The organism is Minwuia sp. IMCC3060, from assembly GCF_029909435.1.
In the GTDB taxonomy this organism is placed as follows: Bacteria; Pseudomonadota; Alphaproteobacteria; order Minwuiales; family Minwuiaceae; genus Minwuia.
Genome location: NZ_CP123782.1, coordinates 1,882,865 through 1,940,535, shown reverse-complemented (window position 1 = coordinate 1,940,535; position 57,671 = coordinate 1,882,865). Strand labels below are relative to the sequence as shown.

The following is a 57,671-nucleotide window of genomic DNA, read 5'->3' as shown; positions in this document are numbered from 1 at the left end:
TATCATGGCCTGGCAGGGCGTGGACCCGACAAGGGAACTGGAAGAGGCCGAGCGGCAGATGCACCCGCCGGAGGGAGATGCCATCAGTTCGACAACGGACACGCCGACTGATGCCGCGCGCGAAGCCATGATGACAGGGGAGGCACTGGTACCCGATGGCGCGCGTTGATCATTTCGAACCTGTGGACGTGTGCCTGGTTCTGGAAGGCACCTACCCCTATGTGGCGGGCGGCGTGTCGAGCTGGGTGCATGACCTGGTGGGTGCGCAGAGCGATCTGACCTTCCATATCGTCAGCCTGATGCCGGGCGAGAAGCCACCGGAGCGTCGCTACGAGGTGCCGGACAATGTCCGGGGCATCAATCACGTGTTCCTGCAGAAGATGCCGTCAGGCAGTGGCAGGATCAGACGGTTGAAGCAGCATCTGAGCGACATGGAACCGGCGCTGAAATCCATGCAGGCGGCAGGTGACCTGAAGGATGTCGCCCACCTGCTGAAGACCCTTGCGCCGAACCGAAAGGCGTTCGGGCGTGACACCCTGCTGAACTCCGAGCCAGCCTGGCAGATGCTGCTGCGCATGTACCGCCAGGACATGCCGGAGAGTTCGTTCCTCGATTACTTCTGGACCTGGCGGTCCCTGCTGGGGGGGCTGTTCAACATCCTGCTGTCGCCGATGCCGGAGGCGAAGGTGTTCCACACCGTTTCCACCGGTTATGCGGGTCTGTTCGCCGCGCGGGCGAAGCTGGAGACCGGACGGCCGGTGCTGCTGACCGAGCATGGCATCTACACCAATGAACGCCGGATCGAGATCGCCATGGCCGACTGGCTCTATGAGGCACCGGGCGGCAGCCTCGGGCTGGAGAAGCCGAAACGTGACCTGAAGGACCTCTGGATCGATACCTTCGTGGCCTACAGCCGTTGCTGCTATCAGGCCTGCGATCAGATCATCACGCTCTATACGGGCAATCAGGACCTGCAGCGGCGCGACGGCGCGGCAGAGGAACTGTTGCGCATCATCCCGAATGGTGTCGATTACGAGAAGTATTCCAAGGTGGAGCGGACACCGAACGACCGGCCGACGATCGCCCTGATCGGGCGTGTCGTCCCCATCAAGGACGTGAAGACCTACATCCGCGCGGTTGCCCTGCTGCGGCGGGAGGTTCCCGACATCAAGGCCCTGATGATGGGGCCCACGGACGAGGACGTGGATTACTACCGCGAGTGTCAGCAGATGGTCGATCATCTGGACCTGAAGGAGAATTTCATCTTCACCGGTCGCGTTCAGTTGACCGAGTACCTGGGCCAGGTGGATGTCATGGTCCTGACCTCCATCTCGGAGGCGCAGCCGCTTGTCATTCTGGAGGGTGGTGCGGCAGGAATTCCGACGGTTTCAACTGACGTCGGCGCCTGTCGCGACATGCTGTTCGGCATGCCGCACGAGGATCCGCCGCTGGGTACGGGCGGGGCCATCACGCCACTATCCAACCCGGCGGAGACAGCGAAGGAGCTTGCGGCACTGATCAAGGATCCGGCCTACATGGCCAGCGCCCGGAAGGCGATCAAGGAACGTGTCCGCAAGTACTACAACAAGCTGGAGATCGACCGGATCTACCACGAGCTCTACGAGACCTTCATTGCCTATGAGACCATGTCCCCGGACGAACGCGTGAAGCGCGCCGAGCAGGAGGCCGCCTGATGGCCGGTATCGGATTTGCCCTGCGCCGTCTGACGGATCGCGATGACCTGCTTGGTATCGTGCAGGGCTATGCGCATTCGACGATCGTCTCGTCGGGGCCGTGGCTGTTCACGATCCTGGCTGTGGGGTCGATCAATCTCTTCGGGATCTATTTCACCGATCTGGAGGAGCTGATCTCCTTCCGCATCGTGCTGATCTACAACTTTGCCTTCAGCCTGGCCTTCTCCGGGCCGATCCTGCTGGTCGCGACCCGATACCTGGCCGACATGATCTACAAGAAGGCGGTCGTCGAGGCTCCGGGGATGCTGGTCGCGGCGCTGTTCATGCTGCTGACCACACAGGCATTCATCGTCGTTCCGTTCTATTTCTTCGTGGTCGATGTGCCGCCGCTGATCATCGCCGGGGCGCTGATGAACTACTTCCTCGTCACCGCCATCTGGATGGTGAATGTCTTCCTGACAGCGCTGAAGGACTATCGCTCCATCACCCTGGCGTTCTTCATCGGCATGATGTCCGGCGGTGGAATGGGGCTGTTCCTTGCCGCCGATTTCGGTGCCTTCGGCATTCTCGTCGGTTTCAACTTCGGTTTGGGCCTGATCTTCTTCGCCCTGGTTGCCCGGGTGTTTGCCGAATATCCCTATCGCATCACGCGCCCGTTCGCGTTCCTTGCCTATTTCCGCAAGTACTGGGATCTGGCGCTGGCCGGGCTGATCTACAATCTGGCGATCTGGGTCGACAAGTGGGTGATGTGGTGCGCGCCGGAACGCGAGGTGCTGGAAAGCGGGTTCGTTTCCTACCCGATCTATGACGGCGCCATGTTCCTGGCCTATCTGACCATCGTTCCGGCGATGGCGGTGTTCATCGTCAATATCGAGACGCGCTTCTTCGAGCATTACCAGCGGTTCTATCGCGACATCGAGCATCACGCGAACTACGAGCGGATCGAGGAAAACCACAAGAACCTGATCGACGCCCTGCTGGCCGCGTCCCGAAACGTGATCGTGCTGCAGTTCTGCCTGTGTGTGACCGCCATCCTGGTTGCCGGCCCACTGTTCGAGGCGGTGGGCATTCCGGCGCTGCAACTGGGCGTCTTCCGCTTCGGTGTGCTGGGCGCCCTGTTCCATGTACTGCTGATGTTCGTCGGAATCGTGCTGGCCTACTTCGATCTGCGCAAGGTCATGCTGGGGGTGCAGGTGCTCTACCTGCTGACCAACGGCCTGTTCACCTGGGTGACGATGGAACTCGGATTTCCCTACTACGGATACGGCTACTTCGTGGCCTCGCTGGTGACCTTCCTGGTCGGCTATGGCGTCTGCGCCTGGCATGTCGGTCGGTTGCCGTTCCTGACCTTTGTCCGCAACAACGCGTCGGTGTGAGGGCTGGTCCATGACAGCCGGGGGCGGACGCGATCAGTTACATTCCGGCGGTTGCCTCTGCGGTGCCGTGCGCTACAGCGTGGCCGGTGCGCCGGCGATCGTGGCCCACTGCCACTGCCGGGATTGCCAGCGCAGTGGCGGGGCAGGGCATTCGACCGGGGCCATGTTCCCCGTGGACCGGTTCAGGATCAGCGGCGACCTGAGCGCGTTCACAATCACGTCCGACAACGGAACCCGCGTCGTCCGGTCGTTCTGTCCGACCTGTGGCAGCGGGATATTCGGACGCAACGACGGCACGACCGGGCATGTCACCATCGCTCTCGGCACGCTGGACGATCCGTCCGCCTTCACGCCCGAAGTCGTTGTCTTCGCCCGCTCCCGGCCCGCATGGGACACGATGAACCCGGCCCTGCTGACCTTCGATGACCAGTCTGCCTGGAACCCGGACGACGGAGCCTGAACCGCCTCGGACTGTTATCCGGAACGAAGGCGGGGGGACTCCGGGTCCAGGCCCCGACACGTCGCCGGGCATTGCCTGAAAGGCATGGTTGCTGAGGCCACCCTCAGCCGAGCAGAGGGATCACATCCTTCAACTCGACCGTCCCGTCACGGAGCAGCAGGTGTTCCGCCGCATTCTCCCAGTCCTGCTGCCTTGGCGGAGCCGTCGGGTGATGCGGCGCCAGGTGATGTTCCAGGATCATCCGCGAGATGAGGGCGCGCCGTGCGTCACCCCCGTCACGGCCGAGCCTGTCACCCTCCCAGGCGAGCAGGACCGCGCTCAATGCATGATAAAGCAGGCTTGTCGCCAGACGGGCGTAACGTTCGTTGTCGGGGTTCTCGGCCACGGCCTGCACATATTCCGTCACCTCGTCCGCAACGTTGCGCAGCCGTTCAAGAAAATGGTCCGGCAGGGTCTCGATCTCATCGATCAGGCGGTGGAGTTCCGCTCTGAAAAGCTCATGCGCCCGTGACTTCGCGACAGCACGCTGCACGACATCGAGGGCATTGACGACGCTTGTCCCTTCCCACAGCACCGGAACGAAGGAATCCCGCAGCAACCGCGCGTTCACCCAGTCCTCGATGACACCATTGCCACCGCGCACCTCGATTGCCTTCGCGCATGCACGCACATTGTCCCGATTGCTGCGCATCTTGATCACAGGGGTGACGATGCGGAGCAGCAGCGTCGCGTCGTTGGAGCCTCCCTCGGCCTTAGCCAGGAGATTGCCGCCGTAGAGCGACGTCGAAAGGGCTGCCTCGGTGGGTACGAGCAACTGCATGATCTGGCGACGAAACAGCGGCTGCTCGAGGGCGGCTTTCCCGAACAGCTTCCGCGAGCGGCCAAAGGCAAGCGCCTCGTTCAGGGCCCGCCGCATGGTGGCTGCTGCCCGCATGCCATGCGAGAGGCGAGACATGTTGACCTGGTCGAGAAGGATCTTGATGCCTTGCCGCCGCTCACCAAGGACATGCGCGACGGCCCCTTCGTAGACGATCTCGCCGCTTGCCAGGGACCGGCTTCCAAGCTTGTCCTTCAGGCGCACGATCCGGTAGCTGTTGCGGGAGCCGTCATCCAGATCACGCGGAACGACAAAGGCAGTCAGTCCTGCCGTACCGGGCCCGTCCCCTTCACATCGCGCCAGCAGGACAGCGACCCCGCAGTCGGGGTTCGAGCAGAACCACTTCTCTCCATAGAGCCGCCAGACCCCGTCTTCCTGCCTTGCACACAATTCGTTCGCGCCGACATCGGAGCCACCGGCCTTTTCGGTCATGAACTGCGCGCCCTGCAACAGCTCGGCAGGATCAAGCGAGATCATGCGCTCGCCATACTTGCTCTTCAGCTCATCGGAGCCGTACTTCAGGACAAGCATCGCCGCGAGCTCGGTCACGGCAAGGGGGCACATCAGGCCGAACTCGGCCTGCGAGAACAAGTAATGCAGGGCGAACTTCACGACCGGAGATACACCGGTCTTCCAGCCCAGGATCGGCCGGTGCGGCGCTGCATGAATTCCGAACTGATGGAAGCCGACTTCCACCATTCGTTCGTAGGCCGGATGGTACTCGATCCACTGCCGGTCCCGACCGAAGCGGTCCCGATTGTGCAGTTTGGGAGGCGTCTTGTCGGAGAGTGTCGCCCATTCATCGAGTTCGTTGCCAGCCAACGCTCCAAGTTGATCGAAGTGCGGCCAGAAGTGCTGCCGCTCCTCATCCGTGAGGTAGAGGCCCAGCAGATCCTGGAGTGCATGGTCGATGGCGAAGAAGTTCGCCCCGCGGCTGTCGCCGCCGACATGGTCGGAGCCGGTAGGCGTTGACGCCGACCGGGACTGGCTGTTTGCGGCAAGTTGTGGGTCGTGAAGAACCATCGGGCTTCTCCCTGATCGAGGTTTCGTATGGATCGTCAGGCGAGGGAGCCTTGGGAGCAAACGACTTTATCGTGGAGAAATTTGAGTTTTTCTCATAGTTTGTCGATCTGAAGGCCAGAGTCCTGGGGTCCGAATGAGCGATTTTCCTCCACTGAATGCGCTGAAGAGCTTTGTCGTGGCAGGGCAGCAATTGAGTTTTACGAAAGCTGCCATTGAGCTCAACGTGACGCCCGGAGCGGTAAGCCGACTGGTCCAGAAACTGGAGGAGCATGTCGGGACAGTGTTGTTCCGGCGCACATCCGGTGGACTTGAACTGACTGCCGAGGGGGCTGATCTCCTTCGTGAAGTCGAAGGGCCGCTGGGTGCAGTTGCGGATGCGACGCGTCGGTTGCGGGATCGGGGGGCGAAACGTCGGCTGACGATTTCCTGCTACCCGACATTTGCCGCACGCTGGCTAATGCCCCGCTGGGTGCGATTCTTCGACCGGCATCCGGACATCGAAGTGCAGATCGCCACCACGTTGACCGACATTGACCTGCACGCGGAACGGACGGTCGATCTGGCAATCCAGCTTGGTCCAAACACAGTGCCCGCCCGATCATCCAAGGGCCTGGTCAGTGATCATCTTCTCGACATCGACATCTGTCCGGTTTCGCGACCCGATCTCTTCAGGGGACTGGAAACACCTCCCGAACTCGTGCGTGCACTGGCGGGAAAGACGCTGGTTCATGCGACGGCGCTGCCGGGTGCCTGGCGGAACTGGCTGCGGAGCTATGCCGATACACGTGACGATGCGGATCTCTGGAACGCGCTCGGTTGCATCGAAACCGATCAGGGTCTGACCTTCGAGACCCAGAACCTGGCATTCCAGGCTGCGCTGGAAGGTATCGGCGTTGCCATCGGCATACGCTGTCTGGTCGACGAGGAGATTCGGGACGGTCTTCTTGTCGAGCCTTTCGGTTTCCGCCGCAGGAGCAGCAAGAGCTTTCATGTCGTCTATCAGCGGCACAGACTGGACGACAGGAGCGCGATGCTCTACCGCGACTGGCTGCTGGAGGAAGCCGGGGCGATGCCGTCACCGCATTAGCCACCGCCTCCGGGCATGCTGCCGATCCGCTACACGCTGTCAGCAGGACAAAGTTCTCCGCGTCGTGGGTCGATGCGGGCGACATGGAGGTCCATTGCATCGCGTTGCACCGCCATGGCCTCGACGTCCTTTTCCTGCATTACGAGCAGGCATGGCTGGCACTGAAATGCCTACCGGCCCTTCCAGACCGGATCGCGCTTCTCGATGAAGGCGCGGGGGCCTTCCTTGAAGTCCTCGGTCTCCGACATGGCCTTGCTGGCGGCGGCGCTCATCTTCCAGAGTTCGGCATCGTCCAGCTTCAGCGCGTTCACGGCAATCTCGCGGCTGGCGCGAACAGCCAGCGGCGCATTGACCACGATGCGGTCTGCCAGGTCGAGCGCGGCCTGCGCCAGGCCATCGAGCGGTACCACATGGTTCACGAGGCCAAGCTGGTAGGCACGGTCAGCGCTGATCGGATCGCCGGTCAGGATCATTTCCATTGCCGGACCCATACCCACCGCGCGGGGCAGGCGGAACAGGCCACCGGCGGCCGCGGCGAGTGACCGTTTCACTTCCGGCAGGCCGAAGCGCGCACCTTCTGCCGCGATGACCATGTCGCAGGACAGCACGATCTCGCAGCCACCCGCGACGGCCGCGCCATTGACGGCGGCGATCAGGGGCTTGGTGCGTTCGCGCTTCACCAGACCGGCGAAACCGCCCTTTTCGGTCGAGAGCGCGCGCCCATTGCCTGCCGAGACTTCCTTCAGGTCCGCGCCGGCACAGAAGACCGTGCCGCTGGACTGGATGATGCCAACCCACAGCTCCGGATCATTCTCCAGCTTGTCGATGGCGGCTTCGATCCCGGATGCCACGTCGCCGTTCACGGCGTTGCGTGCTTCCGGCCGGTCCAGCGTGATGACGAGCACGCGGCCCTTTGTTTCTGTATTCACGGCCATTGTCTGCCTCCCCTTGCATGACTGGACGCATCATTCCCGATGACGGCAGTGCGAGTCCAATGCGAAGCGCAGGGGTGGCTATTCGCTGAGGGAATGGAAATTGAACGACTCCTGCAGGAATTGCTCGAATGCGCTCGCGCCAGGGGACGGCAGACGGGCCTGGCTGATGGCAAACACCATGCGCTGTATCGGCATGTCGACTTCCCTGGTGAACAGGTGAAAGCGGGAACGGAGCCTGCCGAACTCCGGGTTCTGGCTGATCAGCGGCGCACAGGCATCCGTATGGTCGATCAGGTCCTGTATCACGTCCATGTCGTCACAGACGTAGTGGGGGTTCAGGGGCGGCAGGCCGTTGCGGGCGTAGAGCGAGGCCAGGTCGGTCTGCAGGGGTTCCACTGTTGCCGGGATGATCATCGGGCAGGCCAGGATGTCCCGCTCCGTCACGATGCTCTGCCGGGTCAGCGGGTGGTCGCGACGGACGGTGAAGGCGCTGTGGAAGGCGGCAAGCGTGGTCAGTTTCAGGTCCGGCCAGCGTTTCAGCCAACCCCGGTGACCGACCACACCATCCAGATCTCCCGTGGTCAGGCGGGGGACCAGGTCATCCGTCGCACCGGTGGTGATCTCGATCCTGAGACCCGGGCGCTCCGCCGCCAGCGCCGCGATGGCGCGCGCGATGTAGCGCTGGTAGCCGGGCGGACAGACGCCGATCCTGAGGCGCCCTGCATGCAGACCCCGATGATCGGCGACATCGGCCAGCAGGTCATCCACATCGCCGATGATCATCCGTGCGCGCGCGACAAAGCGGCGACCCTGTTCGGTCAGGCGCACGCCGCGGGGCAGACGGACAAACAGCGGCGTGCCCAGCTCCGCCTCCACATCCGCGAGACTGCGCGTCAGGGCGGACTGGGTGATGTACAGCGCCTCCGCCGCGCGGGTCACGTTCTCGAAGCGCGCCGTCTCCACGACATGCCGCAGCTTTCTCAGATCGATGGCAATGACAGGACTCCATTCGCCTGGTGAATGGTTTTGATTTTCAAAGGAATTGGACTGAATTGCAAACACGCGCGACACTCCCTGACTGTGAAACATGGGGGAGGATCGGGTCATGCGGTCAGCAGTAACGGAAATGCTGGGAGTCGAGTTCCCGCTGATAGCGTTCTCGCACTGTCGTGATGTGGTGGCGGAAGTCTCGAAGGCCGGCGGTTTCGGCATCTTCGGTGCCGCCGGTATCGGCCCGGGCAAGCTGGAGGCCGAGCTCGCCTGGATCGACGACCACGTGGACGGGAAGCCCTATGGCGTCGATCTGATCGTACCCATGCGCTACGAGTCCAAGGGCGCGAAGGTCACCCGCGACGATCAGGTGTCCAAGGTGCCGCAGACCCATCTCGATTTCGTCACAGGGGTGTTCAACCGCCATGGTATCGAGGGCGACGCGCTTGATCCCGAGAGTCTGAAGCGGGGCACGCGCCTTGGCACCAACATCCGTGACGACGGCGCCAGTGCGCTGCTGGAAGTGGCTTTCTCCCATCCGATCAGGCTGATCGCCAATGCGTTGGGTACGCCGCCCGCCTACATGATCGAGATGGCGCGGAAGCACGGTGTGCCTGTGGCGGCGCTGGTTGGCGCGCGCGAACATGCGATCAAGCAGGTTCAGGCCGGTGTGGACATGATCGTGGCCTCGGGCGGGGAGGCTGGTGGCCATTGTGGCGAGGTCTCCACCATGATCCTGGTGCCGGAAGTCGTCCGCGCGGTCCGGGAGATTTCCGATATTCCGGTCGTTGCTGCCGGGGGCATCGTGACGGGGGAGCAGATGGCCGCCTGCATGGCCATGGGGGCGCAGGGAGTATGGACCGGATCGGTCTGGCTCACCACGGCGGAGGCCGAGACCTCACCCGTGGTGAAGGAGAAGATGCTGGCGGCAACCAGTCGTCAGACCATCCGCGCGAAATCCCGCACCGGCAAGCCATCGCGCCAGTTGCGCTCCGCCTGGACCGATGCGTGGGAGGCGCCTGATGCACCGGAGCCGCTGCCGATGCCGCTGCAGTCGATCATCGCCGAACCCGCGATGGCCCGCATCACGCGGCTGGCGGAGGGTGGACATGAAGGCGCGCGCGACCTGGCTTCCTACTACGTAGGGCAAGGTGTCGGCCTGATGAACACGGCCCAGAGCGCCAAGGGCGTAGTCTATCAGTTCATGGAGGAGTTTCTGGACGCCTCCGAACGCCTGTCCGGCCTGACCGCTCAGGACTGACACGATGACACTGACCATCGGAGAGGTGCAGGAGGCAATTGCCGCTGCGCTGCCGGATCGCGAGGCCATCGTGCATGGCGCGCGACGCATCAGCTACGCGGAACTGACCGACAGGACACGTCGGCTGGCCAACCTTTTCCTGGCGCACGGAATCAGCATCCATACGGATCGCGAGGCTCTTCAGGGCTGGGAATCCGGGCAGGATCATGTCGCGGTGCTGATGCACAATTGCCCCGCGTACATCGAGACCTTGCTGGGTGCTTACAAGGCGCGCGCCGTGCCCTTCAACGTCAATTACCGCTATGTGGCGGAGGAGATGGCGTATTTGTTCCGCGACGCCCGGCCCAGGGCGATTGTCTATCAGGCGAAGTTTGCCGCCGTACTGGCGGAGGTTCTGCCCCGGATCGCACCGCCGGTGCTGCTGCTGCAGGTGGCGGATGGTTCCGACGCGGCCCTGCTGCCGGGGGCGCTCGATTACGAGGCCGCGCTTGCTGATTCCACCGCCACGAAGCCGGATGTGACGCCGTCGCCCGACGACCTCTACTGCATGTACACCGGTGGCACGACTGGGATGCCGAAGGGCGTGCTGTGGCGACAGGAAGACTGTCTTGCCGCCAACCTGGACGGACGGGACCGGCATGGCGTGGCGATTCCGGACATTGCCGCGTACGTCGCGCGGGCACGGAAACGGACACACAACATCGTGCTGCCTGCACCGCCCTTCATGCATGGTGCGGGCTGTCAGACAGCACTGTCGGCGCTCTGCTCCGGCAATACGGTGGTCATCTCGAACGTGCCGGACAGGCTGGACACGGACGATCTGCTGGACACCATCGCGCGGGAGCGGATCACGATGCTGCTGCTGATCGGCGACGCCTATGGTCGCCCGCTGGTGCAGGCCGCACGGGACCGGGATCATGACTTTTCCAGCCTGAGCCTAATCGTGAACACAGGCGCGATCATGTCCCCGGCAACCAAGGCCGAACTGCTTCGCCTGGCACCCGGCGCGCGGGCCGTCGATGCCCTTGGCGCGTCGGAGAGTGGACCGCAGGCCATCCAGGTCACAGGGCCGGAAGACGATACGGGGGCCGCGTCGTTCCGGATTGCCGACGATGCGGTGGTCCTGAGTGCCGACATGACCGCCGAGCTGGCGCCGGGACACGAAGGTCTTGGCTGGCTGGCCAAGAGCGGTGCCGTTCCGCTGGGTTATCTGAACGACCCGGAGAAGACGGCGAAGACATTCCCGACAGTGAACGGCATCCGTTATGTCATCCCCGGCGACCGGGTGCGGTTGCTGCCGGGCGGCTTGCTGGAGTTTCATGGCCGCGAGTCCTTCACCATCAATTCGGGCGGGGAGAAGATCTTCGCCGAGGAAGTGGAACAGGCGATCAAGCATCACCCCGACGTTGCCGACGTGGTCGTCACAGGTCGGCCCAGCGAACGCTGGGGGCAGGAAGTCGTGGCCATCGTCCAGCCGGCCAATGGAGCCACGCCCGACCGGGCGGACCTGCTGGCGGAGGCTGAACGGCACATCGCGCGCTACAAGCTGCCGAAGGCCTTCCTGTTTCTCGACGCCATCCAGCGTGGACCCAGCGGCAAGACCGATGCGAAGTGGGCGCGCGCCAGGGCAGGGGATGCAACATGATCCGTGACGACACACCCATCCTGATCGGCGTCGGTCAGGTCACGGTTCGCGATGAACCGCTGGACGCGCTTTCCACGCCGATGGACCTGATGATCGGGGCGGCGATCCAGGCCGCTGACGATGCCCATGTGCAACGCCGCACGCTGGCCAGTCTGGATGCCGTGGTGGTGGTGAAGAGCTTCCGGGAGCCGATGCGGAATTCGCCCGCGACCCTTGCCCGGCATCTCGGTGCGACGCAGGCGGAAGCCTGGCTGACACCGGACGGCGGACAGGCCCCGCAGGCCCTGGTCAATCGTTTCGCCGCCGAGATCGCGGCAGGGCGCAAGCGTTTCGTGCTGCTGGCGGGGGCGGAGGCGATGGACAATGCCCGCCGCCTGATCAAGTCCGGCACCAAACCGGACTGGAGCCAGCCCGCCGACCGGGACGCGGACCTGCTCTGGCCCGACAAGCCCATGGTGACGGCGCATGAACGGGCCCATGGCATCTGGGCCGCCACCAACAATTACGCGCTGCTGGAGAATGCCTACCGCCATCATGCGGGTCACAGCATCGACGGACATCAGATGGCCATGGGCGAACTGTTCGCCGGCTTCACGGATGTTGCGGCGGAACAGGCCCATGCCTGGTTCCCGATCCGGCGCACGGCGGCGGAGATCGCTGAGACCGGTCCGAAGAACCGCTTCGTCGCCTGGCCCTACACAAAGTTCATGAACGCCATGAACCAGATCAACCAGTCGGCGGCGCTGCTGATGACCTCCGTGGGGGAGGCGCGGCGGATGGGTGTGCCGCAGGATCGCTGGCTGTTCCTGCACGGCTGCGCCGACACTACGGAACTCTGGTACATGCATGAGCGGCAGAACTATTTTGCCTCTCCCGCCATGCGCCTGATGGCCGAGCGCGCCTTTGCCATGGCCGGGCGCAGCATCGACGACATCGACCTGATCGACATCTATTCATGCTTCCCCAGTGCCGTGCAGATCGGACGCGATGCACTGGGCATTGCCCATGGCGATCCGCGCCCGCTGACGGTTACCGGTGGCCTGCCGTACCATGGCGGGGCGGGAAACAACTACTCGATGAATGCCATCGCCAACATGGCCGACCGCCTGCGCGCCGCCCCGGGCCAGCTCGGACTGGTCACGGCGAACGGTGGCTATCTGAGCAAGCACGCTGCCGGTATCTGGTCCACGGAACCGGTTTCGGGCGACAGACCGTGGCAGCGGGAGGATTCGGCCAGCTATCAGCCGCAGATCGACGAACTGCCGCGTCCCCCGTTCACCGAAACGCCATCAGGCACGGGCGAGATCGAGACATGGACGGTCACTTTCGACCGCAGTGGCGAACCGACCGGCGCGATCATCATTGGCCGACTGGGTGCCCATGATGACCCGCAGGCGACGCGTTTCGTCGCCAATGCAGCGGATGACCGGGCCTTGTTGCGCGCAATGACGGAGGCGGATCTGGTGGGTGTCTCCGGAACCGTGACGGTCAACGAAGCACAGGGGCGCAATCTGTTCACGGCGGGCTGAAACCCGTTTCAGCGCCCGCGGTTGCGCCTCACAGATCCAGCGTATGCACTTCCGCATTGTTCAGGAAACGGTCGATCAGCATGTAGAAGAAGGTGCCGTGGCCGACGACGGCGATGTGTTCCTCCGGGCGGCTGGCGATCCAGCCACGGAAGCGTTTCACCCGGTCCATCAGCACGTCCTGCGGCTCCCGGATGAACGGTCCGTCGTGGCCGTCCTCCGTATGCCACCAGGGATCATCCAGATGATCGAAGGTCAGGTGCGGGAAGTCGTTCACCAGCTCGGCGGGTGACCGGCCGACATCGCAGCTTGCCGCCAGATGCTCCCGGTGAATGGCCTCCACCTGCACAGGCAGTTCACGCCCGCCGAAGGCCCCCATGCTGGTCTGGATCGCACGGGTGAAGGGGCTGGTGACCACCAGATCAACCGGCACATCGGCCATCTGGCTGCGCAGCTCCGCCACCTGTTCCTGGCCGAGGTCGGACAGGGGGGCATCGAACAGCATCGGATCGACGCCGGTCAGCGACATCTGTGCGTTGAAGGTCGACTGGCCATGGCGGATCAGGTGGACGGTACGGGCCACGCGGCTCCTCCGGAAAAGTCTGGTTGCTGGCTGTCAGTACGGCGGGTGATCAGCCCCGGATCAACCGACCGGGGCGATTGCCGGTCAGCTCGCTGTTGTTCAGCGTCTCGATACCCGAGACGAACGTGTGGCGATAGCCACTGGAGCGCTGGATCAGGCGTTTTCCGCCGGCAGGCATGTCGTAGACCACCTCCGGCTTCAGGGCGCGCAGGTTGTCGAAGTCGATGACATTGATGTCTGCCTTCATGCCCGGTGCCAGCAGCCCGCGATCCGTGAGGCCATAGGTGAGGGCGGTATCGCGCGTCTGCTTCTTCACCAGATGGGGCAGGGGAATGCCTTCGCCGCGTTTCCGGTCGCGTCCCCACAGGGTCATCAGCGTCGTCGGCGAACTGGAGTCGCAGATCAGGCCCACATGCGCACCGCCATCGGCCACGCCGCAGACCGTCTCCGGGTCCAGCAGCATCTCCCGGATCACATCCAGGTTGCCCGCGTTGTAGTTCTCGAACGGGTACAGCATGATCGCCTTGCCGTCCTGTTCCATCAGCATCTCCAGCGCCTTGGCCCAGGGATCGACCCCTTCGCGCTTCGCCAGCGCGGCAATGCTGTTCGCGAGGTCGGGTTCGTAGTCCAGCGGTTCCTGCAGGCGGCAGGCGCGGGTCATGGCGAAGTCCATCCACTTGGTGTGGCCGTTGTCCGGCCGCTCATTGATCAGGCGATCCCGCAGGTCGGCGTCACTGTTCAGCCGCTGATAGCGTTCCGCCGGCGTCAGGTCGGCCAGAGCCCGCCAGGTCCGGTGGGTCATGAAGGGATGCACGGAGGTTTCCAGCCCCATCAGGATTCCGATCGGGCGGCTGGAAACCTGGCCATTCACCTTCTGCCCGGCCGCGTTGGCGGCACGGATCCCGGCACGGGTGTCGAGCCAGCGATCCGGTGCATTGTCGACCTGGATCAGCAGCACCGAGAGAGGCCGCGTGGATTCGGCGGCCACGGCCCGCAGGGTCTCGAAATCGCCGGGTTCGAAGTCGGAATTCACCTGGATGATGCCACGACCTGCACGCTTCATCGCATGGGCCAGCCCGACCAGTTCCGGTTCCCGCGCGGTCAGCGAAGGGGTGAAACGCCCGTCCGCCGCCTTGTGCTTGATGGTGCGCGACGTGGAGAAGCCCAGCGCACCGGCGCCTAGCGCTTCCTCCAGCAGCAGGCCCATGCGCTTGATCTCGTCTTCCGTCGGCAGGGACCCGTGATCCGCGCCCCGGTCGCCCATGCAGTAGAACCGCAGCGCGGCATGGGGCACCTGGGTGCCGATATCCATGGTGCGGTCGGTTTCGGCCAGCACGTTGAGGAAGTCGGGAAAGCTCTCCCAGCGGAAATCGATGCCTTCGGACAGCACGATCTCGGGAATGTCCTCCACCCCCTCCATCAGGTTGATCAGATAGGGCTCGGAGCCGGGTTTCACCGGCGCGAAGCCGACACCGCAATTGCCGAAGACGGTGGTGGTTACGCCATGCCACGAACTGGGCGTCAGGTCCGCGTCCCAGGTCGCCTGGCCGTCATAATGGGTGTGTATGTCGACCCAGCCGGGGGTCACGAGCGCGCCGTCCGCCTGCACTTCCCGTGTCGCCGGGCCAGCCTTGCCCTCGACGGAGACAATCACCCCGTCCTTCACCGCAACATCCGCCGTGCGCGGCGCGCCGCCGCTGCCGTCGATGACCGTGCCGCCCCGAATGACCAGATCGAACATGTCTGCCTCCCCTGACAATTGCCGGGGATCATACGGCGCGGAGGGCAGCGGCTCAATCAGGCATGCAGAGGGATGGGCATGCGGTCAGGGGCGACGAAGCTGTAGCGGGCGGTGTCGGAGAAGAGATGCTCGCGGCTGTAGTGCGTCAGCATGATGTCCTGCATCAGCAGGCGCGGATTGGCATCGATGAAGGCATCTGCCGATTCCGCAGGTACCGGGTCACTGTGCATGAAGTGATGCACGGCCAGTATCCAGGCGCGCGTGACCGTCTCATGGTACTTCGCCGCCGGATCGACACCCAGATGCGCCAGCAGGTTCGTGATGGCTGCCTTCATGCGGACGCAGGCCGTCTCCGGATCGGAAGTGACCAGATAGATGTAGGCCAGCCGGATATGCTGGCGATGGCGGAAGTCCGCCGGGGCGACACGATACGCCTCGAAGTCATCGCGCCAGGCCAGATCCGCTTCGCTTGCCTGATGGAGGGCTTTGCCTGTCATGGTGTGATCCTCAGCTTGCCGGGCACCGTTCGCACCTTGCGCGGTGCCGCGATCCAGATAGCAAGCGCCGAAACGATGGACAAGCCGATGGCCAGCATGAAGGCCATCCGATAGCTGCCGGTCGCGTCGTAGATCATTCCGGTGACCCAGGGTCCGGCGGCGCCGCCACTGATCAGGGCGACCGAGAGGACACCGAAGATGGAGCCATAGTGCGGTCCCTCGAATATCTCCGCCACGATCGGTCCCATGACGGATGTCACCGCATAGCCCAGGCACCCCTGCGCAATGACCATGACATAGAGGAGGAAGGGCGATGGCTGGTTCTCCAGCGCGATCAGGGTCACGAAACAGATCAGGAAGCCCAGGCAGCCGAGGCTCCAGACCGCTTCCCGTCCCACCCTGTCGGACAGCGCGCCCAGGCCGATCTGTCCCGGAATCGCGACGATGCTGACCAGGCCAAGTGCCCACCCGGCCATGATGGGGTCGAAGCCGGATTCGATCAGGAAGGTCGTCTGATGCACCTGCACCGCATACCAGGTGTAGGTCGCCATGAAGAATCCGAACGCCAGCCACCAGAACCGCCCGGTGCGCAGGGCACGGGCAAGCGTCCAGTCCTGTGCGGCCCATTCCCGGTCAACGATGTTGTCGCGCGTCGTCTCGCCCGCCTTCGGGATAGGAAGTGGGATACCGTCCGGCACCTGGCCGATGTCCGCGGGCTTGTGGCGGACCAGCAGGTTCAGCGGTGCGATCAGGCAGACGACCATCAGGCCCATCGCCCAGCAGGCTTCGCGCCAGCCGAGGTCGATGATGATCGACTGCAGCAGCGGCAGGATGATGATCGCCCCGACACCCACCCCCGAGAAGGCGATGGAGATGGCCAGGCCACGCCGACGGGCGAACCAGTTCGGCAGGTAGAGGGACTGGGCGGTGAAGGTCATCATGTTGGCCCCGCCGCCGACCAGCACGCCCAGGGTGGCGTAGAGGTGCCAGGGGACCGTCATCATGGGGGCCAGGAACAGTCCGGCGGCCAGCAGCACCACCCCGCATTCGATCACCAGCCGCGGGCCGTAGCGGTCCATGGCCCGCCCGACGATGGGGCTGAGGATGGCGGAAACCAGAAAGCCGAAGGAGAAGGCACCGGCGACCAGTCCCCGGTCCCAGCCGTACTCCGCCGTCAGAGGCGGCAGCATCAGGGAGAAGCCGGTGCGCGCGCTGACGCCGATCGCCATGGTGATGAAGGCCACGCCGATGACGATCCAGCCATAGAAGAATGGCAGGCGCGCGGACCAGTGGGGCACGGGCGCGTTCACCGGCGTGGGGCGGGCGCAGCGTTGTCGCGCTGCACCCGTTCCTTGCGCATCAGCCGCTGACCGTCGAGAGACGGTTCACGGCGGAGACGATGGCCTTCAGGGAGGCCGTGGTCGTGTTCTCGTTGATGCCGACGCCGAACCGCTGCTCCCCATGTGCATTGGCCAGACGGATGAAGCAGACCGCGCGGGTGCGCGACCCACGCTCGCTGGCGTGGATGGCATGTTCGCGATAGTCGGTCAGGTTGGCATTGATCCCGAACTGTTCCTTCAGCCCGGTGAAGAAGGCATTGATCGGACCATTGCCTTCCCCGGAGATCGCCACCGATTCACCACCATGGCCAACAACCGCCGTGACGACGGAATTGCCGTCGACCGTGTCGGACGATGCGACCTTGTAGGACTCGAGCGTGAAGGGGGTGTCGGTCTCCAGATAGGTCTTCTCGAAGGTCTCGAAGATGTCATCACCGGACATTTCCTTGCCCGTCGTGTCCGTGATCTTCTGCACCACCTGGCTGAACTCCACCTGCAGCAGACGGGGCAGTTCGATGCCGAAGTCATTCTCCATGATGTAGGCAACGCCACCCTTGCCGGACTGGCTGTTGACCCGGATGATTCCTTCGTAGGCACGACCCACATCCATCGGATCGATGGGCAGATAGGGGACTTCCCAGAGACCGTCGTTGGAACTGCGTACAGCCGTCATGCCCTTCTTGATCGCGTCCTGGTGCGATCCGGAGAAGGCCGTATAGGCGAGTTCGCCCGCATAGGGGTGGCGCTGGTGCACCGGCAACTGGTTGCAGTGCTCTGCCACCGCAATGGACTCCGTGATGTTCGTGAAATCCAGTTGCGGATCAAGGCCCTGGGTGAACATGTTCAGCGCCAGGGTGACCAGATCCACGTTGCCCGTGCGCTCGCCGTTGCCGAACAGGGTACCTTCGATCCGGTCCGCGCCGGCCATCACGCCCAGCTCCGTCGCCGCAACGGCGGTGCCGCGGTCGTTGTGCGGATGCAGGCTGAGGATCACCGAATCCCGGTCACGCAGGTTCCTGTGCATCCATTCGATCTGGTCCGCATAATAGTTGGGCGATGCCATCTCCACCGTTGCAGGCAGGTTGATGATGATCGGGTTCTCCGGGGTCGGTTCGAACACGTCCATCACCGCGTGGCAGACGTCTCGGGCATACTCCAGTTCCGTGCCGGTGAAGCTCTCCGGGCTGTACTCGATCCGCACGTTCTGGCCTTCCAGCGTCGGGATCAGGCTCTTGACCTTCTTCGCGCCCTCGACCGCGATCTCCGTGATGCCGTCCTTCTCCAGCCCGAAGACGACCCTGCGCTGTACGGTGGAGGTCGAGTTGTAGAGGTGGATGATGACGTTCTTCGCGCCCTTCACGGCCTCGAACGTCCGTTCGATCAGGTGATCGCGGGCCTGCGTCAGGACCTGGATCGTGACGTCGTCCGGGATGAGGTCGTGGTCGATGATGTGGCGCACGAAATCGAAATCGGTATCGGAGGCAGCGGGAAAACCGACCTCGATTTCCTTGAAACCCACGGCGAGCAGGTGACGGAAGAAGCGCAGCTTCTTGTCGCCGTTCATCGGCTCGATCAGGGCCTGGTTGCCGTCACGCAGATCGACGGAGCACCAGATCGGTGCCTTGTCGATGGTCCGCGTCGGCCACTGCCGGTCAGGCAGGTCGATCTGCGGGAAGGCGCGGTACTTGTGGGTATTGGGCATGCTTGTCATTGGTTCGGTCTCCGGATGCTCGGCGCATGTTCACGTCAGTTCCGGCTCAAGCGCGCCACTGACGCCAGTCCTGGCAGTGGGGCAGCGCGACGGGCGGGCCGGTATGGGTTCTGGTGAATCGCTTGAAGGAAATCTCGGGGTCCTGAATTACGGGACCCCACGCACAGGGGCTTTACCCGACTCTAGCTGAGAGCCGGGATACCTAGGTCGAGGCCGATTAGGCGAATGTGGACCGGTGCGTACATGCGGCGAACGTTAGCCACGGACCGGTTAACCGTCAATTACCAAAAGAACGATTGTCGCCGTCGCGACTTGGCTTCCGAACCGCGAGCGACTATCAGGAAGCAGATCATGCAGGCGGAGCAACCTTGACCACCTTGTCATTCCAGAACGTCAGTCACCGGTTCGGGGACTTCCAGGCCGTGGACGCGCTGTCGCTGGAGATGGCCGAAGGGGAGATCGTCTGCCTGCTGGGTCCGTCCGGCTGTGGCAAGACCACCAGCCTGCGTCTGGCCGCCGGACTGGAAACCCTGCAGGAGGGCCGGATCAGCATTGATGGCCAGACGGTCGCGGAGCCGGGATTCAGCGCCCCGCCCGAGACCCGTCGCATCGGCATGGTGTTTCAGGATTATGCGCTGTTCCCGCATCTGAGCGTTGCCGACAATGTCGGCTTCGGACTGCCTGCCGCGTCGCGCAAGGCGCGTGTGGCCGAAGTGCTGGCGCGTGTCGGACTGCAGGAACGCGCCGGCGTTTTTCCGCACCAGCTCTCGGGTGGCGAGCAGCAACGGGTCGCCCTGGCGCGGGCGCTGGCTCCGGCGCCGCGCCTGATGCTGATGGACGAACCCTTCGCCAATCTGGACGTGACCCTGCGCAATGCCGTCCGTGACGAAACGCTGGCGCTGCTGAAACGCCTGGGCGCGACGGTGATGCTGGTGACCCATGACCCGGAGGAGGCCATGCGCATGGCCGACCGGATCGCCGTCATGCGGGCGGGAAAGCTTGTCCAGTTCGGCCCCGCGACGGATGTCTATCTCAAGCCCGTGAACCGTTTCATGGCGACATTCTTCGGTGCGGCGAATGACATTCCGGCGATGGCGGAGGGGGATCGGATCACCACCGCCTTCGGCGTGCTGCCCCAGCCGGACGGCATGCGCTCGGGACCTGTCGAGATGCTGGTCAGGCCGGAAGGCGTCATGCTGGGCGGGCAGGGGAATGAGGACCTGTCGGCAGAGATGACGGTTGCCGACATCCGGCTGATCGGTCCCTACTGGCGGGTGAAACTGACCGGTGCCGGGCTGCCCAACCTGCGGGCGCGCACGATCCATCGTCCGCCGCCTCCGGGAAACACGGTACGTGTGGCATTCGATCCGGAGCGCGTAATCCTTTTCCCATCTGGTACGGATGGCCTATAAGGACCACATGAGAAGTTCCCCGGTCGCCAATCGGGCGGGGGCAACACGAAACTGATTTATGGGAGTTTCCCCTATGGGTTCATTCAGCATCTGGCACTGGATCATCGTGCTGGCGGTCGTGCTGATCCTCTTCGGCGGCGGTGGCAAGATCTCCCGTCTGGCAGGCGATCTGGCCGGCGGCATCAAGAGCTTCCGCAAGGGCATGAAGGATGAGGATGCCCCGGAGGGCAGTGAGCAGCAGCACGCCAAGGTTTCCGAGGAAAAGGACAAGGCCGCACAGGGCTGATTCCGCACCTGGTCCCGCGACCCTGAACAGACGGCTGGACTGCAAACATGCTTGATCTCGGTTGGACGGAACTGCTGGTTATCGGCATTCTGACCATCCTCATCTTTGGTCCGAAGGAACTGCCGGTTGTCTTCCGAACCGTCACGCAGTGGCTGGGGAAGGCGCGCTCCGTCGCGCGTGAATTCCAGCGCACGGTCGATGACATGGCACGTGAGACGGAACTGGACGAGATCCGCAAGGCGGCGAAGAACGCCGCATCCGAGATGAACACCATGGTGGATCCGACCGGCAGCATGGACGGCCTGTTCGACGATCCGGACAAGCCGAAGTCAAAGCCGAATTCCGCGTCCCAGCCCCAGTCGATGCCGGACACCCCCCGCCCGGATACGCCCCGCGAGCCATCGGGCGTGAATGATGCTCCGGCGGTCGGCAGCACTTCCACGGTGGCCGAGACGCCCGCGACCGCGGAGCCGGAGAAGGCGCCAACCCCTGAGCAGAAGGGCGGACAGGCCTGATGTCGGAGAGCGCGAAGATCGGTGGGCCGGGGGACGATGTTCTCGACGACGATGATCCGGAATCCGGCAAGCAGCCGTTGCTGCAGCACCTGATCGAGCTTCGCAACCGTCTGCTCTATTCGGTGGCGGCCATCTTCGTTGCCTTCATCTTCTGCTTCATCTTCGCGGAAGACATCTATGCGGTGCTGATGCGCCCGCTGGTGGATGTGCTGGGGGAGGATTCGGGGCGTCGGATGATCTTCACCGCCCTGCATGAGGCCTTCTTCACCTACATCAAGGTCGCATTCTGGGCGGCCTTCATCCTGGCCTTCCCGATCATTGCCTCGCAGATCTACATGTTCGTGGCGCCCGGACTTTATGACAACGAGAAGGGCGCGTTCCTGCCCTTTCTGGTGGCGACCCCGATCCTGTTCATCATCGGCGGCAGCATGGTCTATTTCCTGGTCATGCCGCTGGCCTGGGAATTCTTCCTGTCATTCGAGGCGCCGGGATCACATGGGGAGCTGGCGATCCAGCTCGAGCCAAAGGTGAATGAATATCTCAGCCTGGTGATGAAGCTGATTTTCGCCTTCGGCCTGTGCTTCCAGCTTCCGGTGCTGCTGACGCTGCTGGCCAAGGTCGGTCTTGCGTCCGCAAGTGGTCTCAGGGCCAAGCGCAAGTACGCGATCGTCGGCGTGTTCGTGGTGGCGGCCGTCGTGACGCCGCCGGATCCGATCAGCCAGCTTACCCTGGCGATCCCGATCATCGTGCTCTACGAGATCTCGATCCTCTGCGCGGTCTACGTGGAGAGGAAGCGCCGCGAGAAGGAAGCCGCACTGGACGCGGAGCAGGCCTGACGGGGCTTCCGGGTAGCTCGCTGGGCCTCTACAGGCTCGCCCTGACGGTCTTCTTTCCGATCAACTCGTGCAGGCTGCGCACGATTTCCTGACCTGTCGGATCATCGCTGCCCTTCACGTCGAAGCGCAGGATCGCATGCAAGGCCTCCATATGTGCCATCAGCACGGGAATGTGATCGAGCGACAGGTCATCCTGACTGTCGAGGAAATTGCAGAGGTTGTCGGCAACGGAGGTCAGCAGGGTATAGCCAAACGTGCTGCCCTGGCCCTTCACGTTGTGGGAAATGTCGTAGATTTTCTCCCGCTTGCCCGCGAGTTCGTCGTTGCCCTCGACACATTCGGTCAGGATGCCGCGCAGTTCGGCCACGTCCTCCAGCGCCCAGACACGGAATTCGCCGGCCATCTCCTGAATGGCCATCTCCGCCTCCTTGACGAGGGCCGGATCAACTCTTTCACCGGGGCCGGTCTTGGCACGGAGCGTATTCGGCACATGTATGATCTGGTGTTCGCCCGCGACGAGTTCGCCCATCGGATCGGCATCGTCCAGGTCGGTGTCGATTAGGGAGGCCGTCATCATCTGCTCCGGCAGTGGGTTTCCAGGTTCGTGCTTGCAAACCTTCTTAACCGTGGCCCGGTAAAGATTGTCATAATGGATAACCCCCGAAATGCGGAAGGAGAGGCGGCATGTGCTGGATTCGGACAAGGCTGCTTCTGATGGTGCTGGTGATGACTATGGCAGGTGGCGGTGCACGGGCGGACCTTTCGGGCGTACGGCATTTCACCTACTGGCTGGCCAATCCCAGCCCCGCGCTGATCTCGGCGAGCGGCTTCGACATGGCGGTCGTCGACTATTCCCGTGACGGTTCGGGTGGGCAGGCGTTCAGCCGCGAAGACGTGGCCCTGATGCAGCGGAAACCGGACGGGGAGCGCCGTGTGGTCCTTTCCTATCTGTCGGTGGGGGAAGCGGAGGACTACCGGTTCTACTGGAAACCGGAATGGTCGACGCAGGCCCCGTCCTGGCTGGAAGCCGAAAACCCGGACTGGGAAGGCAATTTCAAGGTGCGCTACTGGGATCCGAACTGGAAACGCATCATCTTCGGCAGTCCCGATGCCTATCTGGACCGCATCATCGCCGCCGGGTTCGACGGTGTGTATCTCGATATCATCGACGCCTACTGGTACTTCCAGGAAAAGGGTCGGGAAACGGCGGCGAAGGAGATGACGGATTTCGTCATGGAACTGGCGGCCTATGCACGCGCGAAGGTGCCCGGATTCCGCATCGTGCCGCAGAATGCGGAGGATCTGATGGCCGATCCGGCCTATCTGGCCACTGTCGATGGTTTGGGGAAGGAAGATGCCTTCTTCGGCTGGGACGGCGATGGCGTGCCGAACGCCGACGAGTCTACGGCCTGGATCATGCAGCACCTGAAACTGATCACCGATGCAGGCAAGCCGGTGTTCCTGATCGAGTATCCCTCAGATCCCGACCGGATCCGGGAGGCCTACGGGAAGGGCCGTGATGCAGGGCTGATACCCTATGCAACGGTCAGGGCACTTGACCGCATGGTGGTCAATCCGGGTCTCGATCCGGCCGTGCCGGGGCTGCTTGGGCGATAGATCCTGCAGTCAGGGGCAGCAGTAGGGATTCCAGCATGTCGGGGCGCTGGAACTCGAGATGAATATCCACGGGCCTGAACAGGTCCCTGGCCACTGCGGGCAGACGTACATGGTCCTTGGCGGTTGTCACGGGGATCGCGTCCAGGGATCGCGCGCGGTCAACGGCGCGCAAGATGTCGTCGCCGCTGAAGACATGGTGATCGGGGTGGGCCAGCAGGTCCATCACCTGCGCCCGCATTTCCAGCAGGGTCTCCGCGAACTTGTCCGGTCGGCCAATTCCGGTCATGGCCACCACCCGCTGACCGGCCAGATCCATGGCGGAGCGGTCGGGCACGATGTGGGCTCTCAGCACCGGCAGGCTGGTGCGTGTGATGGCGCCGGGAACCATGCCGTTGCCAATGGCGATGACGGCATTGGCGCGTGCCAGCCCTTCCGTTGCCGGTTCCCTGAGCGGACCTGCCGGGATCACGCGCCCATTGCCGAGACCGAATCCCAGATCCACCACGATGATCGAAAGATCCCGCGCCAGGGAGGGATTCTGATGCCCGTCGTCCATCAGGATCAGATCCGCGCCCTCAGCCGCCAGCTTCGCCCCGGCCACTCGGTCGGCGGCGATGAAGGTCGGGGCAATGCGGGCGTGCAGCAGGGCCTCGTCCCCGACCTCGGCCACGCCGTGACTGGCCGGGTCGACCCTGTGTGCGCCGTTGGAAGAAAGCCTGCCGCCATGTCCACGCAGCAGGATATGGACAGTCCTGCCCTGCGCCTGGAACCAGATAGCCAGCGCCGCAACCGTTGGGGTCTTGCCCGCACCGCCCGCGGTCAGATTGCCGACACAGATCACAGGCACGGGCGCACGCCAGGGCCTTGTCCTGCGGCGTCGCAGGCGTGTTGCCGCTGACCAGAGCCAGCTTGCCGGCGTCAGGGCCGGGGCGATCAGGGAGCGGCGACCGCCCTGCCAGAAGGCCGGGGCCTTCACGGCAACGGTTCCGGGGGCAGGAAGGGGCCGATCTCCGCCAGAACCCGCGACAGCACCCCATCGTGGGCCGCCGTCGTCTCCAGACAGCGTGATCTGGCAGCGGCAAGCTCCTCAGGCGTCGTCAGCAATTGCCGGACGGTTTCCGGCAGCATGGCGGCATCATCCACCCGGATCATGGCGCCGGCTGCCTGCATCTCCTCGGCCACAGCCTGGAAATTGTCCATCGCGGGTCCGCAAACGGGCACGACACCCAGACGCGCGGCCTCCAGCAGGTTCTGGCCCCCGTGCGGGATGAAGGAGCCACCGATCACCGCCAGTGGTGCCAGCCGGTAGAACAGGCCGAGTTCCCCCATGGTGTCCGCGAAATGGACGGCGCAATCCGCATTCGGGTCTTCACCCTGACTGCGAAAGGAGAGCGACATCCCCTTATTCATGAACGCCTTTGCCATGTCGCTTGCCCGCACGGGGTGGCGCGGCACGACGATCAGCAGGGCGTTTGCATCATCCTGCATCAGATGCCTGTGCGTGGCAGCGAGTGCCTCTTCCTCACCAGGATGCACGCTCGCCGCGATCCAGACCGTCCGGTCCCCGACACGGGTCCGCAGGCGGGCGAGTTCCGTATTGTCCACCGGCAGTGGTTCGGCAGCATGTTTCAGGTTGCCCGCTTCCGTCACAGTCCCCGCATCCAGTGCCCTGAACCTTGCCGAATGCTCCGCTGACTGGCTCAGGATCAGGGCGAACCGGCGCAGCAGGCCGCTTATCAAGGGGCGTATCAGCTTCCAGCGGCCGAAGGATCGCGCGGACATGCGCCCGTTGAGCAGGATCAGGGGCTTCCCGGTCCTGTGCATGGCTCGGATCAGGCCGGGCCAGAGTTCACTCTCCACCCAGAAGGCGGCATCCGGGCGCCAGTGCGCGATGAAACGCGCGGTCGCACCGGGCAGATCCAGCGGCACGAACTGGTGGAATGCGCCGGCGGGCAGGCGGTCCTGCAACAGTCTGGCCGAGGTGACGGTCCCGGTCGTCACCAGAATGGCGATGTCGGGGCGGTCGGTTCTCAGCCGGGCGATCAGGGCGAGCACGGACTGGGCCTCCCCCACACTCGCCCCGTGAATCCAGATCAGGGGTCCTGCGGGGCGCGCCATCCCCGCATGGCCCAGACGTTCGCCGGTACGTGCCGGGTCTTCCTTGCCCTGTTTCAGACGATGGCGCAGCAGGCCGGGTGCCAGAGGCGTCAGCAGCGCCCCGACCCCGCCATAGAGCAACTGGCCGACCAAGACCTCAGTCCGCGCCGACAGCAGCCGCCCCGGCGGATGCGGGCATCTCGCCCGTGCTGTCAGCATAGAGTTCGGCGTAACGGCCGTTGCGGGCGAGCAGTTCGCCGTGCGAGCCGCTCTCGGCGACCTGGCCATCCTCGATCACATAGATCCGGTCGGCGTTCACGACGGTGGTCAGGCGATGCGCCACCATGATGGTGGAGCGTCCTTTCGCCAGGCGGGCGAGGGCGGCCTGCACCTTGCGTTCCGATTCCGTGTCGAGCGCCGAGGTGGCCTCGTCCAGCAGCAGGATCGGGGCGTCGCGCAGCATGGCCCGCGCGATGGCGATGCGCTGCCGCTGGCCACCACTCAGCCGGAACCCGGCCGCACCGACGACGGTCTCGTATCCCTGCGGCAGGTTCTGGATGAAGCCGTGCGCGTTGGCCGCAATTGCCGCCGCCTCGATCTGGTCCGACGTGGCGTCGGGTCGGCCATAGGCGATGTTGGCGCGAATGGTGTCGTCGAACAGGGCCGTATCCTGTCCGACGAAGCCCATGGCGGCGCGCAGGCTGGCGGCGCTGACCTGGTCCACAGGCTGGCCGTCGATCTCCACGGTGCCGGAACTGGTGTCGTAGAAGCGGGCGGTCAGGTTCAGGATGGTGGACTTGCCGCCGCCGGAACCACCGACCAGGGCGATGGTCTCACCGGGCTGGCAGTCCAGGCTGATACCGCGCAGGGCCGCCGTGCCGTCGGGGTAGGCGAAATGCACGTCGCGGAAGCGGACCTCGCCACGGTCCACCTTCAGTTCGCGACCATTGGAGCGGTCCTCGATCTCCGGCAGGCCGTCGATGGACTGGAACAGGCGGTCCGCGGCGGCGAGGCCGGATTGCAGCGCGGCGGTCAGCTTGCCCAGGCGGCGGATCGGCTGTGCCATCATCAGCAGCGCGGTCAGGAAGGCGAAGAATTCACCCGGCGTCATGTTGCCCGCGAGCACCCGGTGTCCGCCGAAGTAGATGATCGCGGCGATCGCGATACCGACGAAGACCTCGATCAGCGGCGTGATCAGCGACCGGGCACGCAGGTTCTTGATGAACATGTTCTCCCGCGCGTCCATCACCTGCGAACCGCGTTCCACCTCATAGGCTTCGCGGCCATAGGCCTTCACCTGTCGCACACCGGAAAGCGTATCGTCGAGGAAGGAGGAGAGGGAGCCGGAGGTCTGCTGGATGCCTTCCGAGGACTTCCGCGACAGCCGCCCGATCCGCAGCATCGGCAGTGCCGTCGCGGGCAGGATCAGGGACGCGATCAGTGCCATCTGCCAATCCTTGGTGAACATCACCACGATCAGGAAGACAGCGGTCAGCATGTCCTTGCAGAGCGCGACCGTCGTTGTCGCCAGCGCCTCCCGCAGCACGACGGTGTCGGTCAGGAATCGGCTGATGAACTCGCCCACCGTTTCCAGATGAAAGAACCGCAGATCAGCGCGGATCAGGCGACGGTAGAGATGCTTCTGGATGTCCGTCACGACCCGGAAGCCGACAGCCCGTATCGTGAAATGCTGCAGGTAGGTGGAGACGGCCAGGACGCAGAAGATGCCGATCATGATCAGCGGGATGACGACGAGCTGGCTCTCGTCGCCGTTGATGAAGATGTCGTCGATCACCGGCTCCAGCTGATGCACGATCAGCGCCGTGCAACCCGCCACCAGGATGACCGCAATGATTCCGATGATCAGCTCGGTCAGATACTGCGTCACATACTCCGACCAGATTCGCCGGATCAACACACCGGTCGAGGCACGTGCCCGCTTTCCCGGTGCCTCTGGCGCAGGTGGTGTGGGCGTCGCATCCTGTGCGTCACGGCTGTTGGTCTCGGTCAACGGATCGGGTTCCCTGAATTGTCTGGGGCGGCGAAACATAGCAGCATCAACCGCAGTCGTCCGCCCCACCAACGCGGCGACTGATCGCACCCCACGCGGCGGGTTCCACTTGGGTGCGGCCTTGGGTATGTACAAGGGGCCGGTCGCGCATGTCAGGTGACAGCGCGGCGCCCGCGCGATGAAGGATCCAGGCGCATGAGCGAGCATATTGTGATTGTCGGAGCCGGCCATGCCGGGGGCACGCTCGCGACCCAGCTTGCCCGGGCAGGGGACCGCTTCCGCATCACCCTGATCGGCGCGGAGAACTGGCCGCCCTATGAGCGCCCGCCGCTGTCGAAGCAGTTGCTGATGGGAGAGGTGCCGACGGAGAAGGTCTTTCTGCGGCCGGAGAGCTTCTACGCCGACAAGGGCGTCGATCTTCGGCTGGGGACCGAAGTCACGTCGATCGACAGGGCAGGCAAGACAGTCACGCTGGCGGGCGGCGAATCGCTCGCCTACGACCGGCTGGCACTCTGTACGGGCACCGCGATCCGCGAGATTCCGGTGGCCGGGCGCGATCTGCCAGGGGTTCACTATATTCGCACCATCGACGACACCCTCGCGATCCGGGAGAAAGCCGGGTCCGGCGCCAGGGTCGTGATTGCCGGTGGTGGCTACATCGGGCTGGAGGCTGCGGCAGCGCTGCGCAAGCTTGGCTGCGACGTGACCGTGATCGAGATGATGGACAGGGTCATGGCGCGGGCGGTGGCGGAGCCGGTGTCGCGCTTCTACGAGGCGGCCCACCGGGCCGAAGGGGTGCATATCCTGCTGGAGACCGGTGTTGCGGAGATCGGCGGAAACGGCAGGGCCGAGTACGTGGCGGACAGCCATGGCCATGTGCATCCCGCCGACATCGTGCTGGTCGGCATCGGTGTCGTGCCGGTGGTCGCGCTGGCAGCTGATGCGGGACTGGCGGTCGATGACGGCATCGTCGTCGATGCACGGGCGCGGACGTCCGATCCGGACATTTTTGCCGCCGGGGACTGCACCCGGCATCCGAACGCGCTGCTGGGCCAGACCGTGCGACTGGAATCGGTCCAGAATGCCGTCGATCAGGCCCGCTGCATTTCGAACGAACTCACCGACAAGGGCGCGGACTATGCGGAGGTGCCCTGGTTCTGGTCCGACCAGTATGACCTGAAGATGCAGATGGCTGGACTGCCCGCCCCCGATGACCAGGTGGTGGTGCGCGGCGGCCCTGACAGCCGGTCCTTCTCCGTCTTCTACCTGCGGGACGGCAAGGTCTCCGGCGTGAACGCCATCAATGTCGGCGCCGACTATGTGCGCGGGCGCAAGTGGATCGGGGAGGGGCGCACGGTCGATGCCGCCCGTCTTGCCGACACCGAAATACCGATCAAGGAAGTCTGATACTCATTCCAGGGAGGGCCCGGACAGCATGCCGGTCATTCACATCACCAATCGCGCTGGCGCGGAATCAACGCTGGAGGCCGAGAGCGGCATCTCCATCATGGAGAACCTGCGCGACAACGACTACGAGATCGATGCGATCTGCGGTGGCTCCTGCGCCTGTGCCACGTGCCACGTCTATGTCGATGAAGCCTGGGCGGCAAGGCTGCCGGCACAGGATGACGACGAGAAGGGCCTGGTCGAGGACGAGCCGACCTACAAGCCAAATTCCCGCCTGTCCTGCCAGATCGAGATGACCGACGCCCTGGACGGCCTGAAACTCACCATCGCGCCGGAGGCCTGAGATCTGAACGGGAGCGACTGATCTGAACGGGGTCAACTGATCTGCGCGGACGGGGGCCAGCGACGGACCCCTCTCAGACCAGCTGACCCCAGAGGTCGTAGTGGTCCGCCTCGGTGATCTCGACGCGGACCATGTCACCGGGTTCCAGTTCGGTTTCGCCATTGATGAAGACGCAGCCGTCAATGTCGGGCGCATCGGCCTTGGATCGGGCGATGGCGCCGTCCTCATCGACCTCGTCGACCAGCACCTCGTATTCCCAGCCGATCTTCTGCTTCATGCGCTGTTCGCTGATGGCCTGCTGGGTCTGCATGAACCGGTGCCAGCGCTCTTCCTTCACTTCTTCCGGCACCGGGTTCGGCAGGTCGTTCGCGGCTGCCCCGGCGACAGGCTCGTAGCGGAAGCAGCCGACGCGGTCCAGTTGCGCCTCCTGCAGCCAGTCGAGCAGGAACTGGAAGTCCGCCTCCGTCTCGCCCGGGAAACCGACGATGAAGGTGGAGCGCAGGGTGAGGTCCGGCACGTCATGGCGCCAGCTCCGGATCCGGTCGAGCGTCTTTTCCTGCGCGGCCGGGCGGCGCATGGCCTGCAGCACCGTCGGGCTGGCGTGCTGGAACGGGATGTCGATGTAGGGAAGGATTTTCTCCTCCGCCATCAGCGGGATCAGCCGGTCCACATGCGGGTAGGGGTAGACGTAGTGCAGTCGGACCCAGACACCGAAACGGCCCAGCGCCTCGGCCAGGTCGAACACATGGGCATTGATCTGCTCCCCATGCCAGGGGGTTGATGCATGGCGGATATCCACGCCATAGGCCGAGGTGTCCTGGGAGATCACCAGCAGTTCCTGCACACCGGCCTCGACCAGTCGCTCCGCCTCATAGAGCACCTTCGCTGCTGGTCGGCTGACCAGCTTGCCGCGCAGGTCAGGGATGATGCAGAACTTGCAGGAATGATTGCAACCCTCTGAAATCTTGAGATAAGCATAGTGGCGTGGAGTCAGTTTCAGGCCTGCTTCCGGGACCAGGTTGAGCCAGGGTTCGTGGGCGGGCGGCACATGGGCGTGCACGGCCTCGACCACCTGCTCGTACTGATGCGGCCCGGTGACGGCCAGAACGCCGGGATGGCTCTGGCGGATCGCGGTCTCGTCCACGCCCATGCAGCCGGTGACGATCACGCGACCGTTCCGGGACATGGCTTCGCCGATGGCCTCCAGGCTTTCCGCCTTGGCGCTGTCCAGGAAGCCGCAGGTATTGACGATCACGGCGTCCGCATCGGCGTACTCGGGCGAGAGCTCATAGCCCTCCGCCCGCAGCGAGGTGATGATCCGTTCCGAATCCACCAGGGCCTTGGGACAGCCCAGGGAAACGATGCCGATCTTCGGCGCGGCGGAGCCGCGGCCGGAAGCTGTCTTGTCAGATGCTGTTGTCATGCGCGCGCTTCTACGCGAGGTCGCGCCGCAGGGAAAGGGTCAGATCGCACGGCCTGTCTGCTGATCGAACATGGACACCGCCTCCGCCTGGACCTCGATGTTCAGGGTGTCGCCGGCGGACAGACGGGAATGGCGGGGCAGCCGCACACATAGCCGTGCTTCGTCCCGGACCAGATGGGCGATCTGATCCGCACCCAGTACCTCCACATGCTCCACGGTCATGGCCGATCCCGTGTCGGCGTTGCAGGGCAGGACATTCTCCGGCCGGATGCCGATCTGTATCTCCAGTCCCGGAGATACCGGTCGGGGCAGGGGCAGGCGCAGACCGGGCGCGATGTCCGCCTGCCGGCGATCATCACAGACGGTCGCCGTCAGCAGGCTCATTGGCGGGGCACCGATGAAGCCCGCAACAAAGCTGGTGGCCGGGCGTTCGTATATCTCGTCCGGCGTTCCCACCTGTTCGGCCACACCGTTGTTCATGACAACGATCCTGTGGCCCAGGGTCATGGCCTCCACCTGATCGTGGGTGACATAGAGCGACGTGATCCCCGTCTCCTGCTGAAGACGGTGGATCTCCAGCCGGGTCTGCACGCGCAGACGGGCATCGAGGTTCGAGAGCGGTTCATCGAACAGGAAGACGCGGGGCTCGCGGATGATGGCACGTCCCATCGCGACCCGCTGACGCTGGCCACCCGACAGCTCGCGCGGCTTCCTGTCGAGCAGATGCCCCAGTTCCAGCATCCCGGCGGTTCGCCTGACACGTTCGGCGATCTCCTCCTTCGGCAGGCCGCGGATCTTCAGACCGTAGGCCATGTTCCGCTCCACCGTCATGTGCGGATAGAGGGCATAATTCTGGAAGACCATGGCGATGTCCCGCTCCGCCGGTTCCAGGTCATTGACGACCTTGCCATCGATCAGGATCTCGCCGCCCGAGATGATCTCCAGTCCCGCCACCATGCGCAGCAGCGTGGACTTGCCACAGCCGGACGGTCCCAGGATGACGATGAATTCGCCCTGCCGGACCTGCAGGTCGATGCCGTGAACGACCTAGTTGGCACCATAGGACTTCTTCACGCCACGCAGTTCGATGGTGCTCATGTGTCTGCTTTCATCGCTTGGGACTCACTTCTCTGTCTCGATCAGGCCCTTGATGAACTGCCGCTGCATGAGGATGACGATGAGCGCGGGCGGCAGCATGGCCAGCATCGCCGTCGCCATCACGTGGTTCCAGACGGGCAGCTGCTCGGCGGCACTGACCATGCGCTGGATACCCATGACGACGGTGTAGTAGCTCTCGTCCGTCGTGATCAGCAGGGGCCAGAGGTACTGGTTCCAGCCATAGATGAAGAGGATGACGAACAGGGCGGCGATATTGGTGCGGGAGAGGGGCAGCAGCACATCGATGAAGAACCGGACCGGACCCGCGCCGTCCATGCGCGCGGCCTCCACCATCTCCTTCGGCACGGTCATGAAGAACTGACGGAACAGGAAGGTGGCGGTGGCGGATGCGATCAGGGGGATCGAAAGGCCTGCGTAGGAGTTCAGCATGCCCAGGTCGGCCACCACCTTGAAGGTGGGCAGGATGCGGACTTCCACGGGCAGCATCAGCGTGACGAAGATCAGCCAGAAGACCCCCATGCGGAACGGGAAGCGGAAATAGACGATGGCATAGGCGGCGATGATGGAGATCGCGATCTTGCCGATGGCGATCGACAGGGCCATGACCAGGCTGTTCAGCATCATCACCCCCACGGGCACGCCGCCTGCGCCCGTGATGCCGCCGGAGAGTACCTCGGCGTAGTTCTGCCAGAGCTGGTCGCCGGGCCACATGGGGATGGGCGCCCGCAGCAGTTCCTCGGACGCATGGGTCGAGGCAACGAAGGTGATCCAGATCGGCAGCAGCGTCACGGCAACGCCGAGCAGCAGCAGGATGTGGGAATTGGCGTTCAGGATCGGGCGGTTCTCGACCATCAGTAGGCCACCTTGCGCTCGACATAGCGGAACTGGACCACAGTCAGCGCGATGACGATGGTCATCAGGATGACGGACTGCGCTGCGGACCCACCCAGATCCAGGCCGACGAAACCGTCGGAATAAACCTTGTAGACCAGGATCTGCGTCGCACCCGCCGGACCGCCCTCCGTCGTGGCATGGATCAGGCCGAAGGTGTCGAAGAAGGCATAGACGACGTTCACCACCAGCAGGAAGAAGGTCGTCGGCGACAGCAGGGGGAGGATGATGCTCCAGAACCGCCGGACAGGCCCCGCGCCGTCGATCGCGGCAGCCTCGATCAGGCTCTTCGGGATCGCCTGCAATCCTGCAAGGAAGAACAGGAAGTTGTAGCTGATCTGCTTCCAGGCGGCGGCCATGATCACCAGCAGCATGGCATCCGTGCCGCTCGCGTGGTGGTTCCAGTCATATCCTGCGCCCTTCAGCAGCCATGACAGGATGCCGACCGTCGGATTGAACATGAAGAACCAGAGCACGCCAGCCAGCGCCGGGGCGATTGCATAGGGCCAGATCAGGAGGGTGCGATAGGTGCTGTTGCCCCGCACCACCCGGTCGGCATTGATCGCCAGCAGCAGCGAAAGGACCATGGAGAGTGCCGCAACGGCGAAGCTGAAGACAAAGGTGATCCGGAAGCTTTCAAGGAATAGCGGATCCGCAAACAGGTCGGCGAAGTTCTCGAAGCCGACGAACTCCTGTGACAGACCCCAGGCATCCTCGCGCAGCACGCTTTGCCAGAGTGCCTGACTGGCAGGCCAGATGAAGAAGACCAGCGTGATGGCCAGCTGCGGCAGCACCAGCAGCCAGGGCAGCATCCGGTGGCGATAGGGTGAACTGTTCATGTGGTCCGGTTCGGAAGCAGGTATCAGGTGCAGAAGGCATGCCGCCCCGCAGGAGAGCCTGCGGGGCGGCCACCATCTTCGGCGCAGGTCTTGCGCGTCAGGCTGGTCAGTTGGTCTTCTCGAACTTCCGCAGCAGGCTGTCGCCACGGGCCTTGGCGTCGTCCATGGCCTTCTGTGCTGACTTCGTGCCGGACCAGATCGCTTCCATCTCCTCGTTGATGATGTCGCGGATCTGCACGAAGTTGCCGAACCGCAGGCCGCGCGAATTGGCGGTCGGCGTGTTCAGGCTCAGCTGCTTGATCGCCGTGTCGGTGCCGGGGTTGGACTTGTAGAAGCCCTGTTCCTGCGACAGCTTCCAGGCCGCCGTGGTGATCGGCACATAGCCCGTGGACTGATGCCAGTCGGCCTGGATCTCCGGGCGGGAGAGATACTTGAAGAACTCGGCGACACCGCGATAGTCGGCGTCATCCTTGCCCCGCAGCACCCACAGGGTCGCGCCGCCGATGATGGAGTTCTGCGGCTTGGAGACCACGTCCGACAGGTACGGCAGCATGGACTGGCTGAAGTCGAACTTCGCCTGAGACTTGATCCCGGCGTAGTAGGCGGAGGAATTCATCCACATGGCGCATTCACCGGTGGTGAACAGGGCCAGGCTGTCGCCGCGACGGCCGCCGTACTTGAACATGCCCGACTTGCCCGCATCGGCAACCCGCTGCAGCAGGCCGGTGATGGTGCCGTTGTTGAAGGTGAACTCGGTATCCAGCCCTTCGAAACCATTCGACTTCGTGCCGATGGGCAGATTGTGCCAGGCGCTCATGTTCTCGACCATCACCCAGCTCTGCCAGCCGAAGGAGAAGGCACAGTCGTGTCCCGCCGCCTGCAGCTTCTCGCCGGCTGCGAACATCTCGTCCCAGGTCGCCGGAACCTTCTCCACGCCGGCCTTCTTCAGCAGGTCATTGTTGACCCACAGGACCGGCGTCGAGGAATTGAAGGGCAGGGACAGCAGGTCACCGTCCGGGGTCTGGTAGTAGGAAACGACTGCGGGCAGGTAGTCGGCCTGGTCGAAGGCGACGCCCGCATCCTTCATCACATCGGTGACGGGCTTGATCGCGCCACCGGCGGCCATCATGGAGGCCGTGCCGACCTCGAACACCTGCACGATGTGCGGCTGCTCACCGGCGCGGAAAGCGGCGACGGCGGCGGTCATCGTCTCGGTGTAGTTGCCCTTGTAGACCGGCTTCAGAACGTAGTCGGACTGGGAAGCGTTGTACTTGCCGGCGATCTCGTCGACCTTTTCCCCGAGCGCGCCACCCATGGCGTGCCAGAACTGGATCTCGGTCGCGGCCAGTGTGGCCGTGGACCAGGCAAGCGTGGCCGCAGCAGCCACAAGACCAATGCGCGTCTTCATCGGAATCCCCTTTGTGATCGGTACCAATCGGGACAAGAGGTACGGCGGGGTCGTTTCGGGCCGATGACGTTTCGGGGACATTTTTGTTTCAGGCAGCCGGCACGGCAGATTTGTTTCTGATAATCATTGGCAAGAAAAACAAAGAGATTGATTATCAGTTACCAAAGTATTCGTCACACAGACATCACCGAAAAATTGACCAACTGCCTCAACCAAACTAATTCTGGTTATCAGGAAGATCCGGGGAAGTTGGGGAACTGAAACATGCCTGCCGACACTTTCCGCTCCACCACCGACATCGCTGAACTGCTGGCCATGAGCGCGGCGGATTTCGTAGCCGCCGTCGCCGACAATCCGGCACTGCGGCAGGATGACAGCGTGCGCCTGCGCCATGATGCGCTGCGCAACCGGTCCAGCGTCTGCAGCTATTGCGGTGTGGGGTGCCCCTATACGGTCGAGCCTGACGCAAAGGGTATTGACCGGGTGGTTCCGATGTCGCCGCTGGGGCTCTGCGTCAAGGGCAAGACGTCGCTGATGACCGGTGGCGATGCGGAACGCGCGACACGGATGGTGCGTCGCGGTCTGGATGACGACCGGATTCGCGTGCCGATGATCCGTGGCCATGACGGCAAGATGAAGGAAGTATCCTGGGACGAGGCGCTGGACCGCGCCGCCTGGCTGTTCCTGCATGCCCGCGAATGGGTCGGTCCCGATGCCGTCGCCATCTACGGCAATGGCCAGAAGATGATCGAGGCGATCTGGATGGCCAGCCTGTACAAGCTGGTGTTCCGCCTGCCGACCATCGGTGCCAATTCCGAACACTGCCTGACCAGCGCCGGTGCCGCGCACCAGCTGAACTTCGGCAATGAGGCGAGCTTTACCTGGAGCCAGTTCGACGAGATCGAGGGCTGTGACGTCGCCGTCATGCACGGCACCAATCCCTTCGTCACGTTCCCGCAGGCCTACGAGAAGATCAAGCGCAACAGGCACGCGATCAAGGTGGTGATCGACCCGACCCGCAGCGACACCGTCAGCGACCTGGAGGAGGATGATCCGCGTACCATTCACATCCGCTTCCGCCAGGGTGGCGATGTCCTGTTCAACCTCTCGGTCGCACGGGTGATCCTCGACAATGGCTGGCAGGATCAGGCCAGCCTGGACAAGCGTGTTGATCCCGACAGCATTGCCGCGTTCCGCAAGCTGGTGTCGGAAGACCGCTGCGTGCCGGAGGAAGCGGCCCGCCGCATCGCCATGCCCGGGCAGGACATCGCAGAACTTGCCGCCACCATCCGCCGCTATGCCGAGCTGTGTGCGAAGCCGGACGAGAGCGGGTACCGGCCCAAGGTCGCCTTTGTCTCCAGCATGGGCGTCAACCAGTCGACCGGCAGCTACGGCTTCTCCACCAACCTCAACCTGCTGCTGCTGACAGGCAATGTCGGGCGCAAGGGCGCCGGTTCCATGCGCATCGCCGGTCAGTCGAATGCCACCAGCGAGCTGATGATGGGCTTCAACGGCCGCAAGCTGGTGTTCAACCATGACCCGGCCGAGGCCAGCCATCGGCAGGCACTGGCCGACATCCTCGACATACCCATCGACAACATTCCCGACCACAAGGGGACACCGGTCTCCCAGATGGCGGAGGATGACCGCATCTACTGCTTCATCTTCGTCGGTACCCAGATGACCAAGAACATGCCGCGTGTCGGTCACTGGACCCGCCGCATGGGCCGGTCGTTCAATATCGTCATCGACAGCTTCCTGGGCGAAGGGGTGCTGGACCATGCCGACGTGCTGCTGCCAGCCATGACCTATGTGGAGCGGACAGGCGTCATCCAGCGCGGGGACCGCACCCTGCAACTGCAGCAGCAGCTCAGCACCCCGCCGGAGAAGGCCTGGGCCGACGAGCAGATCCTGGCCCGACTGGCGGTGAAGATCGCGGAGCGGCTGCGCAATCCCGACACGGCGGAACTGAACGATCTGGACCCGGACGTGGTGCACCGCACCTTCGCCCGTTATCTGGACAATCAGGACCAGATCATGCCCGACCGGGTGTTCGACCATCTGGTGCAGGTCAGCCGTGACCTGGACATGTATTGCCGTCTGGAGAATGCGGAGGGGGAGGCGATCAGCCACGACATGCTGCGCGCCAACGCCGGCATGGGCGTGCAGTGGGGTGGCAACGGCCGATACAACGTCGAGAACAGCTCCGGCGAGATCTTTCCCGGTCTGCATCAGGACACGAAGACGCTGGCCCGGCTGGTCTGCCCGCCGGACGACTTCATGGCACGGCTGGAGGCGGATCTGCCCCCCGGTACCCTGTCGCTGATCAGCGGTCGCGGACGGCCCGGACGTCAGGCACTGCGGGGCAGGGGACGTTACAACTCTGGCATCAAGACCCTGCCGATCTATGGCCTGGACCCGGACGAGCATCACGTCGAACTGCACCCGGACGAGGCGGCGGCGCTGGGCCTTGAGGAAGGGATTGCGACGCGCATGGTCGCCGGTCATGGCGCCGTGATCGCCCAGGTGGCGCTGAATGACCGCGTCGCCCGTGGCACGGCCTTCATCGACTTCGTGCCGGGGGAGGTGAACCGCCTGACGGATTACGTGGAGGCGGACCAGTTCACCCACCAGAGCCTGATCAAGCGCACCCCGGTGCAGCTTGCCCCGCTGCGCCCGCTGGAACTGGCTCTCTGGTCGGCCCCGGACGCGGCGGCGCTGAACCGCTGCATCGACATCATCTTCGCCGACTGGCGCGCCACCTTCCCCACCGACGAGGACTGGGTGGCAACCCAGCGCGACGACCGGCACGGCATTCACTGGCTGCCGTCGGACCAGTTGCGCGATCCGCAGACCGATGCGGCACGGGAACTGAGCGAGGCCGTCGGCGCCGTCACCGCCTTCTTCCAGCGCTATTCCTCCGATCCGGGCTACAAGGCTGCCGCCGGTGACCTGCTGCGCGGGCTGGACGGGGAACAGCGGGACCGCTTCCTGCTGGTCTATCTGCCGCTGCTGCGCCGCCTCGACTACCAGTCGATCATGCACCCGATCCTGTCCGATTTCGTCGGCGGCGTGACCGTGGTGGATGAGGCGGGCAATGAACAGACCCTCGACCTGCTGTCGGCGCACAAGAGCGCGGTGCTGGAGTTCAAGGAAGAGATCGTGGCGATCCAGCTCTTCGTTGCCGCCAAGCGCGGTCTCGACCTGCTGTTCGGTGCGAATGCCACCATCCGCCGTGATGATCTGGCCTTTGTCAGCGGGGTGGCCATTCCCTGTGCCGGTGACGTGCCGGCGCATTTCCTGGGCATCTCGCCGGCGGAGATCGGGTCCGCGCTGCTGGTGCATTCCCGCGCCATCGGCAACAGCGCCCTGCTGATGGTGGACCGGAAGCGCAACCGCGCCGTCCGTGTCGATGTCATCACCGGTGTGCTGCCGAAGGACCGTGAACTGACCAAGCTGCGCGGCATGGTGATCAACCGCAAGCGCGCCGCGACGGGCAAGGAGCATTGCCGCTTCTTCGACCGGCTGGGCGAACTGATCGTGGACTATGTGCGCACCGGTGATGCCAATTTCGAGATCTCCGGCCCCGTTGATCTGGACTGGGAAGAATACCGGGAGAAGCTCTCCTTCTCCCCCGCCAACAAGTCCGGTTTCGTGAAGTACCTCGTGCACCAGAAGATCTCGCCCGAGCTTGCCGACGCCTTTGTCGCACTCGGCATCATCGACGCCACCAAGGATGCGAAGGCGATCGAGGAGATACGCGCCTGCACTGACCGGGACACGCCGTCACCGGCCCTGTTCGACCCGGACCAGCTCTATGCCGGCACCCTGGCGGAACGGGTGGAGCGGGTCATCGCGCCGGTACTGGCCAATGACGGCGGACGGCTGGATGTGCTGGAGATCGACGAGGGGATCGGTGAACTGCGTGTCCGCTTCGTCGGCAGTTGTTCCAACTGTCCCTATTCGCTGCTGTCCATGGAACAGATCGTCAAACCCAGCCTGCTCGCCATTCCCGGTATCCAGCGCGTCGTCCACCGCGCCAAGGCCCGTGAAGGCGAAGTCTTCAAGCTCGCCCCCGGCGCGAAGGCAGAGGGCGGGATCAGGGCGCAGACCTGATCCGCGCCACCTGCCCGACAGGGCATCACGGACTGCGCGAAATGCCCGCCTTCACCCGGCGGATGGGAATGGAGGATTCGATGGAGGCGACGCCGTCGATCTTCACCAGCCGTTCGATCATCAGTTCCTCGAACTCCTTCAGGCCCGTGACGGCGATGCGCAACAGGTAGTCGCGGTTGCCGGTCATCAGCCAGCAGTCCACCACCTCCGGGAACAGGGAGATGGCGCTCTCGAAACTGCGCAGGGCGTGATCGACCTGGCGGTCCAGCTTGACCGAAACGAACACCGACATGGTGTAACCCAGCGCCGCCTCGTCGATCAGCGCGACATAGCCCCTGATCACGCCGCTGTCTTCGAGCTGCTTCAGGCGACGGATGACCGGTGTGGCACTCAGCCCGACCCGCTGGCTGAGTTCGGCGGCGGTGATCCGACCGTCCTTTCCCAACTCCCGCAGGATTCGCAGGTCGATCTCGTCCAGTTTGGTGGAAGTCACCAGAAAATCCTTCGTTGCCGCCGATAACACCATATCCATGAACAGGATAAGCTGCATTCGCAAGAAATCACTTCGGCCATGGTGATATGCTTTGCCTGCTGCGCGGCGTGCTGACGGCATCCGCCAGGCCGACGGGAACGGTATGGGGACAGGCACCATGAATGCACGGCACAGCCATCTGAAGACCATCGAGCAGCGGCTGCTCTGGCTGTCCCACTGGATGATCCACAATGCCAACCACCTGCGCCCCAAGGAGGGCGGCATCAAGATCGGGGGCCACCAGGCATCTTCCGCCTCCATGGTCTCGATCATGACGGCGCTCTACTTTTCCGCCCTGCGGCCCGAGGACCGGGTGGCCGTGAAGCCCCATGCCTCGCCGATCTTTCATGCGATCCAGTACCTGATGGGGCAGCAGACCCGGGCGCGGATGGAGAATTTCCGCGGCTATGGCGGCGTGCAGTCCTATCCGTCCCGCACCAAGGACGTGGATGACGTGGATTTCTCCACCGGCTCTGTCGGTCTCGGCGTGGCGATCACCTCCTTCGCGTCACTTGTGCAGGACTATGTTTCCGCCAAGCCGTGGGGTGCGGAGGTTCCGCTGGGGCGCATGGTGGCGCTGGTGGGCGACGCGGAACTGGACGAGGGCAATGTCTACGAATGCCTGCAGGAAGGCTGGAAGCACGATCTGCGCAACACCTGGTGGATCATCGACTACAACCGCCAGTCCCTGGACGGGATCGTGCGGGAGGGGCTGTTCGGACGGATCGAGAAGATCTTCGAGGCGTTCGGCTGGGATGTCGTGCGCGTCAAGTACGGCCACCTGCAGCGGGCCGCCTTTCAGGAGCCGGGAGGCGAGAAACTTCGCGCCTGGATCGACGACTGCCCGAACCAGCTCTATGCCGCGCTGACCTTCATGGGCGGTGCGGTCTGGCGGCAAAGGCTGATGGATGCGCTGGGCGATCAGGGCGACGTCACGGCGCTGATCAACCGGCGCAGCGATGCGGAACTGGCGGCACTGATGGAGAACCTGGGCGGCAATTGCGTGCAGACCATGGCGGAAGCCTTCGACGCCATCGATCACGACCGCCCCGTCTGCTTCCTGGCCTATACGGTCAAGGGCTGGGGCACGCCCATCGCCGGCCACAAGGACAACCATGGCGGTCTGATGAACAAGACCCAGATGGCCGAATGGCAGCAGCACATGGGCGTTGCCGAGGGGGAGGAGTGGGAGCGGTTCGCCACCGTCGCCGACCCGGAGGCACTGCAGGCCTTTCTTGATCAGACTCCGTTCTTTGCCCGGGGACGGCGGCGCTATTCGGACAGGGTGATTGCGTCACAGGAGATCGATCTTGCCGTGCGCGGGGAGATTTCCACCCAGACCGCATTCGGTCGGATTCTGGATCAGCTTGCCAAGGGCGACAGCGATCTCGCGGACCGGATCGTCACCATGTCGCCTGACGTGACCGGCACCACCAGCCTCGGCCCCTGGGTCAACCGCCGCAAGCTGTTCGCGCGTACCGAACAGGCCGATACCTTCATCGCGGAGAGCATCCCCTCCACCGCGAAGTGGGAGTTCGCGCCGGAGGGGCAGCACATCGAACTGGGCATCGCGGAGATGAACCTGTTCCTGCTGCTCGGCGCGGCCGGGCTGTCGCATTCCCTGTTCGGCAAGCGCCTGCTGCCGGTCGGCACGGTCTATGACCCGTTTGTCGCGCGCGGTCTCGATGCCCTTAACTATGCCTGCTACCAGGATGCGCGCTTCATGATTGTCGGCACCCCGTCCGGCATCACGCTGGCACCGGAGGGGGGCGCGCACCAGTCCATCGGCTCGCCGCTGATCGGCATGGCACAGGACGGCCTTGCGGCTTTCGAGCCCGCGTTCGTCGATGAACTGGCCATCATCATGCGCTGGGCCTTCGCCTACATGCAGAACGACGGGGAGGGGGACCCGGATGAGCGGACCTGGCTACGCGACGAGACCGGCGGCTCCGTCTACCTGCGTCTCACCACCAATCCGCTGGAACAGCCGGGCCGACGCCCCAACCCGGATTTCGCCCGGAACGTCATCGACGGTGCCTACTGGATGCGCCCGCCGGGGCCGGGTTGTGAGCTTGTCGTGGCCTATCAGGGCGCGGTGGCGAACGAGGCCATTGATGCCGCCGGAAAGCTGGCCCAGCACCATCGGGATGTGGCGGTGCTGTCCGTCACCTCCGCCGACCGGCTGAACGCGGGCTGGACCGCGGCGCAGCGCGACCGCAGCCGTGGCAACCGCCGCGCCAGCAGCCATGTGGAAACGCTGTTCTCCGCCCTGCCGGCCCATTGCACGGTCCTGACCGTCACCGACGGCCATCCCGCGACACTGTCATGGCTGGGTGCCGTTGGCGGTCACCGGACCATCCCGCTTGGGGTGGAACACTTCGGCCAGACCGGCACCGTCGCCGATCTCTACCGCCACTTCGGCCTCGATTCAGCCTCCATCGCCCGGTCCGCCAACAATGCCCTGCGGAAACCGGGGGAGCGGTGACTACTCGGCCGCCGCCGTGGTGACCGTCTCGGGTGTCGTTGTGGCTTCCTCTTCGCGTTCCGCCTGCTGGCGTTGCCACATGGCGGTGTAGAGGCCGTTCCGGGCAAGCAGGCTGGCGTGGCTGCCGCGTTCCGCGATGTGGCCCTGGTCGAGGACGATGATCTCGTCCGCCTCCACGACCGTGGAGAGCCTGTGGGCGATCATCAGGGTGGTGCGGCCCTTCGAGACATCGCGCAGCGCACGCTGGATCTCCCGCTCCGTCGCGGTGTCGAGGGCGGAGGTGGCCTCGTCGAAGATCATGATGCCCGGATCCTTCAGCATCATGCGGGCGATGGCGACGCGCTGCTTCTCGCCGCCGGAGAGCTTCAGGCCGCGTTCGCCGACCATGGTCTTCAGGCCGTCGGGCAGATTGCCGATCAGGGCGCGCAACTGGGCCTGGTCGATGGCGCGGTTCAGGGCCGCATCGTCGGCGGTCAGATCGCCATAGCGGATGTTGTGTTCCAGCGTGTCGTTGAACAGCACCACGTCCTGCGGCACCACACCCAGATGCCGGCGCAGCGACTTCTGCGTCACGCTGCGAATGTCCTGGCCGTCGATGCTGATCCGCCCGGCACCGACGTCGAAGAACCGGAACAGCAGCCGGGTCAGCGTGGACTTGCCACCACCGGAAGATCCGACCACGGCGACCGTGCGGCCCGCAGGCACCTCGAAGGAGATGCCGCCCAGCACGGCCCGGCGCGCGTCATAGCCGAACTGCACGTCCTCGAACCGCAGATTGCCGCCCTCGAACCTGAGGGCAGGGGCGTTCGGTGCGTCCTCCACCTCCACATCCTGGTCGATCAGACGGAACATCTTCTCCATGTCCGCCAGCGATTGCTTCACCTCGCGGTAGACCATGCCCAGCAGGTTGAGCGGCATGTAGAGCTGGATCAGGAAGGCATTGACCAGCACGAAGTCGCCGATGGTCATGCGGCCGTTGACGACGCCGTTGGCGGCCATGGCCATGACGATGACCAGTCCCAGCGCTACGATGAAACCCTGGCCGGTGTTCAGGAAGGCGAGGCTGACCTGGGACCGTACGGCGGCCTTCTCGTAGCGCGCCAGGCGGCCGTCGAAGCGATCAACCTCATAGTCCTCATTGGCGAAATAGCGCACGGTCTCGAAGTTCAGCAGGCTGTCGATGGCGCTGCCGTTGGCCTGTTCGTCGCGCTTGTTCATCTCGCGCCGGATGCCGATGCGCCATTCGGTGACGATGAAGGTGAAACCGATGTAGCAGACCACCGTAGCCAGCGTCGCGACCGCGAACCAGACATTGTACTCGATCACCAGGATGCCGCAGAAGATCAGCGCCTGACCGATGGTGGGCAGCACGTTGAAGAGCGCCATGCGCAGCAGGAAGTCGATGGCCTTGGCACCCCGGTCGATGACCTGATGCAGCGCGCCTGTCCGGCGTTCGGTATGGAAGCGATAGGACAGCTCATGCAGGCGCTGAAACACCCGTCGCCCGACATTGCGCGCCGCCCGCTGGCCGACAGCAGAGAACACCGCATCACGTGCCTGCGCCAGCCCCTGCTGCAGCACCCGCGCCGCGCCATAGGCAATCACGAAGGCCACGGCCACCATCAGGGTCTGGGTGGTCCCGTCCAGCGCATCGACGGCATATTTCAGCAGGAACGGCACCCCGGCGCCCGCCGCGATCGACCCGGCAAGACAGAGTGCCGCGATGAAGATCCGCAGCTTCGGTCCCTTTTCCCCCGCAGGCCAGAGATAGGGCAGCAGCCGCAGCAGCACGGCCCATTCGAGCGGGCCGGTGGGTTCACTGGATGTGCTTTGGCGCAAGGGAGACTCCGGGAAAGGACTTCTGGCGAAATGGGGCGGCAGGATAGGCTTGCCAAGTGTCCGGCGATAGTCCGGTGGCCCGGACTGGCCTATATCGGGCAGCATGATCATCTCCGCCAGCTATCGCAGCGACATTCCGGCGTTCCATGGCGCGTGGTTTCAGGCGCGTCTGCGGGACGGGCATGTGGATGTGCCCAACCCCTATGGCGCGAAGCCGTACCGCGTGTCGCTGCGACCCGGGGATGTGGATGCCGTGGTCTTCTGGACCCGGAACACGCGGCCGTTCCGCGACGGGCTGGGCGCGGCCCGCGCCGTGGCTCCCTTCATGGTCACCTACACGGTGACCGGCTACCCGGCGGTGCTGGAGCGTGGGGTGCCGCCGGTAGAGCATGCGGTGCGGGAGATCGCCTGGCTGGCCGCAACGTTCGGGCCGCGTGCCGTCGTCTGGCGCTACGACCCGGTGCTCTGGACCGATCTGACATCACCGGCGTTCCATCGGCAGAACTTCCGGCGGCTGGCGGCGCAGATCGCGCCGCATGTGGATGAGGTGACCTTCTCCGCCGCGACGCTGTACGCCAAGTCCACCCGGAACCTGAAACGGCTGGCGCCGGACGTCGTCGTGGAAGACCCGGACGACGAGTGCAAGCGGGAACTGCTGTCCGCGCTTGGCCGGATCGCCGTCGATCACGGGCTGACACCCACGCTCTGCTCCCAGCCGCATCTGCTGGCCGACCCGCTGCGCCCCGCCGCCTGCATCGACGTCGCACGCCTGTCCGACATCGTGGGCACCCGGATCGGGGCGCGGCAGAAGGGCAACCGACCGGGATGCGCCTGCGCCGAGAGCCGCGACATCGGCCGCTACGACAGTTGTGCCCATGGTTGCGCCTATTGCTATGCGGTGCGCGATCACGCCAAGGTCGTGCTGGAGACAGATTCCGGCTGATCCTGTCGATTTCCGGCAGGGCGGGCGTGGCCAGCGACTGCTAGGCTGCAGCCGGGACGGGATGAACGGTGAGGGTGCCCGATGCTGGGTGAATATTCCGCGCTGCGGCTGCTGAAGGAAGGGCTGACCGGCAACCGGGGCTGGAAGATGGCCTGGCGCAAGCCGGAGCCGAAGCCGGCCTATGACGTGATCATCGTCGGTGGCGGCGGACACGGGCTGGCCACGGCCTACTACCTGGCGAAACTGCACGGCATCACCAATGTCGCGGTGCTGGAGAAGGGCTGGCTCGGGTCCGGCAACATCGGGCGGAACACCACCATTGTCCGCTCCAACTACCTGCTGCCGGAGAACAACCGCTTCTACGAGCATTCCATGAAATTGTGGGAGGGGCTGTCGCGCGACCTCAACTACAACGTCATGTTCAGCCAGCGCGGCGTGCTCAACCTGGCCCACACGCCGGAGCAGATGGACGCCCACGCCGTGCGCGGCAACTCCATGCGTCTGAACGGCATCGATGCCGAACTGCTGGGGCGGGAGGAAGTGGCGAAGCTCTGCCCCGGTATCGACATGTCGATGGACGCCCGCTTTCCCGTTCACGGCGGCCTGCTGCAGCCCCGCGCCGGGACCGCGCGGCATGACGCGGTGGCCTGGGGCTATGCGCGCGGTGCCGACCGGCTGGGCGTGGACATCATCGAGAACTGTGAGGTGCTGGGCTTCCGTCGCGACGGGGCAGGGCGCATCAACGCCGTCGAGACCACGCGCGGCGAGATCAAGGCGGGCAAGATCGGCGTCGCGGTGGCGGGCAACTCAAGCGTCGTGCTGCTGCAGGCGGGCCTGAACAACCTGCCCATCGAGAGCCATGTGCTGCAGGCCTTCGTGTCGGAGGGACTGAAACCCCTGATCCACACCGTCGTCACCTTCGGCGCCGCCCACCTCTACGTCTCCCAGTCCGACAAGGGCGGGCTGGTCTATGGCGGCGACATCGACGGCTACAATTCCTACGCCCAGCGCGGCAACCTGCCGGTGGTGCACAATGTCCACGGGCTGCTGGCGTCCCTGTTCCCCAACACGCGGCGGCTGAAACTGCTGCGCAGCTGGGGCGGCATCATGGACATGACCATGGACGGCAGCCCGATCATCACGAAGAGCCCCATCGACGGCCTCTACGTCAACGCGGGCTGGTGCTACGGCGGGTTCAAGGCCACTCCGGCGTCAGGCTGGTGCTTCGCCTGGACAATAGCCCGCGACGAACCCCACGACCTCAACGCCGCCTTCACCCTCGACCGGTTCCAGCGCGGGCACATGATCGACGAGACAGGGCACGGCCCGACGCCTGCGCTGCATTGATGAGGGGCAAGGCGGGTCGACGCGCCCGGGAAATTCCCTGATACGAGGAACGCCAGTCGCTACCTTCCGGTATTGAACAGTCACAGAAAGATCGGGTTCCCGCCGTGAGCCAACCCATTGATCCTGCGCCGAGCATTGGCGAACCCTTCCCCCTGAAGCGGCAGTTCCGCCGTCGCTTCGCTCCCGCTCTGCTTGTATTCTTCGCCCTGTCCCTGCTGATCATCGGACTCACGGCGCGTGAAGCTGTGGAGGCCATCTATCTCGAGCTGGCACAGCGACGTGCCCAGACAATCGAACGCTCGGTTCGGGAAAACGGGGGAGAGGCCTGGCAGGCGCTCATGTCCGGTCGTTCGATTGCCCAACTGCGGGAGTCCGACGACGCAGCAGGACTGGCACAGGCGTTCGAAACCGAAGTCGAGCGTCAACAGCTTCCCGAACTCAAGGTCTATGACCTCAACCGTGTGGTGCTCTACGCAACCCATGCGGAGGAAATCGGAACACGTGAGGCCGGCGAGGCCCTCCGCGAGGCGATCAGCGAAGCCCAGCCAGGCCTCGTGACCAGGACCTTGCCCAGTGGGGAGAAGCAGTACGAGTTCTACGTGCCCGTTTACGACGATGATGGGGTCCTGCGCGCTGTCTTCGAACTCTACGAACCCGTCAGGTACCTCGACGATATCTACATCACGTCGGCCATTCCCATCATTGCAGTCCTGGTCCTGCTGTTCGTTGTCCTGGGCGTTGCGCTTGATCGACTTGTCATCCGCGCACAGAGGGATATCGACGCGCGGTCCAACCTGATCGGTGCCTTGCGCCAGCGTCTGGAGTCCCTGGTCTCGGCGACAGCCGCGGATGCGGCACGGGCGGCGGCAGGTGGCAACGAGATGGCCTCCAGGAAGCTGACAACGACACTGTTCTTTTCCGACATCCGGGATTTCACCGGGTTCAGCGAACACCACTCTCCAGAGGACGTCGTGGGGTTCCTGAACGCGGTGATGGGGCTGCAGGTCGATATCCTCGCGCGACATGGTGGCGACGTGGACAAGATGATTGGCGATGCCATCCTCGCCCGCTTCGACGCCGCAGATGGCGCAGCGCGTGCAGTTGCGGCGGCGCGGGAGATACAGGCGCGGGTCAGCCAGGCGCAAATGCCCCGCCGCATCGGCATCGGGATCTTTCGGGGCGAGGTGATCTCCGGTGCCATCGGTCCGGAAACCCGACGCGACTTCACCGTGATCGGCGATGCAGTGAACATTGCTGCAAGACTGTGCACAGCTGCGCAGGCCGGGGAAATCGTGGTCGAGGCCAGTCTGGCGGACGCGCAATTCGGCGCACCCGAGACCGTTACGGTGAAGGGGCGGGAAGCTCCTCTCCAGATTCGCCGTCAGACAATCGACGCAACGGCTGCTTGACCTACAAGCAGGGCCCTGTCGGTCAGGGAGACCGCAGCCCGATCATCACGACAAGCTGCCCCATCGACGGCCTGTACGTGAATGCGGGCCACCGCACGCGAAGAACCCGAAGACCGACGCCTGCGCTGCATTGAGCGGTCTCAGGGCTGCCTTCTCATTTCCCGGCATAGTGGCCCCAGATGGTCAGCAGGCCGATGATCACGAACCCGGCCCCCGCAATGAGCTTCAGGGGGATCATGGTCAGGTAACGTTCCGCCACTGTGCCAAGCGCCACGGCGATGGCGGTGGATGCAACCAGGGCCAGCGAAGCAGCCATGAAGATCAGCATGGGATGTTGCTGCTTGTCGGTGGCGAACAGCAGGGTGGCGAGCTGGGTCTTGTCTCCGAGTTCCGCAAGAAAGACCGTGGCGAAGATCACAGCCAGATGTTGCATGGGCGTTCTCCGGGGGAACCGGGGCAACAGGACGGCGACACGGTCAACAGGTTCCCCCAAGGGTCAACCGTTGCTCGCCAGGGAAACTGCAGCGTCTAGATGCCAATGGTGGCGGTACGGATCTCTGCAAGACGGGCGTTGCAGGCCGCATCGCTGTAGGGTTGCCAGCCGCGGCGACTCTCGACGAAGCCTGGACTGATCCCGTCGCATTCGGCAATTGCGCCCCGCGCACCGTCGGTGTCTCCCTGCATGACGAGCCCGAGGGCGAGGATGTAATGCGACGCCGGTTTCCCGGCATCCTTCCGAATCGCCTCTCGCGCCACCCTGACCGAGGCTATGTAGTCGCCTGCGACAAGGTAGGCCCGCGCCAGAAACGCCAGCTGCGTCGGCGACGAAGCGTCTTCCGGGCAGAGCGCCTGTGCCCGTTCCATGTGGGATATCCCGGAAATATCCCCTGCAAGGTCCGACTTGTTGCCGAGCGCGTGCAGGGTATAGGCGTCGTTGGGATTCAGTCTCACCGCAATACCCGCCTCGGCGATCGCATCCTCGACCAGGCCCAGAAGCTGGTAGGCCGTGCTCAGCTCATGATGCGCCCAGGCCGAGGCGTCATCATGGGCAACGGCCATTCTTGCCGCATTCATCGCCTGTTTCAGGGTCTGGTCGATGTCGGCGCAGTCGCCATTAATGGCGTCGACATTATGGGACATGGCCAGACCGGCATGGGCCTCCGAGAAGTCCGGCTGCAGTTCGATGGCCCGGGAGAACAGGGCACGCGCCTGCGCCGACGATTCAGCGGTGCGCCGCCGCACCAGGGGCTTGGCCCGCAGGCACAGCGTCCAGGCATCCAGGTCTTCCGGTTTCCTGAGCGCCGAGCGTTCCAGTTCGGCCCGGTCCAGCTGCGGGGCTACCACCGACGCTATTGCCTGCACGATCTCGTCCTGCATCTGAAAGATGTCCTCCAGATCACGGTCGAACTTCTCGGCCCAGACATGATGGCCGTTCTCGCAGTCGATCAGCTGAGCGGTCGCGCGGACGCGGGACTTCTGCTTGCGGACGCTTCCTTCCAGGACATAGCGCGCACCCAGTTCCCGTCCCACGGTCCGGACGTCGAAGGACTTGCCCTTGTAGGCAAAGGAGGAATTCCGCGCGATGACATCGAAAGAGCGCCAGTAGGTGAGAGCGGTGATGATGTCTTCGGTCAGCCCGTCCGAGAAATAGTCTTCATCCGAACTGGCGCTCATGTTGTTGAAGGGCACCACCGCAATGGCCGGGCGTTCGTCGGCCGCCTTCGGGTCCTGCGGAGAGGCCTTCGTCCTGTCAGAACCGGTATCCGTGGCTCCCGTCCAGCGCCAGGTCCGGATCGGGCGGTCGATATTCTTGAACTGCTGCAGCCCGCCATCCTCGAAAGGGTATGCCAGCTTGCCGAGGGTCTGCTCATGGATCGTGTCGGAGACCACGACGCCTCCGGGCTCGGCCGAGGCTTCCAGCCGCGCCGCCACATTGACGCCGTCGCCGAAGACATCCTCACCATCGGCGATCACATCTCCCAGGTTGATGCCGATCCGGAACATCATCTGCTGGTCCTGGGGCCGGCCTGCGTTCCGTTCAGCCATTTCCCGCTGGATATCCACTGAACACTGCACCGCATCGACGGCACTGGGGAACTCGACCAGAAGACTGTCCCCGGCTGTGTTCGCGATCCGTCCGCCGAATTCGGTTATCCTGGGATCGATCAATTCCCTGCGGTGCTGCTTGAGGATCGAGAGGGTGCCGACCTCATCAGCGCCCATCAGGCGGGACCAGCCGACAACATCCGCTGCCACGATTGCAGCGAGTTTCCGTCTCGTTCTGGAAGTCATCGGTGCGTTCCGTCCCTGCTGATCGGGTCGTGCATGTTCGTTACCGGTCTCCACAGCGGTGCACTTTCGCTGACAGAGATACAGGATTGACCTACCCGCCTCAATTCAGAAGCGTCCGGAAAATCAACTGGTTGCTGACGATTCCGCGTCGATCATACAGCATGGGGGTGGTCGCTTCCCGACACGGGGAACCGGCTTGAGAACGTTGGACCCCGGCGCGCGAATGAATCAATCCCCGCCGCTGATCTCCCTCAAAGCGGCCTCCAGTCCTGGCCTTACCAACCGGCTCGGGCGCTGATCGCGGTCGTAACGGGTGGCCGGGGTGTTGACCACCTCCTCCAGTGGGGCGGCCTGTCGGGAGCGCTGGGTGCGGCTTTCGGGGGCGGTCTCGTAGGTGGTGGTGCGCTGGCGGACGGTGCGGCCTGACTGGCGGATCAGATCCTCCATCATGTGCGGCGGCATCTCCTCCCCATGCGCGGCACCGGCGGCGCGGGTGATGGTCTCGTTCATCAGGGTGCCACCAAGGTCGTTGGCGCCGGCGGCGAGGCACGCCCGCACGCCCGCCGGACCCATCTTCACCCAGCTTGTCTGGATATTGTCGATCAGACCGTTGAACACCAGCCGGGGCACCGCGTGCATCAGCACCGCCTCCCGGAACGTCGGACCCTTGCGGGCGCGACCCTTGAGGTAGATCGGTGCCTCCATATGGACGAAGGGCAGGGGCACGAACTCGGTGAAGCCGCCGGTCTCCGCCTGCAGGTCGCGGATGCTCAACAGGTGCCGCGCCCAGTGACGGTAGTGGTCGATGTGACCGAACATGATCGTCGCCGTGGTGCGGAATCCGACCCGGTGGGCGTCGCGCATGACGTCCAGCCATTGATCTGTACGAAGCTTGTCCGGACAAAGGGTTGTGCGTACTTCTTCATCCAGAATTTCAGCTGCAGTGCCGGGCAGGGTGCCAAGACCGTGATCCTTCAGCCGCTGCAGGAATTCGGCGACGGGCAGGTCGAGGGTTGCCGCGCCCTGGGCCACTTCCAGCGGGGAGAAGGCATGCACATGCATCCCGGGTGCGGCCTCATGCACCGCGTCCAGGATGTCGAGATAGGTCTGGCCAGTATAGTCGGGGTGGATGCCCCCCTGCATGCAGACTTCGGTCGCGCCACGATCCCAGGCCTCCCGCACCCGGCGTCGGATCTCGTCCAGGCCGATGTCATAGGGGCGGCCGCGCAGGTTCTCCGACAGCTTGCCCTTGGAGAAGGCGCAGAACTGGCACTTGAAGTAGCAGACGTTGGTGTAGTTGATGTTACGCGTGACGACGTAGGAAACACTCTCGCCGCTGACCCGCTGGCGCAGCGCATCCGCCGCCTGCACGACGGCCACGAAGTCGGCGTCGCGGGCACGGAACAGGCGCACGATCTCCTCGGGCTCCAGCCGCTCCCCGGCAACCGCACGGTCGATGATCGGTTTCAGGGTGCCGGAGGGACGCATGGCGGGAAGGTCAGGGATCGCGTCATGCTCCCCTGGCGACCAGGCGTCATCGCGCACCAGTCCCTGTCCGTCGGTACGGTCCAGCACCGCCTTGTGGAACGCCGGATCGAGCCAGCGGTCGGCGTCTTCCATGTGTTCGGGATAGACCGGCAGCCGCTGCGCCAGCCGCTTGCCGCCCAGCGCCGTCTCCAACCGCAGCTTCTCCAGATGCGGCCAGGGGGCTTCGGGGTTCACGAAATCCGGCGTGACCGGGGAAACGCCGCCCCAGTCGTCGATGCCGGCACCGATCAGGCGCGGCAGCACGCCGGGGCTGAGGTTCGGCGGGGCCTGCACATGCATCTGCGGCGCGAAGAGCAGCCGCGCCATGGCAATCGTCCAGCAAAGCTCGTCCAGATCCGGTTCCGGGGCATCGACCATCTTCGTGCCCGGCTTGGCGCGGAAGTTCTGGATGATGACTTCCTGCAGGTGCCCGTGGCGGTCGTTCAGGTCACGCAGGGCGAACAGCGCGTCCAGCCGTTCCGCCCGCGTCTCGCCGATACCGATCAGGATACCACTGGTGAAGGGCACCCGGGCCTCTCCTGCGGCATCCATGCAGGCGATGCGCAGGGCCGGGTCCTTGTCGGGGGAGCCGAAGTGCGGCTTGCCGCGTTCCATCAGGCTGGGCGCGGTGCCCTCCAGCATGATGCCCATGGAGACGGAGACCTGACGCAGCCGGTTCAGGTCATTCAGATCCATCAGGCCGGGATTGAGGTGCGGCAGCAGCCCGGTTTCCCGCCAGACCAGCTCCGCCATGGCGTGCAGATAGTCGAGGGTGGTGGCGTAGCCCAGCCGCTCCAGCGCTTCCCGCGCCGCGCGGTACCGCAGCTCCGGCTTGTCGCCCAGGGTGAACAGCGCCTCGTTGCAGCCCGCCGCCGCGCCCTTGCGCGCGATCTCCAGCACCTGCTCCGGCGAGAGGAAGGCGGCCTCGCCCTTCTTCGGCGGCTCCGCGAAGGTGCAGTAGTGGCAGACATCCCGACACAGATGGGTCAGCGGTATGAAGACCTTGCGCGAATAGGTCACCGTGTCGCCATGGTACGCATCGCGCCGGGCGGCGGCCCGCGCCATCAGATCGGCCAGCGGCAGCTCCGCCAGCGCATCGATCGTCGCGCGATCGGGCAGTTCAGCACTCATGCGCCAAGGTCCCGCGCCTGCTTCGCCAGCAGCCGTTCGGCAATGCCGTTCTCCGTCAGGAACCGGTGAGTCCGCGTGGTGTGCGGCAGGTCGAGGAACTTCAGCACATCCTCCGGCGTGTCGATGTCCAGGCCCAGGCCGGGCAGGGGGCGGATGCTGGGGGTGATACCGATCTTCTCGGCCTCCTGCAGGTGGGGGCCAAAGCTCTCATGGCCGAAATGGAACCGGATCAGGTCCGGTGGTGTCGCGACGATGCAGTTGGTGCCACGCCGGTCATGTGACGGACAGAGTGTCAGCGCCGGGTCGGAATTGCCGTTCAGGGCGATCAGCCCGTCGACCTCGAACACGGTCAGGGCCGGAGCATCACCGGGAATCGTCACGATACCGCGTCCGCCCTTCGCCAGCACATGATCGACGCCACGCTGGACAGCCGCCGACTGCCCTTCGTTCAGCGGCTCCTCCACCAGCTCCGCGCCATAGCGCTCGGCGAAGGCCGCCGCCTTCGGCTCCCGCGAGATGATCACGATGCCGCTGGTCCGCCTGCACTGCACCAGGGTTTCGAACACGTCGGTCAACATGGTCTCGAACAGGCTTCGCCGTTCCTGCGGTGAGAGCTCACCGGCAAGCCGCTGCTTCGCCTGATCCATGTTCTTGATTGGCAGAATGATCCACATGGACCTCTGATCCACCTATTCCTGTTTCCTCCCCAACTGGCGCGGTATCATACATGCGGCAAGGGCCGCGTCCATGAGCAGAACCCTCCGGTTGCTGCATCCGGCCCCTGCGTTTGATGGGGAGAGAGAATGAAAGTCCAGTTCGCGATGCAGGGGGTGCCCCTGAAGAATGCCGGTACCTTCGCCCGGGAGATCGAGGAAGCAGGCTATGACGGCATCGTCACGCAGGAGAATGCGAACGAGCCGTTCCTGCCGCTGGCCGTTGCATCCACCACGACAGAGAGCATCCAGCTCGCGACCGGCGTCGCCATTGCCTTTCCGCGCAGCCCGATGGTGGTGGCGGAGGCGTCATGGGATCTGCAGGCCGCATCCGGCGGGCGATTCGTGCTGGGCCTTGGCAGCCAGGTGAAGGGACACAATGAACGCCGCTTCTCCGTGCCGTGGAGCCCGCCCGCGCCGCGCCTGAAGGAATATATCCAGTCCCTGCATGCCATCTGGAAGTGCTGGGCCGAGGGGGGGCGGGACCTGGCCTTCATCGGCAAGCACTATTCCTTCACCCTGATGACGCCCAACTTCACGCCGGAGCCGATGGGCCATGTCGGCGCGCCGGTGACCATCGCCGCGGTCGGCCCGGCGATGATGCGCGTGGCAGGCCATGTCTGCGACGGCGTCCGGCTGCACGGCTTCTGCACCCGGAAATACATCGAGAACGTGATCATGAAGGAGTTGGAGACCGGTTTCGAACGGGGCGGACGCAGCCGGGAGAACTTCGAGATCTCCGGCGGCGGCTTCATCGCCACCGGCAAGACGGAAGAAGAGGTCCGCAAGATGTACGACTGGGTCCGTTACCGGGTCGCCTTCTACGGCTCCACACGCACCTACTGGCCCGTGTTCGAACAGCATGACCTGCTGGACCTGGGCGAGAAGCTGCATCGCATGTCGGTGCAGCAGCGCTGGGACGAGATGGCGGCGGAAGTCTCCGACGACGTGGTCGACCTGTTCTGTGCCCATGGCACCTGGGACGTGATCGCCAACCGCATCGAGGAACGCTTCGGCGGCCTGTCCGACTCCATCGGCTTCCAGACTGCCGCAGGCGAGGAACCGACCCTGATCGACCCGGACGTGCTGCAGGACATCCAGAAGATCGGCACGACCTTCAAGGGCTATGACCTGAACCACGCGGCCTGATTTCGGAAATTCGTGGCCCGGTGTACGGCGCACCGGGCCACGGTTGCTGCGCCGCTGTGGCGCCCCTGCAGTATTTCAAGCAAGCGTGTCAGTCGCTGTTCGCTAAAGCAGGTTCACCAGGCTCAACTGGCGCATCTGGGCGATCATGCGGAAGCTGGCTTCCAGGGCGACCTGCTGCTGGTTCAGGCGCAGGGCGGCTTCGCCGAGATCGGCGTCTTCCTTGTCGGCGATGAGTTCGGAGAGAGTGATCTTCTGGTCCTCGATCCGGGTCTGCACGTCCTCGACGGTGCGGATGTTCAGCGCATTGTCGGTCGCGGCGGTCTTCATCGTGTCGATGGCCCCCAGCACACGGTCCAGTTCGCTCTGCAGGAACTCGGCCTGATCATTGGTCAGCTGCTGGTCCAGGTCTCCGGCGGGGGCGAATGCGCCCGCACCGGCGGGCAGGGTGCCGGCATCGAACATCAGGATGCGCTGCATCGCATGCAGAAGCTCTTCCCCGACCTGTGAGGCCGTATTGCCGACCGTCACGGAGGTGCGCTCGTCCAGGCGGATGCTGTTCGGGTCGCCCTGATCGTTGAAGAAGTTTCCGGCGGGCGGCTCGGCGGTGGCGATCAGGTCCGCCGTGGTTTCGATGGCCAGCGGCTGCTGGTCGCTCTGCGTTCCGCCGAACAGGAAGCGTCCCTCGAAACGGGTGTTCATGATGGACGCGGCCTGCTGGAACAGGCTGTCGATCTCCGTCACCAGCCCCGTGCCGTCGCCGGTGCCGCGGGCAGTGAACAGGGCGTCGCGCAGCCGGTTCCCGATACCCTCCAGCTCCGTCAGGCTGTGGTCGAAGGCATTCAGGCGGCCGGAGATCGACTTGTTGCTCTCGTAGAAGCCATCCAGCCGGTTCATGATGGAGTGGGAACTGAGCAGCGATGACGTGCCGGCGCCGAAGCCCTTCACATCATTGTATTTCGTGCCGGTCGCGACCTGACGCTGGGTTTCCACCAGGTCGGTCTGCTGACGCAGCATCTGCTGGATCATGGCTTCGCTGTTGCCGAAGGAACCGATACGCATGGTATGTGGCCTCCCTTTCCCTAGATTCTCAGCAGGGCGTCAAACATCTCCTGCGTCGCGGATATGACGCGTGCGGAGGCGTTGAAAGCCGTCTGGAAGGTGATGAGGCGGGTCATTTCCTCATCCAGATTGACACCGGAGACTTCGCTGACCCGCTCACTGAGTTCGTCGCGCAGCGCCTGGCGATCCTCTGCGCGGATCGCGATGTCCCGGGCCGCCTGTCCGACCCGGCCCAGCAGTTCCGAACCGATCTCCGACAGGGTTGCCGTCATCGCGGGCAGGCGACCGGCGCCGTCGAAGCGGCTCTCCGTGCTGCCCAGGTCCTGCAGCGCGATGGCACCGGCATTGTCGCCGATGCCGACTGCCGGGGTGCCGGCTGCATTGACCCTGGCCAGGGCGATGCCTTCCGGGTTGCCGGAGACCGCGCTGGAGACACCGAAGCCGGAGGCGACGGACGCAACGGCTGCGCTGCCAAGCCCGAACAGGTCGGAGGCCGAGACCCCGGTGGTGCCGCGGGCGCTGCTGTCGGCCAGCACCTCGACGCGGAATGCGGAGGCGGCAGCAGCCGGTGTCGCGGTCAGCTTGCCCGCACCGTCCAGCGCGAAACTGACGAGGCCGGAGAAATTGGTGTTGAGCTGGTTCACCATGTCACCGACCGTGCCGCCGATTGCCGCGAAGTCCATTGTCGTGGTGACGGCACGCTGGTTGGCCGGGCCGATCAGGCTCAGCGTCATCTCGCCGGTCATGCCGTGGCCTGTCGCGGCGGTCAGACCGGTGTCGAAGGCGGGGCCGGTTCCGGTGCTGACCAGATCGTTGAGGCCGAAGCGGTGAGAGAAGCCGCGCCCGCCATTGTCCGACGGTGTGGTTGCGTCCTGCTGGATGGCGACACCGCTGGCACCACCGGCTGCGGTGAAGCTCATGACGCCATTGGTCAGGCTGAGGGTGCCCTGTCCGCCCAGCCCGGCGTTGACGGCGTTGACCGCATCCTGGATCGTGCCGCCGATTGCGCCGAAGTCGATGGTTGCAGAGGCCGTGACGGCGTTGTTGGCGTCGAAGGCATGGAACGTCGCGATCCCCGTGAAGCCATGCGGGTCGGTCGCCACGGCACCCGTGTTCCGGCCCGTCAGGGTGGCGGGCGGCGGCACGGCGGTGAAATCATTGTGGACACGGTTCAGTTCGTCCGCGACCTGACCGGCCATCGCACCAAGCTCGACTGCGAGGTCGTTCAGGTTGGTGTCGCGGATATCAAGCAGTCCCCGCAGTTCGCCTGAACGGATGCTGGTATCGATGGACCCGTTGACGGCGGACGCCTGGCCGGTCGCCGGGTCGATCCGCTCGATCGTCAAGGGGGGAAAGGTCTGACCCGCGATGGCGGCTTCGTTGGGCACATGCACCAGCCGCCGGGCCGCATGGTCGACCAGCGGCAGACCGGCGTTGGTGGAGACCGCGAGAATGCCGTTGCCGAGTTCGAAGGTCCGGATGTCCATCAGGCCACCCAGCTCGTCCAGCTTCCGCGCCCGCTGATCCTCCAGGGCGTTGCTGTCGGCCGTATCGGGCATGCGGGAGATCTCGCGGTTCAGGGCGTCGATCTGCTCGATCAGGTCATTGATGGTCTGCACCGTGTCACCGATGCGCTGGTCGGCCTGGCGCTGCAGGTCCCGGACGCCGTCAGAGACCAGGTTGAGATCCTCGTCCAGCCGCTGCAGCGCATCCAGCATGCTGTTGCGCGCGGCTGTCGTCTCCGGATTGTTGGCCAGGGCCGAGGCGGCATTGAAGATGTCGTCCAGGCGGGACACCAGCGTGCGGTCCTGTGTCGGATCGCCCAGCAGGGCCGTCAGCTGCTGCTGGAGTTCCTCCATCGCCTCGAACCGGCCGGACTCAGCCGCCGCGATCCGGAATTCCTGGGACAGGAAGCTGTCCGCAATGCGTCGCACCTCCGAAACCTGAACCCCGACGCCCTGGCCGCCGACGACACGAACCTCCTGGACGGGTTCCTTGCGGGCATAGCCTTCCGTATTCACGTTGGCGATGTTGTCGGAGACCGTCGAAAGCCCGACCTGCGCGGCGATCAGGCCGCTTGTTCCCGCGCTCAGAACACCATTCAGGCTCATGACCGTTCCTCCCCGCCTGCGGCAAGGCTTGCCGGGCCGACGGCAGCTTCAACCCGGGGGCGGCAAAT

45 protein-coding genes and 1 pseudogene (1 of these 46 cut by a window edge) are annotated in these 57,671 nt (G+C 64.4%); 21 read left to right on the top strand and 25 right to left on the bottom strand.

The genetic code is table 11. The annotated features are described in order from the left end of the window. The 4 genes in view from QGV54_RS09110 to QGV54_RS09095 are tightly spaced (at most 10 nt apart) and all read left to right on the top strand, a layout consistent with a single transcriptional unit that may run on beyond the window. Window positions 1-169 carry the final stretch of a hypothetical protein gene (locus QGV54_RS09110; RefSeq protein WP_281017154.1) on the top strand. Its footprint begins 1,100 nt before the window's first position, so only the last 169 of its 1,269 coding nucleotides appear in the window; its start codon lies beyond the left edge, outside the window; it ends in the stop codon at window positions 167-169. Beyond that, window positions 156-1,694 (top strand): GT4 family glycosyltransferase PelF, encoded by a 1,539-nt coding sequence (gene pelF, locus QGV54_RS09105; protein WP_281017155.1) that lies wholly within the window; start codon window positions 156-158, stop codon window positions 1,692-1,694. Before QGV54_RS09110 ends, pelF begins: the two co-directional genes overlap by 14 nt. Beyond that, window positions 1,694-3,070 (top strand): exopolysaccharide Pel transporter PelG, encoded by a 1,377-nt coding sequence (gene pelG, locus QGV54_RS09100; protein ID WP_281017156.1) that lies wholly within the window; start codon window positions 1,694-1,696, stop codon window positions 3,068-3,070. The genes pelF and pelG overlap by 1 nt, the downstream gene beginning before the upstream one ends. Window positions 3,071-3,080: 10 nt before the next feature. Then, window positions 3,081-3,530, top strand: a complete 450-nt coding sequence (locus QGV54_RS09095; RefSeq protein WP_281017157.1) for a GFA family protein — start codon at window positions 3,081-3,083, stop codon at window positions 3,528-3,530. A 103-nt stretch (window positions 3,531-3,633) separates the two neighbouring features. Here QGV54_RS09095 and QGV54_RS09090 read toward each other — a convergent pair whose 3' ends face one another. After that, on the bottom strand, window positions 3,634-5,430 hold the full coding sequence (locus tag QGV54_RS09090; protein WP_281017158.1) for an acyl-CoA dehydrogenase family protein: 1,797 nt from the start codon (window positions 5,428-5,430) through the stop codon (window positions 3,634-3,636). A gap of 133 nt (window positions 5,431-5,563) precedes the next feature. Between QGV54_RS09090 and QGV54_RS09085 the strand changes: the two genes are divergently transcribed. Further along, window positions 5,564-6,517: a LysR substrate-binding domain-containing protein gene (locus tag QGV54_RS09085; protein WP_281017159.1), complete on the top strand. Its 954-nt coding sequence runs from the start codon at window positions 5,564-5,566 to the stop codon at window positions 6,515-6,517. Window positions 6,518-6,687: 170 nt separating this feature from the next. Here the strand turns inward: QGV54_RS09085 and QGV54_RS09080 are convergent, their stop codons facing one another. After that, complete coding sequence (locus tag QGV54_RS09080) at window positions 6,688-7,452, bottom strand: crotonase/enoyl-CoA hydratase family protein (protein WP_281017160.1); 765 nt, start codon at window positions 7,450-7,452, stop codon at window positions 6,688-6,690. A 78-nt stretch (window positions 7,453-7,530) separates the two neighbouring features. Further along, entirely contained in the window at window positions 7,531-8,415 is an 885-nt protein-coding gene (locus QGV54_RS09075; protein ID WP_348638776.1) for a LysR family transcriptional regulator, read from the bottom strand. Window positions 8,416-8,557: 142 nt separating this feature from the next. Between QGV54_RS09075 and QGV54_RS09070 the strand changes: the two genes are divergently transcribed. Genes QGV54_RS09070 through QGV54_RS09060 form a run of 3 tightly spaced genes read left to right on the top strand, consistent with a single transcriptional unit; the run spans window position 8,558 to window position 12,877 of the window. Next, entirely contained in the window at window positions 8,558-9,703 is a 1,146-nt protein-coding gene (locus QGV54_RS09070; protein WP_281017162.1) for a nitronate monooxygenase family protein, read from the top strand. 4 nt (window positions 9,704-9,707) lie between these two features. Then, window positions 9,708-11,348 carry an AMP-binding protein gene (locus QGV54_RS09065; protein ID WP_281017163.1) on the top strand — a complete coding sequence of 547 codons (1,641 nt, stop codon included), beginning with the start codon at window positions 9,708-9,710 and terminating at the stop codon, window positions 11,346-11,348. Beyond that, window positions 11,345-12,877 (top strand): acetyl-CoA acetyltransferase, encoded by a 1,533-nt coding sequence (locus QGV54_RS09060; protein ID WP_281017164.1) that lies wholly within the window; start codon window positions 11,345-11,347, stop codon window positions 12,875-12,877. The genes QGV54_RS09065 and QGV54_RS09060 overlap by 4 nt, the downstream gene beginning before the upstream one ends. Before the next feature lie 28 nt (window positions 12,878-12,905). Here the strand turns inward: QGV54_RS09060 and QGV54_RS09055 are convergent, their stop codons facing one another. The 5 genes from QGV54_RS09055 to leuA form a co-directional block, all read right to left on the bottom strand. Then, window positions 12,906-13,457: a histidine phosphatase family protein gene (locus QGV54_RS09055; protein ID WP_281017165.1), complete on the bottom strand. Its 552-nt coding sequence runs from the start codon at window positions 13,455-13,457 to the stop codon at window positions 12,906-12,908. Window positions 13,458-13,506: 49 nt separating this feature from the next. Next, window positions 13,507-15,198, bottom strand: a complete 1,692-nt coding sequence (locus tag QGV54_RS09050) for an amidohydrolase family protein (RefSeq protein ID WP_281017166.1) — start codon at window positions 15,196-15,198, stop codon at window positions 13,507-13,509. 56 nt (window positions 15,199-15,254) lie between these two features. Further along, window positions 15,255-15,695 (bottom strand): hypothetical protein, encoded by a 441-nt coding sequence (locus tag QGV54_RS09045; protein ID WP_281017167.1) that lies wholly within the window; start codon window positions 15,693-15,695, stop codon window positions 15,255-15,257. Continuing rightward, on the bottom strand, window positions 15,692-16,924 hold the full coding sequence (locus QGV54_RS09040) for an MFS transporter (RefSeq protein WP_348637707.1): 1,233 nt from the start codon (window positions 16,922-16,924) through the stop codon (window positions 15,692-15,694). The genes QGV54_RS09045 and QGV54_RS09040 overlap by 4 nt, the downstream gene beginning before the upstream one ends. 130 nt (window positions 16,925-17,054) lie before the next feature. After that, window positions 17,055-18,746, bottom strand: coding sequence for a 2-isopropylmalate synthase (gene leuA / locus QGV54_RS09035; RefSeq protein WP_281017169.1), 1,692 nt, complete (start codon window positions 18,744-18,746; stop codon window positions 17,055-17,057). Between the two features lie 368 nt (window positions 18,747-19,114). Here leuA and QGV54_RS09030 point away from each other — a divergent pair, with 368 nt between their 5' ends. The 4 genes from QGV54_RS09030 (at window position 19,115) to tatC (ending at window position 21,795) form a co-directional block, all read left to right on the top strand. Further along, window positions 19,115-20,158: an ABC transporter ATP-binding protein gene (locus QGV54_RS09030; RefSeq protein WP_281017170.1), complete on the top strand. Its 1,044-nt coding sequence runs from the start codon at window positions 19,115-19,117 to the stop codon at window positions 20,156-20,158. A gap of 73 nt (window positions 20,159-20,231) precedes the next feature. Beyond that, window positions 20,232-20,444, top strand: coding sequence for a twin-arginine translocase TatA/TatE family subunit (locus QGV54_RS09025; protein ID WP_281017171.1), 213 nt, complete (start codon window positions 20,232-20,234; stop codon window positions 20,442-20,444). Window positions 20,445-20,491: 47 nt separating this feature from the next. Continuing rightward, on the top strand, window positions 20,492-20,959 hold the full coding sequence (tatB, locus tag QGV54_RS09020) for a Sec-independent protein translocase protein TatB (protein WP_281017172.1): 468 nt from the start codon (window positions 20,492-20,494) through the stop codon (window positions 20,957-20,959). Continuing rightward, the gene (gene tatC, locus QGV54_RS09015) at window positions 20,959-21,795 is read left to right on the top strand and encodes a twin-arginine translocase subunit TatC (protein WP_281017173.1); all 837 of its coding nucleotides are present in this window, start codon (window positions 20,959-20,961) and stop codon (window positions 21,793-21,795) included. The genes tatB and tatC overlap by 1 nt, the downstream gene beginning before the upstream one ends. A 28-nt stretch (window positions 21,796-21,823) precedes the next feature. Here tatC and QGV54_RS09010 read toward each other — a convergent pair whose 3' ends face one another. Then, window positions 21,824-22,369, bottom strand: a complete 546-nt coding sequence (locus QGV54_RS09010; RefSeq protein WP_281017174.1) for an Hpt domain-containing protein — start codon at window positions 22,367-22,369, stop codon at window positions 21,824-21,826. Window positions 22,370-22,479: 110 nt separating this feature from the next. On the opposite strand from QGV54_RS09010, the gene QGV54_RS09005 reads away from it, so the two are divergent. Further along, complete coding sequence (locus QGV54_RS09005) at window positions 22,480-23,412, top strand: MJ1477/TM1410 family putative glycoside hydrolase (protein WP_281017175.1); 933 nt, start codon at window positions 22,480-22,482, stop codon at window positions 23,410-23,412. On the opposite strand, the gene lpxK is transcribed toward QGV54_RS09005, so the two are convergent. From lpxK to QGV54_RS08990, 3 genes are read right to left on the bottom strand one after another with little or no spacing between them, the layout of a single operon-like run. After that, window positions 23,366-24,388: a tetraacyldisaccharide 4'-kinase gene (gene lpxK, locus QGV54_RS09000; RefSeq protein WP_281017176.1), complete on the bottom strand. Its 1,023-nt coding sequence runs from the start codon at window positions 24,386-24,388 to the stop codon at window positions 23,366-23,368. The two genes, QGV54_RS09005 and lpxK, sit on opposite strands and share 47 nt — an antisense overlap. Then, a complete protein-coding gene (locus QGV54_RS08995; protein WP_281017177.1) occupies window positions 24,385-25,662 on the bottom strand; it encodes a 3-deoxy-D-manno-octulosonic acid transferase in 1,278 nt (425 codons plus the stop codon). Before QGV54_RS08995 ends, lpxK begins: the two co-directional genes overlap by 4 nt. A 4-nt stretch (window positions 25,663-25,666) precedes the next feature. Further along, window positions 25,667-27,520, bottom strand: coding sequence for an ABC transporter ATP-binding protein (locus tag QGV54_RS08990; RefSeq protein ID WP_281017178.1), 1,854 nt, complete (start codon window positions 27,518-27,520; stop codon window positions 25,667-25,669). Window positions 27,521-27,715: 195 nt separating this feature from the next. On the opposite strand from QGV54_RS08990, the gene QGV54_RS08985 reads away from it, so the two are divergent. Further along, window positions 27,716-28,927, top strand: a complete 1,212-nt coding sequence (locus QGV54_RS08985) for an FAD-dependent oxidoreductase (protein ID WP_281017179.1) — start codon at window positions 27,716-27,718, stop codon at window positions 28,925-28,927. 28 nt (window positions 28,928-28,955) lie between these two features. Continuing rightward, window positions 28,956-29,270, top strand: a complete 315-nt coding sequence (locus QGV54_RS08980; RefSeq protein ID WP_281017180.1) for a 2Fe-2S iron-sulfur cluster-binding protein — start codon at window positions 28,956-28,958, stop codon at window positions 29,268-29,270. Window positions 29,271-29,343: 73 nt separating this feature from the next. On the opposite strand, the gene rimO is transcribed toward QGV54_RS08980, so the two are convergent. From rimO to ugpB, 5 genes and pseudogenes are all read right to left on the bottom strand, one after another. Beyond that, window positions 29,344-30,693, bottom strand: a complete 1,350-nt coding sequence (rimO, locus tag QGV54_RS08975; protein WP_281017181.1) for a 30S ribosomal protein S12 methylthiotransferase RimO — start codon at window positions 30,691-30,693, stop codon at window positions 29,344-29,346. A gap of 39 nt (window positions 30,694-30,732) precedes the next feature. After that, window positions 30,733-31,791: pseudogene (gene ugpC / locus QGV54_RS08970) on the bottom strand (sn-glycerol-3-phosphate ABC transporter ATP-binding protein UgpC). A 24-nt stretch (window positions 31,792-31,815) separates the two neighbouring features. Beyond that, window positions 31,816-32,664, bottom strand: coding sequence for a sn-glycerol-3-phosphate ABC transporter permease UgpE (ugpE, locus tag QGV54_RS08965; RefSeq protein WP_281017182.1), 849 nt, complete (start codon window positions 32,662-32,664; stop codon window positions 31,816-31,818). Beyond that, complete coding sequence (ugpA, locus tag QGV54_RS08960; RefSeq protein WP_281017183.1) at window positions 32,664-33,542, bottom strand: sn-glycerol-3-phosphate ABC transporter permease UgpA; 879 nt, start codon at window positions 33,540-33,542, stop codon at window positions 32,664-32,666. Before ugpA ends, ugpE begins: the two co-directional genes overlap by 1 nt. Before the next feature lie 106 nt (window positions 33,543-33,648). Then, window positions 33,649-34,950: a sn-glycerol-3-phosphate ABC transporter substrate-binding protein UgpB gene (gene ugpB, locus QGV54_RS08955; protein ID WP_281020138.1), complete on the bottom strand. Its 1,302-nt coding sequence runs from the start codon at window positions 34,948-34,950 to the stop codon at window positions 33,649-33,651. 264 nt (window positions 34,951-35,214) lie between these two features. Between ugpB and QGV54_RS08950 the strand changes: the two genes are divergently transcribed. Then, window positions 35,215-39,066 (top strand): molybdopterin-dependent oxidoreductase, encoded by a 3,852-nt coding sequence (locus tag QGV54_RS08950; RefSeq protein ID WP_281017185.1) that lies wholly within the window; start codon window positions 35,215-35,217, stop codon window positions 39,064-39,066. Window positions 39,067-39,091: 25 nt separating this feature from the next. Here the strand turns inward: QGV54_RS08950 and QGV54_RS08945 are convergent, their stop codons facing one another. Then, window positions 39,092-39,562, bottom strand: coding sequence for an Lrp/AsnC family transcriptional regulator (locus QGV54_RS08945; protein ID WP_348637708.1), 471 nt, complete (start codon window positions 39,560-39,562; stop codon window positions 39,092-39,094). 154 nt (window positions 39,563-39,716) lie between these two features. On the opposite strand from QGV54_RS08945, the gene QGV54_RS08940 reads away from it, so the two are divergent. Further along, complete coding sequence (locus QGV54_RS08940) at window positions 39,717-42,083, top strand: hypothetical protein (protein ID WP_281017187.1); 2,367 nt, start codon at window positions 39,717-39,719, stop codon at window positions 42,081-42,083. On the opposite strand, the gene QGV54_RS08935 is transcribed toward QGV54_RS08940, so the two are convergent. Further along, a complete protein-coding gene (locus tag QGV54_RS08935; RefSeq protein ID WP_281017188.1) occupies window positions 42,084-43,922 on the bottom strand; it encodes an ABC transporter ATP-binding protein/permease in 1,839 nt (612 codons plus the stop codon). 103 nt (window positions 43,923-44,025) lie between these two features. Here QGV54_RS08935 and QGV54_RS08930 point away from each other — a divergent pair, with 103 nt between their 5' ends. From QGV54_RS08930 to QGV54_RS08920, 3 genes are all read left to right on the top strand, one after another. Continuing rightward, window positions 44,026-44,865 carry a DUF1848 domain-containing protein gene (locus QGV54_RS08930; RefSeq protein ID WP_281017189.1) on the top strand — a complete coding sequence of 280 codons (840 nt, stop codon included), beginning with the start codon at window positions 44,026-44,028 and terminating at the stop codon, window positions 44,863-44,865. A gap of 84 nt (window positions 44,866-44,949) precedes the next feature. Next, on the top strand, window positions 44,950-46,212 hold the full coding sequence (locus QGV54_RS08925) for a sarcosine oxidase subunit beta family protein (protein ID WP_348637709.1): 1,263 nt from the start codon (window positions 44,950-44,952) through the stop codon (window positions 46,210-46,212). A 104-nt stretch (window positions 46,213-46,316) separates the two neighbouring features. Beyond that, the gene (locus QGV54_RS08920) at window positions 46,317-47,621 is read left to right on the top strand and encodes an adenylate/guanylate cyclase domain-containing protein (RefSeq protein WP_281017192.1); all 1,305 of its coding nucleotides are present in this window, start codon (window positions 46,317-46,319) and stop codon (window positions 47,619-47,621) included. Between the two features lie 154 nt (window positions 47,622-47,775). On the opposite strand, the gene QGV54_RS08915 is transcribed toward QGV54_RS08920, so the two are convergent. The 4 genes from QGV54_RS08915 to cofC form a co-directional block, all read right to left on the bottom strand. Then, window positions 47,776-48,054 (bottom strand): TMEM165/GDT1 family protein, encoded by a 279-nt coding sequence (locus QGV54_RS08915; protein WP_281017193.1) that lies wholly within the window; start codon window positions 48,052-48,054, stop codon window positions 47,776-47,778. A 95-nt stretch (window positions 48,055-48,149) separates the two neighbouring features. Beyond that, window positions 48,150-49,913 (bottom strand): adenylate/guanylate cyclase domain-containing protein, encoded by a 1,764-nt coding sequence (locus QGV54_RS08910; RefSeq protein ID WP_281017194.1) that lies wholly within the window; start codon window positions 49,911-49,913, stop codon window positions 48,150-48,152. Window positions 49,914-50,141: 228 nt separating this feature from the next. After that, window positions 50,142-52,571, bottom strand: a complete 2,430-nt coding sequence (gene cofH / locus QGV54_RS08905; RefSeq protein WP_281017195.1) for a 5-amino-6-(D-ribitylamino)uracil--L-tyrosine 4-hydroxyphenyl transferase CofH — start codon at window positions 52,569-52,571, stop codon at window positions 50,142-50,144. Beyond that, on the bottom strand, window positions 52,568-53,245 hold the full coding sequence (gene cofC, locus QGV54_RS08900; RefSeq protein WP_281017196.1) for a 2-phospho-L-lactate guanylyltransferase: 678 nt from the start codon (window positions 53,243-53,245) through the stop codon (window positions 52,568-52,570). The genes cofH and cofC overlap by 4 nt, the downstream gene beginning before the upstream one ends. Before the next feature lie 129 nt (window positions 53,246-53,374). Between cofC and QGV54_RS08895 the strand changes: the two genes are divergently transcribed. Next, window positions 53,375-54,433, top strand: a complete 1,059-nt coding sequence (locus QGV54_RS08895; protein ID WP_281017197.1) for a TIGR03617 family F420-dependent LLM class oxidoreductase — start codon at window positions 53,375-53,377, stop codon at window positions 54,431-54,433. A 102-nt stretch (window positions 54,434-54,535) separates the two neighbouring features. Here the strand turns inward: QGV54_RS08895 and QGV54_RS08890 are convergent, their stop codons facing one another. Together QGV54_RS08890 and flgK are read right to left on the bottom strand one after the other, a co-directional pair. Beyond that, on the bottom strand, window positions 54,536-55,492 hold the full coding sequence (locus QGV54_RS08890) for a flagellin (RefSeq protein ID WP_281017198.1): 957 nt from the start codon (window positions 55,490-55,492) through the stop codon (window positions 54,536-54,538). Between the two features lie 20 nt (window positions 55,493-55,512). Beyond that, entirely contained in the window at window positions 55,513-57,603 is a 2,091-nt protein-coding gene (flgK, locus tag QGV54_RS08885) for a flagellar hook-associated protein FlgK (RefSeq protein WP_281017199.1), read from the bottom strand. Between the last annotated feature and the right edge of the window lie 68 nt (window positions 57,604-57,671).

Bases quoted from the DNA above. Each gene is read 5' to 3' on its own strand.
- ugpB (WP_281020138.1), bottom strand. From the start codon at position 34,950: ATGAAGACGCGCATTGGTCTTGTGGCTGCTGCGGCCACGCTTGCCTGG.
- QGV54_RS08980 (WP_281017180.1), top strand. From the start codon at position 28,956: ATGCCGGTCATTCACATCACCAATCGCGCTGGCGCGGAATCAACGCTG.
- ugpA (WP_281017183.1), bottom strand. From the start codon at position 33,542: ATGAACAGTTCACCCTATCGCCACCGGATGCTGCCCTGGCTGCTGGTG.
- pelG (WP_281017156.1), top strand. From the start codon at position 1,694: ATGGCCGGTATCGGATTTGCCCTGCGCCGTCTGACGGATCGCGATGAC.
- pelF (WP_281017155.1), top strand. From the start codon at position 156: ATGGCGCGCGTTGATCATTTCGAACCTGTGGACGTGTGCCTGGTTCTG.
- QGV54_RS09065 (WP_281017163.1), top strand. From the start codon at position 9,708: ATGACACTGACCATCGGAGAGGTGCAGGAGGCAATTGCCGCTGCGCTG.
- QGV54_RS09040 (WP_348637707.1), bottom strand. From the start codon at position 16,924: ATGGCGATCGGCGTCAGCGCGCGCACCGGCTTCTCCCTGATGCTGCCG.
- QGV54_RS09060 (WP_281017164.1), top strand. From the start codon at position 11,345: ATGATCCGTGACGACACACCCATCCTGATCGGCGTCGGTCAGGTCACG.
- QGV54_RS08910 (WP_281017194.1), bottom strand. From the start codon at position 49,913: ATGACTTCCAGAACGAGACGGAAACTCGCTGCAATCGTGGCAGCGGAT.
- flgK (WP_281017199.1), bottom strand. From the start codon at position 57,603: ATGAGCCTGAATGGTGTTCTGAGCGCGGGAACAAGCGGCCTGATCGCC.
- tatC (WP_281017173.1), top strand. From the start codon at position 20,959: ATGTCGGAGAGCGCGAAGATCGGTGGGCCGGGGGACGATGTTCTCGAC.
- leuA (WP_281017169.1), bottom strand. From the start codon at position 18,746: ATGACAAGCATGCCCAATACCCACAAGTACCGCGCCTTCCCGCAGATC.
- QGV54_RS09045 (WP_281017167.1), bottom strand. From the start codon at position 15,695: ATGACAGGCAAAGCCCTCCATCAGGCAAGCGAAGCGGATCTGGCCTGG.
- rimO (WP_281017181.1), bottom strand. From the start codon at position 30,693: ATGACAACAGCATCTGACAAGACAGCTTCCGGCCGCGGCTCCGCCGCG.
- QGV54_RS08940 (WP_281017187.1), top strand. From the start codon at position 39,717: ATGAATGCACGGCACAGCCATCTGAAGACCATCGAGCAGCGGCTGCTC.
- QGV54_RS09005 (WP_281017175.1), top strand. From the start codon at position 22,480: ATGTGCTGGATTCGGACAAGGCTGCTTCTGATGGTGCTGGTGATGACT.
- QGV54_RS08930 (WP_281017189.1), top strand. From the start codon at position 44,026: ATGATCATCTCCGCCAGCTATCGCAGCGACATTCCGGCGTTCCATGGC.
- cofC (WP_281017196.1), bottom strand. From the start codon at position 53,245: ATGTGGATCATTCTGCCAATCAAGAACATGGATCAGGCGAAGCAGCGG.
- QGV54_RS09025 (WP_281017171.1), top strand. From the start codon at position 20,232: ATGGGTTCATTCAGCATCTGGCACTGGATCATCGTGCTGGCGGTCGTG.
- QGV54_RS09050 (WP_281017166.1), bottom strand. From the start codon at position 15,198: ATGTTCGATCTGGTCATTCGGGGCGGCACGGTCATCGACGGCAGCGGC.
- QGV54_RS08895 (WP_281017197.1), top strand. From the start codon at position 53,375: ATGAAAGTCCAGTTCGCGATGCAGGGGGTGCCCCTGAAGAATGCCGGT.
- QGV54_RS08985 (WP_281017179.1), top strand. From the start codon at position 27,716: ATGAGCGAGCATATTGTGATTGTCGGAGCCGGCCATGCCGGGGGCACG.
- QGV54_RS09080 (WP_281017160.1), bottom strand. From the start codon at position 7,452: ATGGCCGTGAATACAGAAACAAAGGGCCGCGTGCTCGTCATCACGCTG.
- QGV54_RS09095 (WP_281017157.1), top strand. From the start codon at position 3,081: ATGACAGCCGGGGGCGGACGCGATCAGTTACATTCCGGCGGTTGCCTC.
- QGV54_RS09090 (WP_281017158.1), bottom strand. From the start codon at position 5,430: ATGGTTCTTCACGACCCACAACTTGCCGCAAACAGCCAGTCCCGGTCG.
- QGV54_RS08890 (WP_281017198.1), bottom strand. From the start codon at position 55,492: ATGCGTATCGGTTCCTTCGGCAACAGCGAAGCCATGATCCAGCAGATG.
- tatB (WP_281017172.1), top strand. From the start codon at position 20,492: ATGCTTGATCTCGGTTGGACGGAACTGCTGGTTATCGGCATTCTGACC.
- cofH (WP_281017195.1), bottom strand. From the start codon at position 52,571: ATGAGTGCTGAACTGCCCGATCGCGCGACGATCGATGCGCTGGCGGAG.
- QGV54_RS08915 (WP_281017193.1), bottom strand. From the start codon at position 48,054: ATGCAACATCTGGCTGTGATCTTCGCCACGGTCTTTCTTGCGGAACTC.
- ugpE (WP_281017182.1), bottom strand. From the start codon at position 32,664: ATGGTCGAGAACCGCCCGATCCTGAACGCCAATTCCCACATCCTGCTG.
- QGV54_RS09085 (WP_281017159.1), top strand. From the start codon at position 5,564: ATGAGCGATTTTCCTCCACTGAATGCGCTGAAGAGCTTTGTCGTGGCA.
- QGV54_RS08950 (WP_281017185.1), top strand. From the start codon at position 35,215: ATGCCTGCCGACACTTTCCGCTCCACCACCGACATCGCTGAACTGCTG.
- QGV54_RS09010 (WP_281017174.1), bottom strand. From the start codon at position 22,369: ATGACGGCCTCCCTAATCGACACCGACCTGGACGATGCCGATCCGATG.
- QGV54_RS09070 (WP_281017162.1), top strand. From the start codon at position 8,558: ATGCGGTCAGCAGTAACGGAAATGCTGGGAGTCGAGTTCCCGCTGATA.